This window comes from Streptomyces sp. ML-6, assembly GCF_030116705.1.
Classification (GTDB): domain Bacteria; phylum Actinomycetota; class Actinomycetes; order Streptomycetales; family Streptomycetaceae; genus Streptomyces.
Genome location: NZ_JAOTIK010000001.1, coordinates 2935343 through 2993013, shown reverse-complemented (window position 1 = coordinate 2993013; position 57671 = coordinate 2935343). Strand labels below are relative to the sequence as shown.

General features: G+C 73.1%; 48 protein-coding genes, 1 tRNA gene and 2 pseudogenes (1 of these 51 cut by a window edge). 31 read left to right on the top strand and 20 right to left on the bottom strand.

The window, feature by feature from the left end; genetic code table 11:
* Positions 1-10 precede the first annotated feature (10 nt).
* The 5 genes from OCT49_RS12905 to OCT49_RS12885 form a co-directional block, all read right to left on the bottom strand.
* Positions 11-595 (bottom strand): 50S ribosomal protein L25/general stress protein Ctc, encoded by a 585-nt coding sequence (locus tag OCT49_RS12905; RefSeq protein ID WP_283852019.1) that lies wholly within the window; start codon positions 593-595, stop codon positions 11-13.
* 196 nt (positions 596-791) lie between these two features.
* Entirely contained in the window at positions 792-1766 is a 975-nt protein-coding gene (locus tag OCT49_RS12900; protein WP_283852018.1) for a ribose-phosphate diphosphokinase, read from the bottom strand.
* 120 nt (positions 1767-1886) lie between these two features.
* Entirely contained in the window at positions 1887-3335 is a 1449-nt protein-coding gene (gene glmU, locus OCT49_RS12895) for a bifunctional UDP-N-acetylglucosamine diphosphorylase/glucosamine-1-phosphate N-acetyltransferase GlmU (protein WP_283852017.1), read from the bottom strand.
* Positions 3336-3443: 108 nt separating this feature from the next.
* Positions 3444-3514 (bottom strand) — tRNA-Gln (locus OCT49_RS12890).
* A gap of 11 nt (positions 3515-3525) precedes the next feature.
* Entirely contained in the window at positions 3526-4398 is an 873-nt protein-coding gene (locus OCT49_RS12885) for a hypothetical protein (RefSeq protein ID WP_283852016.1), read from the bottom strand.
* Positions 4399-4553: 155 nt separating this feature from the next.
* On the opposite strand from OCT49_RS12885, the gene OCT49_RS12880 reads away from it, so the two are divergent.
* Positions 4554-5864: a sensor histidine kinase gene (locus tag OCT49_RS12880; protein WP_283852015.1), complete on the top strand. Its 1311-nt coding sequence runs from the start codon at positions 4554-4556 to the stop codon at positions 5862-5864.
* 228 nt (positions 5865-6092) lie between these two features.
* On the opposite strand, the gene OCT49_RS12875 is transcribed toward OCT49_RS12880, so the two are convergent.
* Together OCT49_RS12875 and OCT49_RS12870 are read right to left on the bottom strand one after the other, a co-directional pair.
* Entirely contained in the window at positions 6093-6629 is a 537-nt protein-coding gene (locus OCT49_RS12875) for an SUKH-3 domain-containing protein (protein WP_283852014.1), read from the bottom strand.
* Positions 6630-6639: 10 nt separating this feature from the next.
* A complete protein-coding gene (locus tag OCT49_RS12870; protein WP_283852013.1) occupies positions 6640-7164 on the bottom strand; it encodes a YwqJ-related putative deaminase in 525 nt (174 codons plus the stop codon).
* 316 nt (positions 7165-7480) lie between these two features.
* On the opposite strand from OCT49_RS12870, the gene OCT49_RS12865 reads away from it, so the two are divergent.
* The 4 genes and pseudogenes from OCT49_RS12865 to OCT49_RS12850 all read left to right on the top strand — a co-directional run bounded on the left by OCT49_RS12865 (position 7481) and on the right by OCT49_RS12850 (position 14574).
* Positions 7481-8458: an SMI1/KNR4 family protein gene (locus tag OCT49_RS12865; RefSeq protein WP_283855778.1), complete on the top strand. Its 978-nt coding sequence runs from the start codon at positions 7481-7483 to the stop codon at positions 8456-8458.
* A gap of 5 nt (positions 8459-8463) precedes the next feature.
* Positions 8464-11287: pseudogene (locus tag OCT49_RS12860) on the top strand (SUKH-4 family immunity protein).
* A 208-nt stretch (positions 11288-11495) separates the two neighbouring features.
* Complete coding sequence (locus OCT49_RS12855) at positions 11496-12389, top strand: cellulose-binding protein (protein WP_283852012.1); 894 nt, start codon at positions 11496-11498, stop codon at positions 12387-12389.
* Between the two features lie 241 nt (positions 12390-12630).
* Complete coding sequence (locus OCT49_RS12850) at positions 12631-14574, top strand: serine/threonine-protein kinase (RefSeq protein WP_283852011.1); 1944 nt, start codon at positions 12631-12633, stop codon at positions 14572-14574.
* 89 nt (positions 14575-14663) lie between these two features.
* Here OCT49_RS12850 and OCT49_RS12845 read toward each other — a convergent pair whose 3' ends face one another.
* On the bottom strand, positions 14664-15296 hold the full coding sequence (locus tag OCT49_RS12845; RefSeq protein WP_283852010.1) for a type III effector protein: 633 nt from the start codon (positions 15294-15296) through the stop codon (positions 14664-14666).
* Between the two features lie 127 nt (positions 15297-15423).
* Here OCT49_RS12845 and OCT49_RS12840 point away from each other — a divergent pair, with 127 nt between their 5' ends.
* From OCT49_RS12840 to OCT49_RS12830, 3 genes are all read left to right on the top strand, one after another.
* A complete protein-coding gene (locus OCT49_RS12840) occupies positions 15424-15855 on the top strand; it encodes an Hsp20/alpha crystallin family protein (RefSeq protein WP_283852009.1) in 432 nt (143 codons plus the stop codon).
* A gap of 99 nt (positions 15856-15954) precedes the next feature.
* Positions 15955-16350 carry a DUF2267 domain-containing protein gene (locus OCT49_RS12835; protein WP_283852008.1) on the top strand — a complete coding sequence of 132 codons (396 nt, stop codon included), beginning with the start codon at positions 15955-15957 and terminating at the stop codon, positions 16348-16350.
* A 69-nt stretch (positions 16351-16419) separates the two neighbouring features.
* The gene (locus tag OCT49_RS12830) at positions 16420-16863 is read left to right on the top strand and encodes a DUF2267 domain-containing protein (RefSeq protein WP_283852007.1); all 444 of its coding nucleotides are present in this window, start codon (positions 16420-16422) and stop codon (positions 16861-16863) included.
* Between the two features lie 198 nt (positions 16864-17061).
* Here the strand turns inward: OCT49_RS12830 and OCT49_RS12825 are convergent, their stop codons facing one another.
* Both OCT49_RS12825 and OCT49_RS12820 read right to left on the bottom strand, forming a co-directional pair.
* Positions 17062-18651 (bottom strand): sodium/solute symporter, encoded by a 1590-nt coding sequence (locus tag OCT49_RS12825; protein ID WP_283855777.1) that lies wholly within the window; start codon positions 18649-18651, stop codon positions 17062-17064.
* 26 nt (positions 18652-18677) lie between these two features.
* On the bottom strand, positions 18678-19127 hold the full coding sequence (locus tag OCT49_RS12820) for a DUF485 domain-containing protein (protein ID WP_283852006.1): 450 nt from the start codon (positions 19125-19127) through the stop codon (positions 18678-18680).
* A gap of 719 nt (positions 19128-19846) precedes the next feature.
* Here OCT49_RS12820 and OCT49_RS12815 point away from each other — a divergent pair.
* Positions 19847-20635 (top strand): ABC transporter ATP-binding protein, encoded by a 789-nt coding sequence (locus tag OCT49_RS12815; RefSeq protein ID WP_283852005.1) that lies wholly within the window; start codon positions 19847-19849, stop codon positions 20633-20635.
* Positions 20632-23223 carry an ABC transporter permease gene (locus tag OCT49_RS12810; protein ID WP_283852004.1) on the top strand — a complete coding sequence of 864 codons (2592 nt, stop codon included), beginning with the start codon at positions 20632-20634 and terminating at the stop codon, positions 23221-23223. The genes OCT49_RS12815 and OCT49_RS12810 overlap by 4 nt, the downstream gene beginning before the upstream one ends.
* A 214-nt stretch (positions 23224-23437) precedes the next feature.
* Here the strand turns inward: OCT49_RS12810 and OCT49_RS39825 are convergent, their stop codons facing one another.
* Together OCT49_RS39825 and OCT49_RS12800 are read right to left on the bottom strand one after the other, a co-directional pair.
* Complete coding sequence (locus tag OCT49_RS39825) at positions 23438-23572, bottom strand: hypothetical protein (protein ID WP_349632788.1); 135 nt, start codon at positions 23570-23572, stop codon at positions 23438-23440.
* Entirely contained in the window at positions 23569-23814 is a 246-nt protein-coding gene (locus OCT49_RS12800; RefSeq protein WP_283852003.1) for a type II toxin-antitoxin system Phd/YefM family antitoxin, read from the bottom strand. Before OCT49_RS12800 ends, OCT49_RS39825 begins: the two co-directional genes overlap by 4 nt.
* A gap of 265 nt (positions 23815-24079) precedes the next feature.
* Here OCT49_RS12800 and OCT49_RS12795 point away from each other — a divergent pair, with 265 nt between their 5' ends.
* From OCT49_RS12795 to OCT49_RS12745, 11 genes are all read left to right on the top strand, one after another.
* On the top strand, positions 24080-24331 hold the full coding sequence (locus OCT49_RS12795; RefSeq protein WP_283852002.1) for a hypothetical protein: 252 nt from the start codon (positions 24080-24082) through the stop codon (positions 24329-24331).
* A 10-nt stretch (positions 24332-24341) separates the two neighbouring features.
* Positions 24342-26273, top strand: coding sequence for an AfsR/SARP family transcriptional regulator (locus OCT49_RS12790; RefSeq protein ID WP_283852001.1), 1932 nt, complete (start codon positions 24342-24344; stop codon positions 26271-26273).
* A gap of 4 nt (positions 26274-26277) precedes the next feature.
* On the top strand, positions 26278-28467 hold the full coding sequence (locus OCT49_RS12785; protein WP_283852000.1) for a TOMM precursor leader peptide-binding protein: 2190 nt from the start codon (positions 26278-26280) through the stop codon (positions 28465-28467).
* Positions 28457-30571, top strand: a complete 2115-nt coding sequence (locus OCT49_RS12780) for a TOMM precursor leader peptide-binding protein (RefSeq protein ID WP_283851999.1) — start codon at positions 28457-28459, stop codon at positions 30569-30571. Before OCT49_RS12785 ends, OCT49_RS12780 begins: the two co-directional genes overlap by 11 nt.
* Before the next feature lie 62 nt (positions 30572-30633).
* Entirely contained in the window at positions 30634-32208 is a 1575-nt protein-coding gene (locus OCT49_RS12775; RefSeq protein ID WP_283855776.1) for a nitroreductase family protein, read from the top strand.
* Between the two features lie 72 nt (positions 32209-32280).
* The gene (locus OCT49_RS12770) at positions 32281-35043 is read left to right on the top strand and encodes a lantibiotic dehydratase (protein ID WP_283851998.1); all 2763 of its coding nucleotides are present in this window, start codon (positions 32281-32283) and stop codon (positions 35041-35043) included.
* Positions 35040-36098 carry a lantibiotic dehydratase C-terminal domain-containing protein gene (locus tag OCT49_RS12765; protein ID WP_283851997.1) on the top strand — a complete coding sequence of 353 codons (1059 nt, stop codon included), beginning with the start codon at positions 35040-35042 and terminating at the stop codon, positions 36096-36098. Before OCT49_RS12770 ends, OCT49_RS12765 begins: the two co-directional genes overlap by 4 nt.
* On the top strand, positions 36095-37237 hold the full coding sequence (locus tag OCT49_RS12760) for a M50 family metallopeptidase (RefSeq protein ID WP_283851996.1): 1143 nt from the start codon (positions 36095-36097) through the stop codon (positions 37235-37237). Before OCT49_RS12765 ends, OCT49_RS12760 begins: the two co-directional genes overlap by 4 nt.
* Positions 37238-37260: 23 nt before the next feature.
* Positions 37261-38226, top strand: a complete 966-nt coding sequence (locus OCT49_RS12755) for an ABC transporter ATP-binding protein (RefSeq protein WP_283851995.1) — start codon at positions 37261-37263, stop codon at positions 38224-38226.
* Positions 38227-38328: 102 nt separating this feature from the next.
* Positions 38329-39084: an ABC transporter permease gene (locus OCT49_RS12750; RefSeq protein ID WP_283851994.1), complete on the top strand. Its 756-nt coding sequence runs from the start codon at positions 38329-38331 to the stop codon at positions 39082-39084.
* On the top strand, positions 39081-41072 hold the full coding sequence (locus OCT49_RS12745; protein WP_283851993.1) for a TOMM precursor leader peptide-binding protein: 1992 nt from the start codon (positions 39081-39083) through the stop codon (positions 41070-41072). Before OCT49_RS12750 ends, OCT49_RS12745 begins: the two co-directional genes overlap by 4 nt.
* Positions 41073-41185: 113 nt before the next feature.
* Here OCT49_RS12745 and OCT49_RS12740 read toward each other — a convergent pair whose 3' ends face one another.
* A complete protein-coding gene (locus OCT49_RS12740) occupies positions 41186-41362 on the bottom strand; it encodes a thiazolylpeptide-type bacteriocin (RefSeq protein ID WP_073790073.1) in 177 nt (58 codons plus the stop codon).
* A gap of 256 nt (positions 41363-41618) precedes the next feature.
* Between OCT49_RS12740 and OCT49_RS12735 the strand changes: the two genes are divergently transcribed.
* On the top strand, positions 41619-42932 hold the full coding sequence (locus tag OCT49_RS12735; RefSeq protein ID WP_283851992.1) for an amidohydrolase: 1314 nt from the start codon (positions 41619-41621) through the stop codon (positions 42930-42932).
* Positions 42929-43228 carry a hypothetical protein gene (locus tag OCT49_RS12730; RefSeq protein ID WP_283851991.1) on the top strand — a complete coding sequence of 100 codons (300 nt, stop codon included), beginning with the start codon at positions 42929-42931 and terminating at the stop codon, positions 43226-43228. The genes OCT49_RS12735 and OCT49_RS12730 overlap by 4 nt, the downstream gene beginning before the upstream one ends.
* A 45-nt stretch (positions 43229-43273) precedes the next feature.
* Here the strand turns inward: OCT49_RS12730 and OCT49_RS12725 are convergent, their stop codons facing one another.
* Complete coding sequence (locus tag OCT49_RS12725) at positions 43274-44272, bottom strand: helix-turn-helix domain-containing protein (RefSeq protein WP_283851990.1); 999 nt, start codon at positions 44270-44272, stop codon at positions 43274-43276.
* A 576-nt stretch (positions 44273-44848) separates the two neighbouring features.
* On the opposite strand from OCT49_RS12725, the gene mfd reads away from it, so the two are divergent.
* From mfd to OCT49_RS12710, 3 genes and pseudogenes are all read left to right on the top strand, one after another.
* Complete coding sequence (mfd, locus tag OCT49_RS12720; protein ID WP_283851989.1) at positions 44849-48382, top strand: transcription-repair coupling factor; 3534 nt, start codon at positions 44849-44851, stop codon at positions 48380-48382.
* A 144-nt stretch (positions 48383-48526) separates the two neighbouring features.
* Entirely contained in the window at positions 48527-49069 is a 543-nt protein-coding gene (locus OCT49_RS12715; RefSeq protein ID WP_283851988.1) for a GntR family transcriptional regulator, read from the top strand.
* Positions 49066-49242, top strand: a pseudogene (locus OCT49_RS12710) (GntR family transcriptional regulator); the annotation flags it as partial. The gene OCT49_RS12715 and the pseudogene OCT49_RS12710, both read left to right, overlap by 4 nt.
* 28 nt (positions 49243-49270) lie before the next feature.
* Here OCT49_RS12710 and OCT49_RS12705 read toward each other — a convergent pair.
* The 3 genes from OCT49_RS12705 to OCT49_RS12695 form a co-directional block, all read right to left on the bottom strand.
* Positions 49271-49930, bottom strand: coding sequence for a DinB family protein (locus OCT49_RS12705; protein ID WP_283851987.1), 660 nt, complete (start codon positions 49928-49930; stop codon positions 49271-49273).
* A gap of 294 nt (positions 49931-50224) precedes the next feature.
* Positions 50225-50686, bottom strand: a complete 462-nt coding sequence (locus OCT49_RS12700; RefSeq protein WP_283851986.1) for an NUDIX hydrolase — start codon at positions 50684-50686, stop codon at positions 50225-50227.
* A 74-nt stretch (positions 50687-50760) separates the two neighbouring features.
* The gene (locus OCT49_RS12695) at positions 50761-51618 is read right to left on the bottom strand and encodes a helix-turn-helix transcriptional regulator (RefSeq protein WP_283851985.1); all 858 of its coding nucleotides are present in this window, start codon (positions 51616-51618) and stop codon (positions 50761-50763) included.
* 87 nt (positions 51619-51705) lie between these two features.
* Here OCT49_RS12695 and OCT49_RS12690 point away from each other — a divergent pair, with 87 nt between their 5' ends.
* Positions 51706-52497 carry an SDR family NAD(P)-dependent oxidoreductase gene (locus OCT49_RS12690; protein WP_283851984.1) on the top strand — a complete coding sequence of 264 codons (792 nt, stop codon included), beginning with the start codon at positions 51706-51708 and terminating at the stop codon, positions 52495-52497.
* Positions 52498-52633: 136 nt separating this feature from the next.
* On the opposite strand, the gene OCT49_RS12685 is transcribed toward OCT49_RS12690, so the two are convergent.
* On the bottom strand, positions 52634-53206 hold the full coding sequence (locus tag OCT49_RS12685; protein WP_283851983.1) for a TetR/AcrR family transcriptional regulator: 573 nt from the start codon (positions 53204-53206) through the stop codon (positions 52634-52636).
* A 105-nt stretch (positions 53207-53311) separates the two neighbouring features.
* On the opposite strand from OCT49_RS12685, the gene OCT49_RS12680 reads away from it, so the two are divergent.
* From OCT49_RS12680 to OCT49_RS12665, 4 genes are all read left to right on the top strand, one after another.
* Entirely contained in the window at positions 53312-54178 is an 867-nt protein-coding gene (locus tag OCT49_RS12680) for an SCO6745 family protein (protein ID WP_283855775.1), read from the top strand.
* A 130-nt stretch (positions 54179-54308) separates the two neighbouring features.
* Positions 54309-54719 carry a hypothetical protein gene (locus tag OCT49_RS12675; RefSeq protein ID WP_502963365.1) on the top strand — a complete coding sequence of 137 codons (411 nt, stop codon included), beginning with the start codon at positions 54309-54311 and terminating at the stop codon, positions 54717-54719.
* A gap of 10 nt (positions 54720-54729) precedes the next feature.
* Entirely contained in the window at positions 54730-55494 is a 765-nt protein-coding gene (locus OCT49_RS12670; RefSeq protein WP_283851982.1) for an HNH endonuclease family protein, read from the top strand.
* Positions 55495-55560: 66 nt separating this feature from the next.
* On the top strand, positions 55561-56691 hold the full coding sequence (locus OCT49_RS12665; protein WP_283851981.1) for a DUF6183 family protein: 1131 nt from the start codon (positions 55561-55563) through the stop codon (positions 56689-56691).
* 116 nt (positions 56692-56807) lie between these two features.
* Here OCT49_RS12665 and OCT49_RS12660 read toward each other — a convergent pair whose 3' ends face one another.
* Positions 56808-57407: a DUF6262 family protein gene (locus tag OCT49_RS12660; protein WP_283851980.1), complete on the bottom strand. Its 600-nt coding sequence runs from the start codon at positions 57405-57407 to the stop codon at positions 56808-56810.
* A protein-coding gene (locus tag OCT49_RS12655) for a tyrosine-type recombinase/integrase (protein WP_283851979.1) crosses the window boundary here: on the bottom strand, positions 57404-57671 show its final stretch. The gene runs 1784 nt beyond the window's last position; 268 of the gene's 2052 nt are visible here — the last part of the coding sequence; its start codon lies off the right edge, out of view; the stop codon is at positions 57404-57406. Before OCT49_RS12655 ends, OCT49_RS12660 begins: the two co-directional genes overlap by 4 nt.

The following is a 57671-nucleotide window of genomic DNA, read 5'->3' as shown; positions in this document are numbered from 1 at the left end:
GGGGCGAGGCTCAGGCCTCGGCGCCCTCTTCGGCGCCCTCGGCGGCCGGCTCCTCGGCCTGCGCGGCGAGGACCTGGAGGACGACGGCGTCCTCGTCACCGGCGAGCGAGACGCCCTTCGGCAGCGTGATGTCCTTGGCGTGCACCGACGCACCGGCGTCCAGGCCCGCGACGGAGACCGTGACGGACTCGGGGATGTGGGTGGCCTCGGCCTCGACCAGCAGGGTGCTCTGGACGTACTCCAGCAGGTTGCCGCCCGGGGCCAGGTCGCCCTCGGCGTGCACCGCGACCTCGACGCTGACCTTCTCGCCGCGCTTGACGGTCAGCAGGTCCACGTGCTCGATGTCGCCCTTGAGCGGGTTGCGCTGCACGGCCTTGGGGATGACCAGGGCGTTCTTGCCCTCGATGTCCAGACCGATCAGGACGTTGGCGGTCTTGAGCGCCATCATCAGGTCGTGGCCCGGCAGCGTCACGTGGACCGGCTCGGCACCGTGACCGTAGATGACACCGGGAACCAGGTTGGCACGACGGGTGCGGCGGGCGGCACCCTTGCCGAACTCGGTACGGATCTGGGCGGTGAGCTTGACCTCAGCCATGACTGCACTCCTCGTGGGGTGACGAAAAACGGACGGTCACCCGGCCCACGACAGACCTGCTACGAAGAGCGCGTCGATAACGGACCGCCGTACACACGGGTACGGCCTCCCTCGCCGAGCAACTCGCTGAGTCTACCCGCCGGGAAGGCCGCACCCAAAGTGGATCTTCGCTACCGCTCCTCGAGGAGGAGAAAGCTCACTGCTCCTCGAAGAGGCTGGTCACCGAGCCGTCCTCGAACACCTCGCGCACCGCGCGCGCGATCGTCGGCGCGATCGACAGCACCGTGATCTTGTCGAGCTCCACCTCGGCCGGCGTCGGCAGGGTGTCCGTGAAGACGAACTCGCTGACCTTGGAGTTCTTCAGCCGGTCCGCGGCCGGACCCGACAGGACACCGTGCGTCGCCGTCACGATCACGTCCTCGGCACCGTGCGCGAACAGCGCGTCCGCGGCGGCGCAGATGGTGCCACCGGTGTCGATCATGTCGTCGACCAGGACACAGACCCGGCCCTTGACGTTGCCGACCACCTCGTGGACCGTCACCTGGTTGGCGACGTCCTTGTCGCGCCGCTTGTGCACGATCGCGAGCGGGGCGTCCAGCCGGTCGCACCAGCGGTCGGCGACCCGCACCCGGCCGGCGTCCGGGGAGACGACCGTCAGCTTCGAACGGTCGACCTTGGCACCCACGTAGTCGGCCAGGATCGGCAGCGCGAAGAGGTGGTCGACCGGGCCGTCGAAGAAGCCCTGGATCTGGTCCGTGTGCAGGTCCACGGTGAGGATCCGGTCGGCACCCGCCGTCTTCATCAGGTCGGCGATCAGACGGGCCGAGATCGGCTCACGACCACGGTGCTTCTTGTCCTGACGGGCGTAGCCGTAGAACGGCACGATCACCGTGATGGAACGGGCCGAGGCGCGCTTCAGCGCGTCCAGCATGATCAGCTGCTCCATGACCCACTTGTTGATGGGGGCCGTGTGGCTCTGGATCAGGAAGCAGTCGGCACCGCGGGCCGACTCCTGGAAGCGGACGTAGATCTCACCGTTGGCGAAATCGAAGGCCTTCGTCGGCACGAGGCCGACACCCAACTGGTGCGCGACCTCCTCGGCCAGCTCGGGGTGGGCGCGGCCGGAGAAGAGCATCAGTTTCTTCTCGCCGGTCGTCTTGATCCCGGTCACAGCACAGTCTCCTCAGACGTGTTCCTGGCGCTGCACGCATGTGTCCCGATGTGCAACGAGCCAGCCGAAATGGGGTGAGCACCTATCACGGTACGCCGTGCTCGGCGTACCTGTTTCCGGTCAGCTTTCGTCGCCGGCTTCCGGAGCGGTGGCCTGAGCGGCCTGCGCGGCGGCGCTCCCGGGGCGCTTGCGGGCCACCCAACCCTCGATATTCCTTTGCTGGCCGCGGGCGACGGCCAGCGAACCGGGCGGTACGTCCTTGGTGATGACCGAACCCGCGGCGGTGTAGACGCCGTCCCCGACCGTGACAGGAGCCACAAACATATTGTCCGCTCCGGTACGGCAGTGGGAGCCGATCGTGGTGTGGTGCTTGGCCACGCCGTCGTAGTTCACGAAGACGCTGGCGGCACCGATGTTGGTGTGGTCGCCGATCGTCGCGTCGCCCACGTAGCTCAGGTGCGGGACCTTGGTGCCCTCGCCGATCGTGGCGTTCTTCAGCTCCACGTACGTACCGACCTTGGCCTTCGTCCCGAGCCTGGCACCGGGCCGCAGATAGGCGTACGGGCCGACCGTCGCGCCCTCGCCGACCTCCGCCCCGTCGGCGACCGTGTTGTCCACCCGCGCGCCCGCCCGGACGACGGTGTCCTTGAGCCGGGAGTTGGGGCCGACCTCGGCGTCCTCGGAGAGGTGCGTGGTGCCGAGCAGTTGGGTGCCCGGGTGCACGATCACGTCCCGCTCGTACGTCACGGTGGCGTCGATCAGCGTGGACGCCGGCTCCACGACGGTCACGCCCGCCAGCATGGCCCGCTCCAGCAGCCGCTGGTTCAACAGCCGCCGGGCCTCGGCCAGCTGGACCCGGTTGTTGATGCCGAGGATCTCGCGGTGGTCCCCGGCGACCGAGGCGCCGACCCGGTGACCCGCCCCGCGCAGGATGGAGAGGACGTCGGTGAGGTACTCCTCGCCCTGGCTGTTGTCGGTGTCCAGCTTGCCGAGCGCCTCGGCGAGCAGCCGGCCGTCGAAGGCGAAGACCCCGGAGTTGATCTCCCGGATCCCGCGCTGGGCCTCGGTGGCGTCCTTGTGCTCGACGATCCCGGTGACCGCGCCGTCGGCCGGGTCGCGGACGATGCGCCCGTAGCCGGTGGCGTCCGGGACCTCGGCGGTCAGCACGGTGACGGCGTTGGAATCGGCCGTGTGGGTGGCGGCGAGCGCACGGAGCGTCTCGCCGGAGAGCAGGGGGGTGTCGCCGCAGACGACGATCACGGTGCCCTCGACGGTGCCGCCCAGCTCGTCGAGCCCGACGCGCACCGCGTTCCCGGTGCCCTTCTGCTCGGCCTGGTGGGCGGTGCGCAGCCGGTCGTCGACGGCGGCGAGGTGCGCGGTGACCTGTTCGCGGCCGTGGCCGACGACCACGACGAGGTGTTCGGGGTCCAGCTCGCGGGAGGCAGTGACGACATGTCCGACGAGCGATCGCCCGGAGATCTCGTGCAGGACCTTGGGGGTCTTCGACTTCATGCGGGTGCCCTCACCCGCTGCGAGGACGACGACGGCTGCCGGGCGTTCGGAGCTCACGGAAATGCCCTTCGGCTTCGGGTGGTGGACATCCGAAGGATACCGGGGGGCTTTCGGGCGGACACGGGTACGGGCCCCGACCTGGGAGGTCGGGGCCCGTCGCACGAGCTCCCGGGGAAGGAATCGAACCCTCATTCAATGGACCAAAACCATTTGTCCTGCCATTAGACGACCCGGGATAGATCGGCCCCTATGTCCGATTCTGGTGATCAGTCATCGAGGCAGCCCCTACTATGCCGTACCACCAGCCCTCGATGCGACGGTACAGCTCGGCGCTTTTCAGAACGCGCACCACCAGACAGCCCCGGTAGTTCTCCCCGATGTTCTTCCGATTGGTCCTCGGGGAGTGCCTTTTGATGGACGTCTTGCCGAACGCGGAAGCCCCGGCGCCCGTGAGTGCGCCCCAGAACCGCTCCGCCGAGGCGGCGTCGGCGGTCTCGTGGATGTGCACGTGGAAGCGGAGGTGGTCGTCGCTCACCCCCAGCAGGCGGAGCCAGGCGAGGAAGAGCCCGATCATGTCGGGATCACTGTTGACGAAGGTGACCCGCTCCTGTGGCCGGTACGGCTTGGACTTGGAGCCCTCCGCCCAGTAGAGGCCCACGCCCAGCAGGAAGAGTTCGCGCGGGCTCATGGTGCCGATCTGTTTCTGTGCGGTGCGCCTGGTCTCCTGCCGCTCCGCCTCACGCCGCCGCAGGGTCGCCTCCCAGCCGCGCCTGGCGATGGCCGACGCCTCCTCCCGGGTCCGTTTGCGCTCCGGCTTCGGCAGGTCCCGTACCCACAGCGAGATCGAACTCTTCGAGCATCCCAGTTCCGCCTGGATCCGGTCGTACGTCATGCCCTGCAGGCGCAGTTCCCGGGCCTTCTCGCGCAGGTCGTCCCGCGCGCGGGGGCGTTTCGTCCATTCGGGGGCGGGCTCGCCCCGGACGAGGCGGTTCAGGATGTCGTTGTTGTGGATGCGCAGCCGGTCGCGGATCTGCCGGAGGCTGAGGCCCTCCCGGCGGAGGGCGATCGCCTGCTCGCGCAGGCCTTCGAAGTCGGTGTATTTGCTCGTGATTTTCGTCATGTGCCGAGCGTCGTCCGGAATGCGGACGTCCGGGGCGAAAGCCTGCTCGATTCGCTATTTCAAGCGATAAGTGGCCGTTTCGCCTTCGAGCAAGAGGCCGACGTGCCGTACAGGTCATCCGAAAATGAGGTGCGTGCGCCCGTAGGGTGGGATGCATGACCGCAATGGGGGCAGACCGGGAGGCGGCGGGATCGACCACCCGCGGCTACTGGTGGTGGGAGCGGCGGCGCGGTGTCGCCCTGGACGTGGGGCTGGCGCTGTTCTCGGCGCTGGAGTGTGGGGGGAAGGGGGTCGAGTTCGCCGAGGACACCGGACTGCCGGTGTCGGTGGGTGCGGTGTTCGGGCTGCTCGCGGGGGCCGTGCTGGTGGTGCGGCGGCGGTGGCCGATCGCCGTGGTGCTGGTCACGGTCGCGATGACGCCCGCCGGGATGGGTTTCCTGATGGGCCTGGTCGGGCTGTACTCCCTGGCCGCCTCGGAGGTGCCGCGCAGGATCACCGCGGTGCTGGCGGGGATGTCCTTCACGGCGACGTTCATCGTCGCCTACGTGGAGCTGCGGCAGGGCGTCGCCGAGCAGGTGGATTTTTGGCCCGGTGACTGGTACGTCCTGCTGATCTCGCTCTTCATGTCGCTCGGGCTCACCGCCCCGCCCGTGCTGCTCGGGCTGTACATAGGGGCCAGGCGGCGGTTGATGGAGAGCCTGCGGGAGCGGGCCGACTCGCTGGAGCGGGAGCTGTCGCTGCTCGCCGACCGGGCCGAGGAGCGGGCCGAGTGGGCGCGTACGGAGGAGCGGACCCGGATCGCGCGCGAGATGCACGACGTGGTCGCCCACCGGGTCAGCCTGATGGTGGTGCACGCCGCCGCGCTCCAGGCCGTCGCGCCGAAGGACCCGGCGAAGGCGGTGCGCAACGCCGCCCTGGTCGGTGACATGGGGCGGCAGGCGCTCACGGAGCTGCGCGAGATGCTGGGTGTGCTGCGGTCGGGGGAGTCGGTGACGGCCGCCGCGTCGGGGCAGGTGCCGCTGGCCTCGGTGGGCCGGGCGGTGGCGGCGGCCGCGCCCGTGGAGGACGGGCCCCGGCTGCACGAGGTGGAGACCCTGGTGGGGGAGTCCAGGGCGGCCGGGATGACGGTGGAGCTGTCGGTGGACGGCGAGGCCCGCACGTACGCCCCCGAGGTCGAGCAGACCGCGTACCGGGTGGTGCAGGAGGCCCTGACGAACGTGCACAAGCACGCGGCCGGTGCGCGGACGTGGGTGCGGCTGGCCCATCGCGACTCGGAGGTCGCGATGCAGGTGGAGAACGGGCCGTCGGACGCGGCCACGGCGGACGCGGGGCTGCCGAGCGGGGGCAACGGCCTGGTCGGCATGCGGGAGCGGGTGCTGGGGCTGGGCGGGGTGTTCGTGTCCGGTCCGACAGAGGCGGGGGGTTTCCGGGTGTCGGCGGTCCTGCCGGACCGGGGCGAGGTCTGACCCCGGGGACGGCGGCGGTCCGGTCGGGGGCGTGCGGGGGCGATCCCGAGGGCGCGGGAGGGCGTTCCCGGAGTCCGACGAGCAGTCGGCGACGAAGAGGCCGGATGGGCTCGTGGCGGTGCCCGCGAGCGGCGGGTCCGGGGCCGTGCCCGGGAGTGGCAGGTTCGTGCTGATCCGCGAAAAGGGGCCTGTGGCGATCCGCGAACAGGGCCCGTGGGGCCGGGCGGGTCAGCCCGCGATCAGGCGGTCCGGCTGGATGCCCGTGACCAGGGTGGCCAGGGCCTGGTCGATGTCCGGGCCGAGGTACCAGTCCCCGGTGTGGTCGATGCTGTACACCCGGCCCTCCGTGTCGATCGCCAGGACCGCCTGCCCGTCGCCCTCCTCGCCCAGCGGGCTGACCTCGGTGCCCAGGGCCCGGCCCAGGTCGCCGAGGGTGCGGGCGAGGTGCAGTCCGCTCATCGGGTCGATGCGCACGGGGGCCGGTGCGATCTGCCGGCCGGGCGCGGACGCCGTGATGAGCAGTCCGCCGAATTCCGCCCACGCCTCCACGGCCGCGGGGAAGACCGCGTGCCGGTGGCCGGCGGGCGAGGTGTGCGAGCGCAGGGCGTCGGCCCACTCCTCGGCCCGGCGGATGTCCCAGCGGCCGGGCTGCCAGCCCGCGGTGCGCAGGGCCGCGTCGACGGAGACGGCGAAGCGGGTGGTCGAGTTGTTGCGGTCGCGTTCCACGGGGCCCGTCTGTCCGGGCAGGTCTGTTCGGTCGAGCATCGGCACGCGGTCAGCCCTTCTCGGCGGTGGTGGCCGCCCCGGTGGTCGTGAGGTCGACGGGGCGCACGCCGAAGTGGGCGAGCATCGGGGTGCAGGAGCGGCACGGCGGCGCGTAGCTGCCGTGCATGGGGTCGCCGTCCTCGCGGATGCGCCGCGCGGTGAGGCGGGAGTGCTTCAGGGCGCGCCGGGCCTCGCCGTTGGTCAGCGGCTTGCGCTGGGCGCGCTTGGAGCGGGTGGACTCGGCCGCGGTGAGGTGGCGGGAGAGCAGTATCGCCTCGGGGCAGCGGCCGGTGAAGCGTTCGCGCTGGCCGCTGGGGAGGGCGTCGAGGAAGTCCTGCACCAGCGGGTGCAGCACGGGGGGCCGGTCGCCCTTGCCCGCGGTGCAGGTGAGCGTTTCGCCGCGTACGGACAGCGCCGCGGCCACGGCCGGCAGGATGCCGTCGCGGCGGTGGTGCAGCAGGGGGGTGCGGCCGGCCGCGGTGCTGCTCCAGCTGAGGCGCGGATCCCCCGATGTGACTGATTGTGCGGTGTGCATGGTGCTTTCCCTCCCGTGCCCGCAGCGGCAGCTGCGCGTGGTGCACGCCCCCGAGTTGCGGTGACAGCCTGCCAAATGTCCGGGCTCGTGGGGAAGCTGGGGCAGTGAAACGTGTCTCCGTGTCGCTCGTCCGGGGCGGGGAGTCGCTCGTGCGTCACGGGAATGTGACGGTTGGTGACGGGTGTGGTGGGGGTGGCGTAGGACAGGTCACAGGGGCGAGACCCGCCCTTGCGCCACCGCATAGGCTGTCCGCGGAGCGTCGCCCATGGACGGGCGGTCGGTCCTCATCAGCCAGACGCAGCAGGGGGCAACCGCCATGACGACAGGTCGGCTCGGGCAGCAAGCCGCGCCACCGAACGCGGCCTACGCCGGGCAGCTCGTGCATTTCCCGGACCCGGTCCGGGCGTCCCGCCACCCCGGGGGCGTGCGGATGGACGAGCGCGGGAGCCCGGTGTTCGCGCCGTACGCCCGTGCTGCCGCCGAGATCGCCGAGCCGCCGGAGGGTTTCGGCGTCGACGAGCTGCGGCTGACGGACTACGTCTCGGCCAACGCGGCGCTGGCGGCGAGCGGCCACGAGCTGTGGGACACGATTCCCGCGGTCGCGACGCCGCACGGCTGGACCTGGCACCACGTGCCCGGTGGCCGGCGGATGGAGCTGGTCCCGGTCGAGGTCAAGGCGCTGCTCAGGCATCACGGCGGTCTCGCCGGTGCCGCGGTCGACCACGACAAGCGGGGCACCCGCCCGTTGCAGGAGACCCGGCCCGCGCACTTCCGGCTGCCGAAGGGCGCCGTGGCGGTGAGCGAGACGCAGATCCAGGGCGTGGAGGAGGACCTCGGTTACCGGCTGCCCGGGGCGTACCGTTCCTTCCTCAAGGCGGCGGGCGGTTCGGCCCCGGTCGGCACGGCGCTGGACGCGGAGCTGGGCCTCCTGGTCGACCAGCCGTTCTTCACGGTGCGTGAGGAAGCGGCCGTGAACGACCTGGTGTACGTCAACAAGTGCCTGCGGGACCACCTCACCAAGGACTACCTGGGCGTCGGTTTCGTCCAGGGCGGCATCGTCGCGGTGAAGGTGCGGGGCAACGGTGTGGGTTCGGTCTGGTTCTGCGCGTACGACGACGCCCGGGACCGGGACGGCTGGAACGTGCAGGAGCGGGTGGACCGGCTGCTGCTTCCGTGCGGTGCCGATTTCGACGCCTTCCTGCAGCGGCTGGCGGGCAACCCGCCGGAGCTGGAGACCGTGGCGAACCTGATGGTGGACGGCGGCTTCGCGCGGGCCGTCCCGGTGGAGGGGTGAGCGCGATGGTGACCTTTGCGCAGGCGCAGGAACGCGCGGACGAGTGGATCAACGGCGACGTGCCCGCGTACCAGCACCGTGAGGTGCGGGTGCGGGAGTTCGAGCTGGGCTTCGTCGTGTGGGCCGAGGACCGTGCCGAGGGGCCGGTTTCGGACGGCGGCCGGCAGCGGATGGTGATCGCCCGGGACAGCGGTGAGGCCACCTTGTGGCCGGGGCTGCCGGTGGGCGAGGTGATCCGGCGGTACGAGGAGGAGTACGGCGGGAGCGACGTGGCGGCGCCCGCCGCTCCGGAGCCGCCGCAGCGCATCGATCTGAACCAGACGTCGTTCCTGTTGAGCCCTCCGGAGTGGCTCCAGGAGGCGGCCGACAAGCTGGGCATCCCGGACAGGCGTGAGAACCGGGGGCAGGACGAGTCCTCCTCGGCTCCTTCCGCTCCTGCCCCTTCGGCCGCTCCCACTCCTCCGGCTGCTCCTGCCCCTTCGACTCCTCCCGCCCCTCCGGCCTCTTCGACTCCTCCGCCGTTCGCGGCCCCGTCCTCCGGGGGCCAGGGGTCGCAGGGCGGCGGGCGGGTCCCGTACGAGCCCACCGCCAACGACGGCGTCCCGGCGTCCGCGCCGAGCACCCCGGCGTCCGCGCCGAACGTGCCCGACGGTGCCACCCCCTGGGCCGGTACGGACACCAACGCGCATTCCGACGACGGAGCGGTGCCGCTGCCGGCCACGGTGTTCGCGCCGCCGCTCTCCGGCGCCGACGACGAGAACACCCCGCCGCCGGTCGTACCGGCCGACGCGCCGACCGCGCTGATGTCCGGCGGCAGCCAGCTGCCCCCGACGGCGCTGGTTCCCGGCCTGGGCCGGCCGGGCGCGGCCACCCCGCCCCCGCCCGGCGCGCCGGGCGTCCCTCCGGGCGCTCCCGGTATGCCGGGCGTTCCGCCGGGCCCTCCGGGCCCCGGTGCCGGTGACATCGCGGACGCGGCCACCAGCAAGGCCGCCGTGCCCCCGCGCGGTCCGCGCGGGGAGGCCCTCGGCCCCGCCGCCGCCCGGTGCCCCCGGCACCCCGGGCGCCAGGCCCGGCGTTCCCGTGCCGCCGCCCTCGGGGCCGGGTGCGCCCGGTGCTCCGGCGGGCGGGTACATGCCGACCCAGCTCGCTCCCCAGACGGGTGGCCCCGGTGCGCCGCAGCCCCCTGGTCCGCCCGGTCCTCCTGGTCCTCCTGGTGCGCCGGGTGCGCCGGGTGCGCCTGGGACGCCTCCGCCTCCGCCGGGTTCGACGCCGCCTCCGGGTGGTGGTGTGCATCATGCGGCGACGATGTTGGCGGATCCGAGTGCGATGGGTGGTCCCGGTGCGCCGCAGCCGCCGGGCCCGCCCGGTCCTCCTGGTGTGCCGGGGGCCGCTGGTGCGCCGCAGCCCCCTGGTCCGCCCGGTCCTCCTGGTGCGCCGGGTGCGCCTGGGACGCCTCCGCCTCCGCCGGGTTCGACGCCGCCTCCGGGTGGTGGTGTGCATCATGCGGCCACGATGTTGGCGGATCCGAGTGCGATGGGTGGCCCCGGTGCGCCGCAGCCGCCCGGCCCGCCCGGTCCTCCCGGCGCCCCGGGCGCGCCGCAGCCCCCCGGTCCTCCTGGTGCGCCGGGTGCGCCTGGGACGCCTCCGCCTCCGCCGGGTTCGACGCCGCCTCCGGGTGGTGGTGTGCATCATGCCGCGACGATGTTGGCGGATCCGAGTGCGATGGGTGGCCCCGGTGCGCCGCAGCCCCCCGGCCCGCCCGGTCCTCCCGGCGCCCCCGGTGCTCCCGGGATGCCGCCGGGACGGCACACCCCGCCGCCCGCCGCGTACGGCTATCCGCAGGCGCCGACCGGTCAGCCGACCGTCGGCCCCGGCTACCAGGCCGTGCTGCGCTACCGCGCGCCCGACGGCAGCGAGCAGCAGCTGATCCGCCGCTCGGCGCCCGGCACCCCGCACCCCGAGTGGCAGATGCTGCACGAGCTGCGGGCCATGAACGTGCCGCCGCAGCAGGTCATCGAGCTGCACACCGAGCTGGAGTCCTGCGAGCTGCCCGGCGGTTACTGCGCGCGGATGATCCGGGAGACCTGGCCGCAGGTGCGGATCACCAGCGTCGCCCCGTACGGCACGGATCACGCCAGCCGTCAGCAGGGCATGCAGCACCTGCTCACGCACCAGGGCGAGCTGCACCAGGTGGCGGACGGCCCGGCCCGTCCGGCGCCGGTGCGGGCCCCGCTGCCGCAGGTGCCGCCCGCGCCGCAGGTGCCGCCGGAGGCCGTCGCCGAGGAGCTGGCGCAGGCCTTCGGGCCGCAGGGCATCCTCCGGTTCGACCAGCGGTCCGTGTCGCGGCAGGGTGTGCCCGAGGAGGTGGCGCGCACGCTGGTGTGGGGCGGGCTGCCGGCGGACTTCGGTCCGTTCTTCTGGGCGCAGCCGGGGCAGCCGGTGGTGCCGACGCTGGCCGAGCTGGCCGCGCAGCGTCAGGTGCAGGCCGCTCCGGACGCGGGGTCGTACCTCGTCATGGGGTCCGACTTCGGGCGGGCGCTGTGTGTGCAGTACGGCACCGCGAACATCGTGGCCGTGCCGGTCGAGGCCGGGCCCGGCGGGCAGTCGGTGCCGCCGCAGTTCGTGAACACCGGGCTGCCGGAGTTCCAGCGGTCGATGGCGCTGCTGGGCCGGATGTGGCGGCTGCGCTTCGGGCTCAACCCGGAGCAGGCGGGTCGTTGGACGGTCGACTTCCAGGCACAGTTGGCGGCGCTGGACGCGGCGGCGCTGGCGTCGCCGGAGAGCTGGTGGTCGGTGCTCCTGGAACAGATGTGGGACGGGTTGATCTGACCCGGCAGGTTCCGTGCGGTGCCCGGCTCCTCCCCGAGGGGCCGGGCACCGCCCTGTGCGCGGCGGGTCACGGACCGTGCGGGGCGGCCGGCCTGTGATGCCCGTCGCTTCCGTCCGGAAAGCAGTTGATCGATTCCGACTTCTTGACCAATTGCCGCATCCTTGACGTAATGCCGGTGGTCGGAGAGTCGGAAAGAGGCGTCAAGGGATGAGTTCTGCACGGGTGTCCGCGCATGGCTTCGTCGGCGTACGGGGACGTGGCTACCGTCCGGAGCAGGTGGACCGTTTCGTGGCCGGGCTCTCGGCCGAGCGGGACGCGGCGCTGGAGGAGCTGGCCCGGCTCACGGCGCTGGTGGAGGAGTTGTCGGCCGAGTCGGTGCGGCTGGGCGAGGTCGTCGCCACGCTGGCCCCGCAGGAGTACGAGTCGCTGGGCGGCCGTGCCCGGCAGATCCTGGCGCTCGCCCGGGAGGAGGACCGGGCCCTGCGGGAGGCTGCCGAGGGGGAGGCGCAGGCGTTGCGGGACGCGGCGGCCGAGGCGGGCGCGGCGCTCGGCGAGTCGGCGCGTGCGGATGCCGCGGCGATGCGGGAGGCGGCGGAGAAGTACGCCGACGAGACGCTGGCCGTGGCCCGGGGCACCGCCGGGAGGACGGTCGAGGAGGCGCGCGAGGAGGCCGCCCGGGTGCGGGCGGAGGCGGAGGCCACGATGGTCTCGACGGCCGAGCGCACCGCGAGCGTCCTCGCCCACCAGGAGCAGGAGCATGCCGAGCGGTGGCAGGCGGCCGAGCAGGAGCTGGCCGAGGCCGAGGCCGCGCAGGCGGCGCGGCACGACGAGGAGATCCGGCGGGCGGAGGACGACCTGGCGGAGGCGCGGCGGGCGCTCGCGGAGGCCGAGGAGGCGGCGCGACACGGCCAGGAGGACGCCGAGGCGCGGGGCGCGGAACTGATCGCGGAGGCCCGGGTCCGTGAGGAGCGGGTGGTGCGGGAGACGGAACGGATACTGCGGGAGCACGAGGAGGCCCGGGAGGAAGTGCAGGCGCACATGACGCACGTACGGAACTCGCTCGCGGCGCTGACGGGCCGGGTGGTCCCGGCGGAGGACTGAGGCTGCGGGGACGTGCGCGGCGGTCCGGGTCATCGTCCCGTACCGTCCGCATCGCGTTGTCCCGCCCGTACCGCATCAAGTCGGCCCGCCCCGCATCACGTCGACACCGTCCCCGCCCCCGCTGCGGATTTTTTGATTCCGCTCAACCGGCGATTGTTTGAACGCAGTTGGGGTGGTCGTGCGCCCGTTCGGGCTGGGTTAACCTGTGGCCATGCACGGGGGGCCTGAACAAGAGTCACATTTGCGGGGCAGTGGAGCGGAGCCGACGGAGCCGGACGACCCCCGGCGGATCGGCTCCTTCAGGCTGCTCGGCGTGCTCGGCGTCGGCGGCATGGGCCGGGTCTACCTCGGTGCCTCGGCGGGGCGGTACGCGGCCGTCAAGCAGGTGCTGCCGGTGCTCGCCGCGGACAAGGACTTCCTGGCCCACTTCGGGCACGAGCTCGACAACCTCGCCAAGCTGCCGGCCGGTGTCAGCGCGCGGCTGCTGGCCAGCGACCGCACGGCGCAACCGCCGTGGTTCGCCACGGAGTACATCCCCGGCGTGACCTTGAGCGACGCGCTGCGGCTGAACGGCGGCCCGCTGCCCGCCGACAGCCTCTGGCGGCTGCTGCGCGACGGGGCGAAGGGCCTGAGTGCCGTGCACGCCGCGCGCATGGTGCACCGCGACCTCAAGCCCTCCAACGTCATGCTGACCCTCGACGGGGTGTCCCTGATCGACTTCGGGGTGGCCCGGGCGGCCGACCAGAGCCGGGTGACCAGGACCGGCATGGTCATCGGGACGCCCGCCTACATGGCTCCCGAACAGGCCCTGGCCGAGCGGGATCTGACCGGTGCGGCGGACGTGTTCGGACTCGCCGGGCTGCTGCTGTTCGCGGCGAACTGCCGCCCGCCGTTCGGCGACGGGTCGGGGCCGGGCCTGTTCTACCGCATCGTCCACACCGAGCCCGACCTCGGCCGGCTGCCCGGGATCGATCCGGAACTGTGCGCCCTGGTCGAGGCGTGTCTGGCCAAGGACGCCGCGGACCGGCCCACCGCCGCCGAGATCGCCGAGGCCACGGACGCCCATGTGCCCGCCGCCGCGACGGAGTTGTGGCCGTCGGCCGTCACGGAGCGGATATCCGAACGGGCGGCGTTCGCGGCGACCCCGCCACCGGCCGACGAGCCGGAACCGGAACCGGAGCCCGAACCGGAGCCCGGCCCGGAGCCGGACGCGCGCGCCGCGGCCACGGCCGTGAGGATCGACCGGTCCGGGGAGGCCGAGGGGGAGGGGAGCGGGGGCGGGGCGACCGGCCCCCTGGCCCGCAAGCCGCGTGAGCGCCGCCGCCCCCGGCTGCTGATCGTCGCGCTCCCGATCGTGGTGGCGGGCACGACCGTGACCATCGCGCTCGGGCCCTACCAGATCGGCCCCTCCCGGGGCTCGGACAACGCCGGTTCGGCGCCCTCGATCACCGTTTCGCCGACCGGGCCCGGCGCGGACGCCCGCTCCCCGGGGGCCGAGGCGTCGCCCTCCCGCTCGTCCGGTTCCGCGCCGGCCTCGCGTTCCGCCTCGCCGGGCAAGTCCGGGGACAAGTCGAGGAACGGCGACGACGGAAAGGGCGCGGGCGCCGGGGACGGCGGCGGCGCCGGGGACGGCGGCGGCACCGGGGACTCCGGTTCCGGCGGTTCCCAGGGCGGCTCGGGTTCGGGGTCCGGTTCCGGCTCGGGTTCGGGCTCCGGCGGTTCCGGCGGCTCCGGCTCCGGTTCAGGCGGCTCGGGCGGCGGTGGACAGGTACCGGCGCCGTCGGGGCAGTACTACCTCAAGAACGTCTCCGTGAAGCGGTGTCTGGGGGAGTCCTACTCCGACTTCGGGAACTCCATGATCATGAGCTCGGTGTGCGGCGAGCCCGCGCACAACGGGGCCAAGCTCTCCTACAAGTGGACGTACCGGCCCACCTCCGGCGGCGAGTTCGAGCTGGTCGGCCAGGGCAGCGGCAGATGCCTCAAGTCCAACGGCTACGCGGGGCTGCGCACCGAGGCCTGCAACTCCTCCGACTCCCAGACCTGGCGGATCGGGGCCAGGACCTCGAACGGCCACACCCTGGTGAACGTCGCCGAGAACCGCTGCCTCCAGGCGTTCAGCACCATCGGCTTCCAGATGGCGGACTGCAACTCCTCGAACGCGGAACAGCTGTGGCGCAACTCCTGACGGCCGACGGCCCACGACCGACAACCGCCGGCTGACGACCGCTGACCGCCGACCGACGCCTGACCACCGCCGACCGACGGCTGACGGGTTCAGGGGGGTGTGAGGGTGTCGAGCCGGGTGGCGAGGTCGGGGTGGGAGGCGGCCAGGTGGGGGCGGGTGGCGGCCAGGGGGGCGATGAGGTCGGCGGGGTCGTCGTGGGCGAGGGCCGCGTGGAGCCTGTCGAGCGGGCGGCGGGCGGCGGCGGGGAGGTCGGTGAGGGCGGTGATCTGCCCGGCGAGGCGGCGCAGGTCGGCGGCGTTGGTGCGGGCCCAGGTGACAGTGGAGCGTTCGGCGGCCCGGGCCTGGCGGGTGGCCGTCACGCGCTGCTCGCCGGTGGTCCCGGCGGGGCCGGGGCGGCCGCGCAGGTAGCGGCGTTCGGCCGCCTGGCGGCTGGCGACACCGAGGGGGTGGGCGAGGTCCGCCCAGCTGGCGCCCGCGTCGCGGGCGGTTTCGATCAGGCCGGTCTCCCACCCGGCGAGCTGCTCGCGCACCTGCCGCAGCAGCATCAGCGAGGCCAGCGCCTGCTCCGGGCCGGGACCGGGGCCTCCGGGCGCGTCCGGAGAGTCCCGCTGGGCGCCCCGCAGTGCGTCGTCTATGGCGCTGAGGGCCGCCGCGGCGGCGAGGAACGACGCCGGACCGTGGGCGTTCGTGCCGGTCGTGGGCGGTTGCTCGGCTGCGGTCACGGCCACCTCCCTGGGGTTGTCATCCTGTCGACGACATTGTGTTTGTCATCCATTGGATGACATGTTACAACAGTGTCAGTGAGGCGCATTGGCAGCAACTGCCTGAACCTGTTGGAGGTGTTTCACGATGTTGATGCGCACCGACCCCTTCCGTGAGCTGGACCGGCTGGCGCAGCAGCTGATGGGCCCGGGCACGTGGTCCCGCCCGTCGGCGATGCCGATGGATGCCTACCGCGAGGGCGACGAGTACGTGGTGGCCTTCGACCTTCCCGGTGTCGGCGCCGACGCGATCGACATCGACGTCGAGCGGAACATGCTCACCGTCAAGGCCGAACGCCGACCGGCGGCGAAGAGCGACGACGTGCAGATGGAGCTGTCCGAGCGGCCGCTGGGCGTCTTCTCCCGCCAGATCGTGCTCGCCGACACCCTCGACACCGAGCACATCCAGGCCGACTACGACGCGGGCGTGCTCACCCTGCGCATCCCGATCGCCGAGCGCGCCAAGCCCCGCAAGATCTCCATCGGCGTCGGTTCCGGCCAGAAGGAGATCTCCGGCTGACACCGGCCGGACGAGTGCGGAGGACGGGCACCCGATCCCTCCTCCCGCACCGCCTCCGCACTCCCCGGCGGTCCCGAAGAGGAAGGGGCAGCGGTCGAGATGGCTCTGCGACGTGAGGCGTTCCTCGCGCACGTGAAGGAACGCGGCGAATACGGCACCACGGAGGAGGCCGAGCGCGCGGCCCGCGTGGTGCTCGGGCTGCTCGGCGCGCACCTGGTCGGCGACGTCCGCGCCCATCTCGCGGCGCGCCTGCCGGAGGGCTTCGCCCTGATCCTGCTCAACCCGCTGCAGAGCGCCGAACCGCTCTCCCCGGAGCGGTTCGTCCGGGCGACCGCCGCCTGGATCGAGGGCGCCACCGAGCGGACCGCGGCCTGGGACGTCGGCGCCGTGCTGTCCACCGTCGCCGACGCGGCCGGCGACGAGCTGCTGGGGCAGATCCTGCTTCAGCTCCCCGCCGGTTACGACCTCCTCTTCGGGCGCCCCCAGCCCACCTGACCGTGACGGGTGGTGCCGCATCCCGGCACCACCCCACCCATCCCGGCTCCACGAAAGGCATGCACCGCAGTGATCTCCGATGCGCGCGTACCGCTTGAGGACCAGCAGCCGTACGGGGCGGCGTACGAGCAGATGCTGGAGAAGGTCCGTTACGAAGGCGCCTACCCCACCCGTGAGCGGGCCGACGAAGCCGTCCGCCTGGTCCTCGCCGGGCTGGGGCGGCAGTTGACCGGCGACGAACGCGTCGATCTCGCCGCCCGGCTGCCCCTGGAGGCCGCCCGTGTCCTCACCGCGCAGATACCCGACACCCGGCCCCTGACCGGCTGGGCCTTCGTCAAGGACCTCGCCGCCCGCACCGGCGCCTCCCTGGCCACCACCCGCTGGGACACCGGATCCGTCTTCTCCGCCGTCGCCGCCCACGCAGGCCCCGACCTCGTCACCCGCATCCTGGGGCAGCTGCCCACCGGCTACGCCCTGCTGTTCGGCCGCGCCGAGCTCGCCCCCGCCGCGTAGCCGGGGAGGCGCGCACCGGGGGCGGGCGCGATGGCCGACCCATGGCCAGGTCATCGCCTTGCGCCGCAAGGTGATGACCGGTCTTCTTGTGCCGCATGACAAAGGGGCTGCCCGCCAACGCCGACCGGTAGGGCTTCGCCGGTCGGCGGCGGGGCGGCGGGGCTTCGCCGGTCGGCGCCGGGTGGGGCGGAGGCGCGTTCAGTGGCGCGACACCGGTGGTGCTCCCGCCAGGATCCGGGGCTCCTCCGCCTGGTAGAGGCGGCGGGCCCCGGGAGCCGTGTGGCGGGGGAGGACCGTGCCGAGCCAGCCCGCCAGGAAGCCGGCCGGGATGGAGACGAGGCCGGTCGTGGTGTACGGGAACCAGTTGAAGTCGTGGTCGGGGAAGACCGAACCGGGCGAGCCGGAGACCAGGTTGGTGCCGGTGATCAGGACCAGTACGGAGAGCGTGCCGACGACGAGGGTGCTGAGCAGTCCGGTACGGGTGAAGCGGCGCCAGAAGATGCTGTAGATGAGCGCCGGGGCCAGCGCGGACGCGCCGACGCAGAACGAGAGCGTGGCCAGGGCCTGCACGTTCCAGTGCCGGGCCAGGACGGCGAGCGTGGTGGCGAGCAGGCCGACGGCGATCGCGGCGGCCTGGGCCGTACGCATCTCGGACAGGCCGGCCAGCGGCTTGCGGTCCGGGCGGCGCACCCCGTGCAGGCCGTGGGCGAACAGGTCGTGCGCCAGGGAGTTGGCGCAGGCGAGGATCATCGCGGCGACGGAGGCGAGGAGCGTCAGGAAGATCGCCGTCGTCATGGTCGTGACGATCAGAGCCCCCGCCCGGCCGCTGCCCGCGACGACGCCGCTGATCTGGAGGATCGCGCTGTTGCCGGAGGCGCCGGCCTCGGTGATGCGCTCGTGGCCGACGAGGGCGCCCGCGCCGAGGCCGATCACGACGAGCAGCAGACAGATCGTGGCGACCACCCCGACCGCCCAGGACAGCGAGCGGCGCATGGCCGCGGTGGAGCGGGCGCTCGTCATGCGCATGGTGACGTGGGGCAGGCAGGCGGCGCCGAGGACCACGGTGAGTTCGGAGCTGACCATGTCGAGCCCGCTGCCCTCGAACTGGAGCCCCGAGCGCAGATAGGCGGCCCCGGCCCCGCTGCTCTGCCGGGCGGCCCCGAGCAGGGCGCCGGTGTCCCAGCCGAACCGGTCCATGACCAGTACGGCGATGGTGAGCGAGGCGACGAGCAGGACCACGGTCTTCACGATCTGGATCAGCGCGGTGCCCTTCATGCCGCCGATCGCCGAGTAGCCGATCATCAGGGTGCCGAGGCCGATGATGGCGCCGGTGCGGAATCCGGAGCTGTCGAAGCCCAGGATGAAGGACAACAGGTCGCCGCTGCTGGCGAGTTGGACGACCATCATGGGGACGAGCGCGGCGAGGGTGACCGCACAGGCGGTGATGCGGACGGCGCGGCCGGGGGTGCGGCGCACGAGCAGGTCGCCCATGGTGAACCCGCCCGCGTTGCGCAGCGGTTCGGCCAGCAGGAACATCAGCAGGACGAGCGAGAGCGTGATGCTCAGGGCGAGGATCGTGCCGTCGTAGCCGGTGAGGGCGATGATGCCGGTGGTGCCGAGCACGGTGGCCGCGGAGAGGTAGTCGCCGGCCAGGGCGAGACCGTTGTACAGGGGCGGGAGCGAGCGGGAACCGGTGTAGAACTCGTCGAGGTCGTCGCGGTCCGGGCCGGTCATCACGCAGAGCAGCAGGGCCACCGTGGCCACGGCGAGGAAGGCCACCAGGGACATCGACTGCGCGGAGTCGTCGAACACGTTCACCGGGCCTCTCCCGCTCTTCGGATCCGGGCGGCGAGCGGGTCGACCGTGCGGCGGGCGGTCCGTTCGTACCGGGCGACGGCGAGGACCGTCACGGGGATCTGGCACAGCCCCAGCGCGAGGCCGACGTTGAGGCCCCCGGGCAGGGACTGGCCCATCAGCCCCTTGGCGAAGCCGGAGAGCAGCAGGAAGGCGAGGAAGTAGCCGAGCGTGGTCAGGACCGCGACGCGGCGCAGCGAGCGGTACGAGGTGCGCAGCCGGCGCAGGTCGCTGTGCCGGCCGGGGGTGGGCGGGGGCGCGTCGGACGGGTCGTCGGGTGCCGGAGGGCCGGAGTTCTGCCGGGGCGGCAGGGGGTCCGGGGCGTGCGGGGGCCGGTGCCGCGGGGGCTGTTGCGGCAGCCGTCCGGGCCAGGAGGAGTACGGGGACGGGGGCGGTGCTCCGTGCGACATGGGGGGCTGCTCCTTGCAAGGCTCGGTTCCTGGTCCGGACGGCAAGGCAGGAGTGCGGTGGTGCGGTCGGAAGCGCGAACATTACTCGTGAGTACGGCCGTTGGGGAGGGGGTGGCCCGAATTACCGGTGGTAATGACCTGGTCCGGTGGGGCCGTGGGAACCGGTGGTGCGGGTGGTTCCGGCGGGATTCCTTCCCCGTGCACGTACCCGCCGGGGTCGTCCTCGGGCGGGAGGGCCGCGACGGGTGCCGCGCCGCTGCTGAGGAGCGTGGCCGGTGAACGTCGTGGTGCCGGGCGGCTGCACCCGTGGGTGCAGTCCCTGAGAAGGGCCTGCACCCCGGGGGCGATACCCCTAGGGGGAGCTCCCCCCATCCGGGCAGGGGCCGTTCCTCCCGGCGGAGGACGTGGCCGCGGGGGGCCGTTCCTTAGCGTGTTCCTACATCGAGAAAAACGGCTCGAACCCGTCGCGGAAGCGGCGGGCCGCAAGGGGGGAGGGCGGGGGAGACCCCGCTCCCGGGGTGGGGAAAACCCCACCCGAGGACTGCGCCGCGCACCAGTGCGCAGGCCCCGTCCGAACCAGCAGGCTTCATGGCACCGGCACACCGGGCGACGGGGCCCGCGAAAGCGCCGGACCATCTCGCGCGCCGGACGGCACCCGCCGACCGCCGCACACACGCACGCACACGCACACACCGATCGATACACAGGGGGGCAGCACCGTGACAACGGCTGTGACCATTCCCAGGCACGGGGACACTGGCGGGAGTACGGCCGTTGCCGCACGAGCGCGGCAGGTCGTCAAGGCGTACGGGTCGGGGGAGACCCGGGTCGTCGCGCTCGACCACGTCGACGTGGACATCGCCCGCGGGCGGTTCACGGCGATCATGGGGCCGTCCGGTTCCGGCAAGTCGACCCTGATGCACTGCCTGGCCGGCCTGGACACCGTCTCGTCCGGGCAGATCTTCCTCGCCGAGACCGAGATCACCGGGCTCAAGGACAAGAAGCTCACCCAGCTGCGGCGGGACCGGATCGGCTTCATCTTCCAGGCGTTCAACCTGCTCCCCACGCTCGACGCGCTGGAGAACATCACGCTGCCGATGGACATCGCGGGCCGCAGGCCGGACGCGGACTGGCTGCGCCAGGTCGTCGAGACCGTCGGCCTGGGCGAGCGGCTGCGGCACCGGCCCACCGAGCTCTCCGGCGGCCAGCAGCAGCGCGTCGCGGTGGCCCGGGCGCTCGCCGCCCGGCCGGAGATCATCTTCGGCGACGAGCCCACCGGGAACCTGGACTCGCGGGCCGGCACCGAGGTGCTGGGCTTCCTGCGCAGGTCGGTCGACGAACTGGGCCAGACCATCGTCATGGTCACCCACGACCCGGTGGCCGCCTCCTACGCGGACCGGGTGCTGTACCTCGCCGACGGGCGCATCGTCGACGAGATGCACAACCCGACGGCCGACCAGGTCCTCGACCGCATGAAGGACTTCGACGCGCGCGGGCGGACGTCATGACCGTCTGGAAGACATCGAGACGCAATTTCCTCGCCCACAAGGGACGCATGGCGCTCTCCGCCGTCGCGGTCCTGCTGTCGGTGGCGTTCGTCTGCGGGACGCTCGTCTTCACCGACACCATGAACACCACGTTCGACAAGCTCTTCGCCGCGACGTCCGCCGACGTCACCGTCAACCCGAAGGACTTCGAGGGCCACGACGAGGCGGCCGCGGCCAACGGCAGGCCCGCCACGATCCCCGCCTCCACCGTCGAGCGGGCCGCGTCGGCCACCGGCGCGCAGTCCGCCGAGGGCGCCGTCGTCAGCATGTCCGTGACCGTCGTCGACCGGCACGACAAGAACATGGGCTCGTCCACGGGCGCCCCGACGATCGCGGGCAACTGGACCCGGAACGACCTGCGTTCCATGGAGATCGCCTCCGGCCACGCCCCGCGCGGCCCGACCGAGGTGATGGTCGACGCCGACACCGCCGACAAGCACGGCCTGAAGCTCGGCGACGAGCTGCGCACCATCACCGCCTCCGGTGACATCGAGGCGCGGATCAGCGGCATCGCCGCCTTCAAGGTCACCAACCCCGGTGCCGCGGTCGTCTACTTCGACACCGCCACCGCGCAGAAGAAGCTGCTCGGCAAGTCCGACGTCTTCAGCCTGGTCTCCGTGACCGCGAAGGACGGCGTCAGCGACGAGGAGCTGAAGAAGAACGTCGCCGCGGCGCTCGGCGGCACGGCCGACTACGAGCTCCAGACCCAGGAGGAGGCCGCCGCGGCCAGCAAGGACTCGATGGGTTCCTTCCTCGACGTCATGAAGTACGCGATGCTCGGCTTCGCCGGGATCGCCCTGCTCGTCGGCATCTTCCTGATCGTCAACACCTTCTCGATGCTGGTCGCCCAGCGCACCCGCGAGATCGGCCTGATGCGGGCCATCGGCTCCAGCCGCAAGCAGGTCAACCGGTCCGTGTTGATCGAGGCGCTGTTCCTCGGCGTCGTCGGCTCCCTCCTCGGCATCGGTGCCGGGATCGGCCTCGCCGTCGGCCTGATGAAGCTCATGGGCGCCGTGGGCATGGAGCTGTCCACCGGGGACCTCACGATCGCCTGGACGACCCCGGTGGTCGGCCTCGCGCTCGGCATCCTCGTCACCGTCGTCGCCGCGTACTTCCCCGCCCGCCGGGCCGGGAAGATCTCCCCCATGGCCGCCCTGCGCGAGACCGGCACCCCGGCGGACGGCCGCGCGGGCCGGGTCCGGGGCGCGATCGGCCTGGTCCTCACGCTCGGCGGCGGCGCCGCGCTCCTCGCCGCGGCGAGGGCCGACGAGTCGGGGCGGGGCTCGATGCTCCTCGGGGCGGGGGTCTTCCTCACCCTGATCGGGTTCATCGTGATCGGCCCGCTGCTGGCCGGTCTGGTGGTCCGGGTGCTGAGCGCGGTCATGCTGCGGATGTTCGGCCCCGTCGGCCGGCTCGCCGAACGCAACGCCCTGCGCAACCCGCGCCGCACCGGGGCGACCGGCGCAGCCCTGATGATCGGCCTCGCGCTCGTCGCCTGCCTCTCGGTCGTCGGCTCCTCCATGGTGGCCTCCGCCGGCGAGGAACTCGACAAGTCGGTCGGTGCGGACTTCATCGTCCAGCCGTCCGGTGGTGGCGGCGGCGGACAGATCGTCGAGCAGGCCGTGAAGGCGCTCAAGGAGGTGCCGGACATCGAGCACCTCACCGAGTACAAGGTCGTCGCCGCCTCCGTCACCGCCCCCGACGGCACCACCGTCGACGACGCCCTGACCGCCGTCGACCCCACGTACAAGGACGACGTCCGCCGCGAGACCGTCTCCGGCGAGCTGGCCGACGCGTACGGCAAGGGCGCCATGTCGGTCGGCGAGACGTACGCCGATGAGCACCACGTCAAGGTCGGGGACCGGATGACCGTCGCCTTCGAGGGCGGCGAGACGGTGAAGCTCGAGGTCGCCGCGATCACCACGGACGACGTGAACATCGACAAGGGCGCGATGTACATCGGCCTCACGGCCGCCAGGCAGTACGTCCCCGCCGACGTCCTGCCGGACAACACGGTCATGTTCGCCAAGGCCGCGGACGGCAAGGAGAAGGAGGCGTACACCGCCCTCCAGGACGCCCTCGCCAAGTACCCGCAGTACGAGGTGCGCAACCAGGCCGACTTCAAGGAACAACTGCAGGACCAGATCGGCCAGTTGCTGAACATCGTCTACGGGCTGCTGGGACTCGCGATCATCGTCGCGGTGCTCGGCGTGGTGAACACCCTGGCCCTGTCGGTGGTCGAGCGGACCCGCGAGATCGGCCTGCTGCGCGCCATCGGCCTCTCCCGCCGCCAGCTGCGCCGGATGATCCGCCTGGAGTCGGTGGTCATCGCGGTCTTCGGCGCCCTGCTCGGCCTCGGCCTGGGCATGGGCTGGGGCATGGCCGCCCAGAAGCTGCTGGCCCTGGAGGGCCTCCGCGCCCTGGACATCCCGTGGCCGACGATCCTCACGGTCTTCGTCGGCTCGGCCTTCGTCGGCCTGTTCGCCGCACTGGTCCCGGCCTTCCGCGCGGGCAGGATGAACGTCCTGAACGCGATCGCCACCGACTGACGCGGCCCCCGCCGGTCCGACGGGGCGCCCCGTCGGCGGCGCGGCGGCCCACGTAGGATGACTGACCGGTCCGGCCCCGGGGTGTTCCTCCAAACACCCCGGGGCCGGACCCGTTTCCGGTGCCGCCGTCAGGCGGGCAGGACGGCGACGTCGTACTTGGGGATCCACTGGTCGCGGGTGACGAGCGTCATCGATCCGAGCTGGGCCTGCTCGATCACGATCCCCGCGGGGTCACGGCACTGACACAGACCTCGGGTCCGCCGCGCAGCAGGTTCTTCAGGCCGTCGGACAGTTCGGGCGAGGCGTCCAGCCACCACAGGACGACGTGGGTGTCCAGAAGCAGCTTCATCCGCGCATCCCGAACGCGTCGGCGATGTCGTCGGGAAGGCCGTCGAAGTCCTCGGCGATGCGGATCCGCCCCCGGAGCACCCCGTAATCGGTCCGGTCGGCCCCGGGGCGCAGCGGCACGACCTTGGCGATGGGCTCGCCCGCCCTGCTGATCACCACCTCCTCGCCGGTCTCGACCTGCTGCAGGATCCGGGAGAAGTGGGTCTTGGCCTCGTGCACGTCGTACTGCCGCGCTGCTGCCACGACTGCCTCACAGGGAAGGGGGGCGGAGGGGACTAAAAGTGGACCAAGTGTGAACTAAGGGTAGTCCCGCCGTCGTCGAGCGGACAACGGCAACTCTTCGTTCCCCGGCGCACCGTTTCGGACACGGTGGCCGGGTCCGTTGCACGAAGCTGCCGCGGGCCGTGCAACAAGCTGACACGACGGGCCCCGTTCCCGTGCCCTTGCCACTGGCATCGTCGTCGCTGCCGGGAATCCCCGGCGGGACGCAACAGCCGAAGGGGAAAACGTGTTCAGGTCTTCGCTTTCGCGGCGGCACGCCGGCGCTGCGCGCACTGCCGCCGTCACCGGTCTCGTCCTCGTCTCGCTCGCGCTCTCCACCGGGGCCGCCACCGCGGCGGACACCGGTTCCCCGGCCCCGCGGCACCCGGCGGCGCACGACGTCGGGGCGTTCTGCGAGCGGGTGGCGGAACTGACGGACCGGCTCCCCCTGCCCGCCGCACCCGTGACGGTGTGCACGCTGGTCAACGGCTGGGACTAGGCCCGCCGTGATGAGGTTTCAGCTGCTGGGGCCGCTGACCCTCGCCGACGGCCCCGAATCCGTGGTGCTCCAGCCGTCGAAGCCGACGATCCTGCTGGCCGCGCTCCTCCTGCACGCCAACGCCGTGGTGTCCGCCGATTACCTCCAGCGGGCCGTGTGGGGCGAGGAGCAGCCGGCCACCGCCAAGGCCGCGCTCCAGACCTGCGTCCTGCGGCTGCGCCGGCTCTTCGCCAAGCACGGGGTGACCGAGACGTCGATCGAGGCGGTGCCGGGCGGCTACCGGATCACCGCCGAGCCGCACTCCCTGGACCTGCTCGGCTTCCGGGACCAGGTGCGGCGGGCGGTGCTCCTGTCGGACGACCCGGAGGCGGAGCTCTGCGCCCTCAAGGACGCGCTGTCGCTGTGGCAGGGCTCGCTGCTGGCCAACGTGCGCTCCGACGTGCTGCACCGGGACGAGGTGCCGCGGCTGGCCGAGGAACGGCTGCGCAGCGTGGAGCGGGTCTGCGACCTGCTGCTGGGCCTGGGCCGTTACGGGGAGGCCCTCGTCGAACTGTGGACCGCTACGCGCGTATACCCCGGCCACGAGCGGCTCCACGAGCAGCTGATCGAGGCGCTCTACCGGACGGGGCGGCAGACCCAGGCCCTCGCGGAGTACCGCAGGGTCAAGGAGTTCCTGCTGGACGAGCTGGGCGTCGACCCCTCCCCGGCCCTCCAGCAACTGGAGCTCGCGATCCTGCGCGGCGAGGACCCGGGGACGACCGGCCGGACGGCCCGGCTCCCCGGCGACCCCCGGCTCCCCGACGCCGACCGGCCGCACCCCGTCGCCGTGCGGGTCGTCGAGGGCGAGGTGGTCGCGGGCCGTGCCCCGTCCGCCCCGGCTCCGTACCCGGCCGCCGTCGCCGTACCGGGAACGGGTGCCGTGGCCGTACCGGAACCGGCCGTACCGGAACCGGGCACGCAGGTGCTGCCGGAAGCGGTCGTGCCCGTGCCGGTGCCCGCCGTGCCGAACTTCACCGGCCGGGACGCCGAGACCGCCGCCATGGCGGCCCGCCTCACCGCCCCCGACGCACCCGGCGAGGACGGCCGGCACCCGCTCGCCGTCCTGGTGTCCGGCGCGCCCGGCATCGGCAAGTCGGCGCTCGCCCAGCACGTCGCCCACCTGGTGCGGGACGCCTTCCCGGCCGGCCGGCTGCTCGTCCGGATGACCCGCCCGGACGGCGAACCCCGCCCCGCCGCCGCACTCGCGGCCGAGGTCACGGCGGCCCTGGACCCCGGCCGGACGGCCGGACGCGCCCTGCTCGTGCTCGACGACGTGGTGGACGCCGACCAGGTGCGCCCGCTGCTGCCCGCCGTCGCCCGGGCCCGCGGAGCGGTGATCGTGACCAGCCGGATGGGGCTCGCCGGGCTCGTCGCCACGCACGGCGGCTGGGTGCACCGGCTCTCCGCGTTCACCGGGCAGGAGTCGTACGCCCTGCTGCGGTCCGTGCTCGGCGCCGAACGCGTCGAGGCGGAACCGGAGGCCGCGCACCGGCTCGCCGCGCTGTGCGGCCACTTCCCGTTCGCGCTGCGCATCCTGACGGCCCGGCTGCTGACCCGGCCCGCACTGGGCCTCGGCGACGCCGTCGGCTGGCTGGCCGAGGACCCCCTCGCCCGGCTCGCCCTCACCGACTGCCCGGGGCTCTCCGTGACCGGCCTCCTCGACGGCGCGCTGAACCGGCTCGACCCGCGGCTCTCCGAGGCGTTCTCGCACCTCGCGACCGTGCCCGGGGACACCTTCGCCGCCCGGGACGTCCCGGGCGTCACCGAAGCGGTGCTGGAACGGCTGGCCGACGCCGGACTGCTGGAGGACGGCCCGCCGGGCCCGTACCGCATCCATGAACTGCTCCGTGTCTACGTACGAAGAACCGACCAGGAACGCATCCGCCGCACAGAGAAGGTGTGACCCCATGGCCGAGAGTGCCGAGACTGCCGCAACCGCTGCGACCGGGACGTTCGACGCGCTCGCCGCGACCCGGCCCCGCGTCCGCCGGGACGTGCTGTTCACCGAGACGCCCGGCGGCGTGCTCTTCCACAACGCCGACGGCGGATTCCACCTGGCCGGCCGCACCGCCTACCGCTTCGCCTCGCTCGTCGTCCCGCACCTGACCGGCCACCACCGGCTCGACGAACTGTGCGCCGGCTTCGGACCGGGACAGCGGGCGATGGCGGCGGAGCTGGTCAGGACCCTGTACGAGCGGGAGTTCGCCCGCGACGTGCCCGAGGCCGAAACCACGGCCGCGGACGGGCCGGTCCCGGACGAGGTGGCGCAGCGGTTCGCGGCCCAGATCGCCTACCTCGACCACTACGCCGACGGGGCGCCGGAACGCTTCGCCCGCTTCCGCGCCACCCGGGTCGCCATGCTCGGCGACGACGCGGTCGCCCGGTGGTGCGCGCTGAGCCTGCTGCGCAACGGGTGCGTACGGATCGGCACGAGCGCGCACTTCGCCGAGGTCGCGGACGAGGCGGAACGGACGGCGGCCCGGGCGGACACCGTCGGGGCCGGGGCGGGGGCCGGCTGGGCGGACCTGGAGGGCTACGACGTCGTCGTGCTCACCGGCGCCGGTTCCGGGGCCCGCACCCACCGGCTGCTGGCCGCCGGCGTCCCCGAGGGCCGGACCCTGATCCCCGCCTGGCTGTTCGGCGAGCGGCTGCTGGTCGGCCCGCTCGCCACCGCCTCCTCCACCGGCTGCTGGTCCTGCGCCGTGCTCCGGCTGGGCGGCAACGTGTCCGCCGGGCAGGCCGCCGAACTCTGGAGCGGGGCGGCGGGCGCCGCACCGGTGGCCGGGGACGAGGTGTCCGGCCCGGTCTCCGCGATGGTCGGCAACCTCCTCGGCTACGAGATCTTCCGCCTCACCACGGGCGCCCTGCCCGCCGAGACGGCCGGCCGGGTCCTCGTCCAGGACCTGGCCTCGCTCGACGTCGTGTCCGAGCCGGTCCAGCCGCACCCCCGCTGCCTGCGCTGCACCGCCCCGGACCCGGTTCCGGCGGCCCCGCAACCGCCGGACGGGCTGGCGCTCCCGGCCACCCCGACCGTGGACACCGCCCGCGACGCGGAGGCCGTGGTCGAGGAGCTGAACCGGATCGGCGCGGCGCTGGTGCGCCCGTACACCGGGGTCTTCAACCGCTACGACGACGAGGGGCTGACCCAGACCCCGCTGAAGATCAGCCGGGTGGAGGTGGCGCTCGGCGCCGGGACACGACGCCGGATCGCCGCCTTCGACGTGCACCACCTGGCGGGCGCGCGGATGCGGGCGCTGTACGCGGCGGCGACCGCGTACGTGGAGCACGTGGTGCCGCTCGGCCCGGACGGGGGCGCGGCGGCGGACCGGGAGCTGGGCCCGGACGCGCTGACCACCGGCGGCGGGAGCGGTGTCCGGCCGGACGCCTGGACGGTCGCGACCTCGCTGACCGGCAAGGACCCGGTGCGGGTGCCGGCCGCGGCCGTACGGAGCTTCGGGGCGCACAACCGGGGCCGGGCCCACCTCGCGACGTCGGCGGGTTCGGGCGCGGGCGCGGACGCGCGGGAGGCGGCGGGCGTCGGCCTGATGTCGGCGCTGGCGCACGACGCGCTGCTGCGGGCGGTCCGGGGCACGACGGTGGTGGGCCCGGTGGCCGCCGACGACGACCCGGAGCTGGTGTTCCTGCTGAAGTCCGCGGCCAACCTGGACCTCGCCGTCGAGCTGCTGGACCTGGGGGAGGGCGCGCGCACCTCGGCCCAGGTGGTGCTGGCCCGGGAGACCGGGGGCGAGGGGCGCTGGGCGGTCGGCGCCGGGCTGTCCCGGCGGGCGGCGGCCTGCGCCGCGCTGCGGGACCTGCTCGGTCCGGTGCAGCTGGCGGCCGAGGACCCGGACGCGGACGTCGACCCGGGCGACCCGCTGGTGCGCGACCTGGCCGCCGCGAGCATCGCGGTGACCGGCGCGGAGGTCCCGGCGGACGGGACGGCCACCACGTTCGACGCCGTCCTCGACCGGCTCCGGGACGCCGGGCGCGACGCGCTGTACGTGCCGACCACCCCGGCCGACCTCGCCGCGGGCGGCATCAGCACCGCCCGGGTGCTGCTCACGACGGACGGCGAGGACGGCCCCGATGCCCGCTGAGTCCCCGGTCCGAACGGGGCCGGACGCGCGGGCGGGGGCCGGTGCGCCGTCGGTGCCGGACGCGCCCTGGGCCGCGTCCGCGCGCACCCTCGCGGCGCTGCTCCGGGAGGCGCTGGCCCACCACGGCACCCCGCCCCCGCTGGACGTCGCCCCGCTCGGCGTGCACGACGCCTTCGCACCCGGAGCGGCCGGAACGGCCGACGCGCATGGCGTGCCCGGCGGGTCCGATGCGGCCGGTGGGGTCGACGAGGCTGCTGGGGCCGATGCGGCCGACGGGGCCAGCGGTGCCGGCGTGCCCGGTGCCGAACTCCCCGTACCCGTCCGGTTCTACGGGCGGCACGTCGTCCTCGGTCCCTTCGCGCCCCCCGGACCCCCCGACCGGCCCGCGTCCCCCGCCCGGCCCGTCTGCCCGCACTGTCTGGAACGGCGCTGGCAGGCCGCCCGCTCCGTCGCGCTGCGCGAGGCGCTGGAGCTGGGCTCGGGCACCCGGGCGGCCGGGGAGGCCCCCCACCTCACCCCGTTCGCCGCGCACGCCCTCGCGGGGGTCCTCGCCGCCCGGCTCGACGGCGCGGGACCGGACACCGGTGCCCTGCCCGCCGTGCACCTGGTGGACCTGGAGACCCTGCTGGTGCGCCACTACCCGCTGGTCCCCGACCCGGAGTGCCCGCGCTGCGGGGCGCCGGAACCGGACACCGCCGAGGCCGCCGAACTCGTCCTGCGCCCCGCGCCCAAGCGCCGCCCCGGCGGCTTCCGGGTACGGGACATCGAGGAGTACGAGCTGCCCGTCGAGCCGTACGCCAACCCGGTGTGCGGCTCGCTCGGCCCGTCCGTCGTCCAGGACGTCTCCTCCACCTCCACCTCCGCCACCATCGGCTGCTTCTCCATGCGGTCGGGGGAGTACCTGCGCGAGACCTTCTGGGGCGGCCACGCCGACACCTTCGCCGAGAGCATGCGCATCGGCGTCCTGGAGGGGCTGGAGCGGTACGCGGGCATGCGCGCCCGGTCCCGCCGGGCCCGGATCAAGGACTCCCTGAACGCGCTGCGCGCCCGGGGCGAGCACGCGCTCGACCCGCGGGTGTGCGGGCTGTACTCCGACGCGTTCCACCGTGCCAACCCCCGCGTCACCCCGTTCTCCCCGGACCGGGCGATCCCCTGGGTGCACGGCTGGTCCCTGCGCGACGGGCGCGCCGTCCTGGTGCCCGAGGTCCTGACGTACTACCACGCGCCCGGCCTGGAGAACCGCTTCGTCCAGGAGAGCTCCAACGGCTGCGCCTCCGGGGGCTGCCCGGAGGAGGCCGTCTACTTCGGGCTGATGGAGCTCGTCGAGCGCGACGCGTTCCTGCTCGCCTGGTACGGGCGGGCCGCCCTGCCGGAGATCGACCCGCGCACCAGCCGCCGCCCGGCCACCCGGCAGATGGTCGACCGGCTGGAGATGTACGGCTACGAGGCCCGCTTCTTCGACACCCGGATCTCCTTCCCGATCCCGGTCGTCACGGGGGTCGCCGTGCGCCGGGACGGCGGCCTCGGCCTGATGTGCTTCGGCGCGGGCGCCGGACTCGACCCGGAGGCCGCCCTGGCCGGGGCGCTGTGCGAGATCGCCACCGACGCGGTGAACCTGCGCCGCCGCACCGAGGACGACCTGGCCCGGCTGTCCGCCATGGCCGAGGACTTCCACCGCGTCGAGGCGCTGCACGACCACCCGCTGGCGTACGGCATACCGGAGATGGGCCGCCACGCGAGCTTCCTGCTCGGCGAACCGGGGGCGCCGCGCCCGCCCCGGCGCTCCTTCGACGAGCTGTACGGGGACGGCTCGGTGCTGCCCGTCTCCGACGACCTGCGCGAGGACCTGACCCGGTGCGTGGACGCCGTCACCGCCGCAGGGTTCGACGTGATCGTCGTCGACCAGACCATGCCGGAACAGCGCGGACTGGGCCTGACCACGGTCGGCGTCATCGTGCCCGGACTGCTGCCGATCGACTTCGGCTGGACCCGGCAGCGCGCGCTCGGCATGGACCGGCTGCGCACCGCCCTGCGCGAGGCCGGACTGCGCGCGCACGACCTCGCCGACGCCGACCTCAACCCCGCCCCGCACCCCTTCCCATGACCGACGCCGACTCCAGCCCCTGCCCCCGCCCCGCACCCCTTCCCGTGACCGAGGAGCCCGCCATGGGGTACGCCCATGAATACGCCGACGCGATCCTGCACCGCGGCCGGGTCCCGATGGACCCCGCCGACTTCGTGCCGAACTGGCAGGACGGCCCGCGCAAGGCCAAGTTCTACCCCGGCGTCGACAGCCTTCCGCTGCCCGACTGCACCTACCCCGCCGACGCCTCGCTCGACCGAGGACTGGGCCAACAGGCGGATGCACCGGGTGAGTTCGACCTCACGCTGCTGTCCGGGATGCTCCGCGACTCCTACGGGCTGACCGGCCGCCGGCTGGGCGTCCAGGCCAACACCGACCTCAGCGCCCTGCCGCACTACCCGCTCGCCAACTGGTCCCGGGGCTCCGCGTCCGGCGGCGGCCTCTACCCGGTCAGCGTCTACTGGGTCTCCGGGCCGAGCGGCCCCGTACCGCCCGGTGTGCACTACTACTCCACCCGGCACCACGCCATGCAGCGGCTGCTGACCGGCGACGTGTCGGGCGACGTGCGCGAGGCGCTCGGGGACGGGGCGCCGGGCCCGGACACCGACCAGTACCTGGTCCTCGGCATCAAGTACTGGCAGAACGCCTTCAAGTACAACAACTTCTCCTTCCACGCCGTGTCCATGGACCTCGGCGCCTGCGTGCAGACCTGGCGGATGTGGGCCGGTGCCCGCGGACTGTCCGTCGAACCCGCGCTCTGGTTCGACGAGGAACGGCTCGGCCGGCTCCTCGGCGTGGACACCCGGGAGGAGGGCGTCTTCGCCGTCGTCCCGCTGAAGTGGGCCGGCGCCGCCGCCCGCCCCGCGTCCGCCGCCCCGATCTCCGTGCGCCACCGCGACCGCGAACGCTCGCGCACCGTCCTCGTCTTCGACGCGCTGCGCCGGATGCAGGCCGTCACCGCCGCCGGCGCCACCGACCGCCCCGACCCGGCGGCGCTCGCCCCGGCCGCCGCGCACCCCGCCGGCCCGGACCGCGCCGAGGTGGCGCTGCCGCCCGCCCCGCCGCTCGACACCGACGTGCGCACCGCGCTGCGCGCCCGCCGCAGCAGCTTCGGCCGCTTCGACGCCCAGCACCCCATCAGTGCCGGGCAGTTGGCGGCCTGCCTGGCCGCCTCCACGGCCGGTGCGCGGCTCGGCGGGGACACCGGCGGGCAGCGGCTGGCGAAGCTCTACGCCTTCGTCGGCCACGTCGAGGGCATCGAGCCCGGCGCGTACGAGTACGACCCCGACGCGCACACCCTGCGGCTGGTGAAGGCGGGCCGGCCGGGGGAGTTCCTGCAGAAGAACTACTTCCTGTCGAACTACAACCTGGAGCAGGCGGCCGCGGTCCTGGTGCCCACCGTCCGCACCGACGCCGTCCTCGACGCCGTCGGGGACCGCGGCTACCGCCTGGTCAACGCCACCGTCGGGGCGATCGCCCAGACCGCCTACACCGCCGCGTCCGCCGTGGGCACCGGGTGCGGCGTGGCGCTCGGCTTCGACAACATCTCGTACATCGAGGAACTCTCGCTCGCCGGGACGGGCGAGGCGCCGCTGTTGATCATGATGATCGGCAACGAGCGGCCCGCCCCGGCCGACTTCCGGTACGAGATCGCCTGAGGGCCCGTCACCCGACAGGCCCCGGGCGGCAGTCCGACGACCCGCGACCGGAACGAGAAGGGGAGACCCCGCATGACGCCGGACCACCCACCCACCGCCACCACCACCCGCTCCCGCTTCATGCTGCGGGTCGCCGGGCTGCCGGTCGAGAGCGTGCGGGCACTGCGCTGCCCGGACAGCCGCCGCTGGGCCGACGAGGTGCTGCACGCCACCGAGCGGTCCCGGGCCGACGGCGAACGGCTCGGCGACCTCATCCACGGCCTCGTCGGCGGCACCGAGGACGAGGCGCTGCGTCGCACCCTCCTCGGGCTGCGCCGGGACGTCTTCAACAACCGGCTGCCGTCGCCCGCCGCCGCCGACCGGTCCCTCGCCCTGGTGCGCGGGCTCGACGAGGAGACCGGCGCGGCGCTCGCGCACTGGCTGACCGGGCGGCGCCGGCTGGAGGAGCACCGGGCGGCGGGCGGGGCCCTGCTCGCCGAGGAGACCCGGCGCGCCCGCGCCGCGCTGCGCGCGCTGGCGGCCGAGGAACGGCTGCGCAAGGGGCTGCTGCTGGCGTCCCCGGTCCTGGACGCCCAGCTCGACGCGTACGCGGGAAGCACCGCCGACACGCCCCCGGACAAGAAGCGGCGCAAGATCGAACGCTCGCTGCTCTCGTACCTCTACCGCACCGCGTGCAAGACCAGCCCGTTCTCCACGTTCACCGGCATCGTCCCCGGCACCTTCGCCGAAGGGGCCGGGGACGGCGGGGAGGACGGGGACGGGGATGGCGGGGACGGCGGTCTCGGGGTCCGGGTCGAGGACGACTGGACGGGGCTGCTGCGGCTCAACGTCGCCGCCGTCGGCCGCCTCGCGGAGGCGGTGATCGCCGACCCGGTCCGCCGCGCCGACCTGCCGGTCGCCCCGGCCTCCGGCTGGAACCGCGACGACGACCGGGTCCGCTACGTGCGCCGCTGGGTCACCCAGGGCGACGAGGACACCGCCGTCACCTTCGACGCCGTGAAGGACCGGCTGTTCTTCCTGCGCCGCAGCGGCACCCTGGAACGCCTCCTCGGCCTGTTCGAGAGCCGCGGCACCCTCCGCCACGGGGAGCTGACCGCCTGGCTCGCCGAGGACCGGGGCGCGGACGAGGAGGAGTGCGCCCACTACCTGCAAGCCCTCCTCGACCTCGGCATGGTCCAGGTCCCCTGCCTGCGCACCGAGGTCCACGACACCGACCCGCTGCGCGCCTTCCAGACCTCGCTGCGCGGCCTGGACCGGCCCTGGGCCGACCGGCTGGCCGACCGGCTGGAGGCCCCGGCGTCCTGCGTCGAACGGTTCGCCACCGCGACCCCGGACGAACGGCGGGCGCTGATGGCCGAGCTGCGCACCGCGCTGCGCGCCGTCCAGGAGGAGGAACTCGGCACGGACCGGGCGCGGATACCGCAGACCCTGCTGTACGAGGACGTGGCGGCCGGGCGGCACACCGAACTGTCCGCCCCGGCCTGGGAGCGGCTGGCGGCCGGTCCGCTCGGCGCGGTGGAACGCGTACTGCCCGCCTTCGACCTGACGCTGCCGCAGCGCGTCACGTTCAAGGGGTTCTTCCTCGCCCGGTACGGGCAGGGCGGGCGCTGCGACGACCTGCTGAAGCTGGTCCACGACTTCCACGAGGACTTCTTCGACCAGTACATGTCGTTCACCGCCAAGCGCACCGCGTTCGACGCGGACGGCAACTACGTACCGGAGGAGAACTGGCTGTCCCTGCCGCAGCTCAAGGCCCTCGACACGGCCCGGCAGACCTTCGTGGACCGGATGCGGGCCCTGTGGTCCGACTGGGAGAGGGCGGGCGGGGACACGGCGGGCGGGGGCGGCGACGAGATCCGGGTCGACGCCGAGGTGCTCGACGAGGTGGCCGCCGAACTGGCCTCTCTGGAGACGGAGTTCACCCCGCTCGCGCACCACGTGCAGATCGTGGACCGGCCCGCCGACCCGCTGGTCGTCCTCAACCGCTCCTACGGCGGGGTGTCCTTCCCGTTCAGCCGGTTCACGCACCTCTTCGACGGCCTGGACGAACGGCTGCTCGCCGACACCGCCCGGCTGGTGCCCGACGGCGCCGTCCTCGCCGAGGTCACCGGCGGGCCGGTCACCAGCAACCTCAACCTGCACGGCCGGCTCACCGAGTACGAGATCGTCTGCCCCGGCGAACGCGGCACCCTGCCCGAGGACAACCGCATCCACCTGGACGACCTCCACCTCGTCCACGACCGGGACGCCGACCGGCTCGTGCTGCGCTCCACCCGGCTGGGCAAGGAGGTGGTGCCGGTCTACCTGGGCTACCTCGTCCCGCTCGCCCTGCCCGAACTGCCCCGCACCCTGCTGCTGCTCTCGCCGACCTCGATGTCCCCGCTCAACGTGTGGGGCGGGGTGCCCGAGGGCGCGGCGGAGGGCGGGGTGACCCGCAGGCCGCGGGTGCGGCACGGCAGCGTGGTCCTCGCCCGGCGCAGCTGGAGCGCCCCCGCCGCCGTGCTGCCGCTGCGCGGGCCCGGCACCGGGGACGACGCGTGGTTCCTGGGCTGGCACGCGTTCCGCCGCGCCCACCGCCTGCCGGACCGGGTCTTCGCCACCGTCGCCGACAGCGGCGCACGCGGGGCCACCGGGGCCAAGCCGGGCTACGTCGACTTCGACAGCCCGCTCTCCCTGGCCGCGTTCGAGGCGCTGATCAGGACCGCGGAGGCCCGGGTCGTGTTCCGGGAGATGCTGCCCGACGAGGACGGGCTGCACGCCGTCTCCGGCCGGGGCCGCCACGTCGCCGAACTCGCGGTGGAGACCCTCCCCGCCCGAAGGAGAGAGCAGTCATGACCTCAGCCCCCCTCGCCCCGGCCACCGACCGGACCGACCGGGCGGGAGCCTGGCAGGCCACCCACGTCTTCTACGCCGCCAACCCCCGGCCGATGCTCACCCAGTGCATCCGCCCCCTGGTCGCGGAACTGGAGGCGGACGGCCTGCTCGCGGGCTACTTCTTCATCAACTACTGGCTGGAGGGCCCCCACGTCCGGCTGCGGATCAAGCCGTCCTCGCCCGGCGCCGAGGCGGAGGTCCGGCGCCGCACCGAGGCCGCCCTCGACACGTTCCTGGCCGAACGGCCCGCGCTGTACGAGGTCGACTCCGGGTTCCTCAACGACTTCTACAACACCCTGTTCGACATCGAGTTCCCCGGCGCCGAACGCGGCCACTACACCGACGACCAGGGCCGGATGCGGCTGCGCCCCAACAACTCGCGCAGCGCGGAACCGTACGAGCCGGAGTACGGCAAGTACGGCGGCCCGGCCGGGATCGAACTCGCCGAATGGCACTTCCGGCACTCCAGCGACCTCGTCATCGACGCCTTCCGGACGAAGAACCTCCATCTGCGGACCGTGCTGCTCGGCACCTCCGCCCAGCTGATGATGGTGATGGCCGCGGCCTTCCTGCCCGACCGGGAGGAACTCGCGGACTACCTCGACAGCTACTACGAGTTCTGGCACCGGGCCTTCCCCGGCACCGGCTTCATCGGCAGCGAGGAGTACGACCGCAACTACGCCTCGATGGCCCCCGGCCTGGCCGCCCGCTTCGCCCGGATCAGGGCCGCCGTGGCGGGCGAGGAGGGCGCGGCCCGGCTGCCCGGCTTCCTGGCCGGCTGGGCCGAGCACTGCGTCGAACTGCGCGAACGGGCCGTCGCACTGGCCCTGAAGGGCGAGTTGACGTTCCGCTCCTGGGACGGCGAGCGCGATGAGACGGTCACCGACCCGGCGGCCGCCCTGCCGCTGCTGCTCTCCCCGTACATGCACATGACCAACAACCGGCTGCACGTGACGATCAGGGACGAGGCGTACCTCTCGCACGTGCTGGGCCGGGCCCTGCGGGAGCAGGCGTGAGCGCCACCCCCGACGCCGGTGCCGCCGCCGACGCCGCCGACGCCCTGGCCGAGTACCGGCCCGGGCTGCGGCCCCACGTCCTGCTCAGCGAGGCACTGCTGCAGGGCGCCGCGACGGTGCACCTGATCAAGGACACCGACAGCGGCAGCTCCTTCAGGGTCGGCCCCAAGGAGCACTTCCTCATCGCCCGGATGGACGGGGAACGCAGCCTGCGGGAGATCGGCGAGGAGTACGCGCGGGAGTACGGGCGCAGGCTGGACGGCGCCCGCTGGCAGCAGATCCTGCGGATGCTCGGCTCCCGCGGCCTGCTGGCCGGCGCCCCGGCCGCCGCACCCGCCGCCCCCCGGCCCGAGCCCGCCGAGCCGCCCCGCGGGCTGCTGCGCGGCAGCGTCCGGCTGGTCGCCGACGCGGACGCCACCACCGCCCGGCTGCACCGGGCGGTCGGCTTCCTGCTGACCCCCGGCTGGCTGGTGCCCCTGCTGGCCCTGGTGGTCGCCATGGAGGCGGCCGTCGTCCTGAACATCGGTCAACTCCTCGTGCATACCTGGGAGTTGTTCAGAAATCCGGTGCTGCTGGTCGGCATCGCCACCCTGCTCTGGTTCAGCACCGCCCTGCACGAACTCGCCCACGGCGTCGTCGCCCGGCACCACGGCGGCACGGTGGCCGAAATAGGACTGCGCTGGCGGCTGCCCGTGATCATCATGTACTGCACCGTCGACAACTACCTCTACCTGGGCTCCCGTCGGCAACGCGTCGACACGGCGCTGGCGGGCGCGGTGATGAACCTGCTGTTCCTGCTCCCGTTCTGCGCCCTGTGGCTGTTCGCACCACTGGACGCGGCCACGCACGACGCGCTCGGCGCACTGCTGCTCCTGGGCAGCGTGCAGGCGTTCGCGATGCTGGTCCCCCTCCCGCCGCTGGACGGCTACCGGATCGTGAGCCAGCTGTGCGGGGCCACCGACCTGGCCGCCTCGACCGGCGCGTACCTGCGCCTGGCCGTCCGCCGCGACCCGGCGGCAGCCGCGTACCCGCGCCGCGCCCGGACCGTCTACCTCGCCTACGGGCTGGGTTCGGTGCTCGTGCTCGTACTGATCATCGGCACGGTCGCGGCCGGTGCCCACCACCTGCTGACCGTGTGACCAACCACCGCAAGGAGAAACCCATGCCCCCCACCGCCCCGTCCACGTCCCCGGACAGCGGGACCGGCCCGGACGGCGGCCCCCCGCCGGCCGCCGTCGTCCTGGCGGACGTCCACAAGCGGTACGGCGACAAGCACGCCGTGAACGGGGTGTCCCTCACCGTGCCGCGCGGCGAGTTCTTCGGACTGCTCGGACCCAACGGGGCGGGCAAGACCACCCTCGTCGAGATCATGGAGGGGCAGCGCAGGGCCGACTCCGGGACCGTGACCGTCCTCGGCGCCAGTCCCTGGCCGCGCAACCCGGAACTGCTGCCCCGGCTCGGCGTGCAGACCCAGACCTCGGCGTTCTTCGTCCGCCTCACCGCCCGCGAGCACCTGCGCACCATGGCCGCCCTCTACCGGACCGACCGGGCGGCGGCCGAACGCGCGCTGGAGTCCGTCGGCCTCACCGACCAGGGCGACACCCGGGTCGACGACCTCTCCGGCGGCCAGCGCCAGCGGCTCGCCATCGCCTCCGCGCTGGTCCACGAACCCGAACTGATCTTCCTGGACGAGCCGACCGCCGCCCTCGACCCGCAGGCCCGCCGGGCCCTGTGGCAGGTGCTGCGCGACCTCAAGGGCGCGGGCCGCACCATCATCTACACCACCCACCACCTCGACGAGGCCGAGGCGCTCTGCGACCGGGTCGCCATCATGGTCGAGGGTTCCGTCGCCGCCCTCGACAGCCCCGCCCGGCTGATCGCCGCGGCCGGCCCCACCACCCGGCTGGTGGTCCCCGCGGACCGGCTGACCCCCGCCCGCGCCCAGGAGATCGAGGGCGTGGACCGCGTCACCGAGGAACCGGACGCGCTCGTCCTGGAAACCCTCGAATCGGGCAAGGTGCTGGCCGCCCTCGACGCCCTGGGCGGACTCCAGGGCGTGCAGACGCGCACCGCCAGCCTCGAGGACGTGTACCTGACGCTCACCGGCACCGGTACGCCGCAGCCGTAACAACCCGCCGGAACCCCCGCCCTCAGCCGTCCCGGCCCCGCCCCTCCGCAGCCGTACCGGCCCCGACCCCCCCCGCACCACCAGCGATACGGAGACCTCCCGATGAGCGCATACGCGGCGCTGAGCCAGGCCGGATACCGGGCCTACACGCGCGACAAGACCACCCTCTTCTTCACCTTCGCCTTCCCGCTCATCTTCCTGGTGGTCTTCGGACTGATCTTCCACGGACAGACCGTCGAGCAGAGCGGCAAGCCCTACATCAACTACATCGCCCCCGGCGTCCTGTCGTGGGGCGTCGGCAACGCGGCCGTGTTCGGCGTCGGCTTCGTCCTCATGCAGTGGCGGCGCGACGACATCCTGCGCCTCATCCGGATGACCCCCACCCCGGTCTCCGCCGTGCTCGCCTCCCGCTACGTCCTGGCGCTGGGCATCGGCGCCGTGCAGTCCGTGCTCTTCGTCGCCGTGGCCCTGCTGCCCTCGTTCGGCCTGGAACTGGACGGCCGCTGGCCGCTCGCCCTGCCGGTGCTGGTCCTCGGCATCACCGCGTTCCTCGCCCTGGGCGTCATCGTCGGCAGCTACGCGAAGACCCCCGAGGCCGTCGCCGCCGTCGCCAACTGCCTGATGATCCCGATGGCGTTCCTGTCCGGCTCGTTCTTCCCGCTGGACGCCATGCCGGACTGGATGCAGAACCTCTCCCGCGTCCTGCCGCTGCGCTACCTCAACGACGGGATATCCGGCGCCCTGACCGGCGACGGCACCACCGGGGACATCGGCCTGTCCTGCGCGGTGCTCGCCGGCTTCGCCCTCGTCCTGATCGCGATCGCGCTCAAGACCTTCCGCTGGAGCGACAAGTCATGACGACCGCCACCGCCACCACTGCCGCCTCCTCCGCTCCCGCCCCGCCCGTGCGCGGTGAGAGCCCGCTGGAGGACGCCCGCACCGTCCTCCAGCACGAACTGACCGCCCGCCACGCCCGGCCGGCGGACCAAAAGGCCCTGCCTGCCCCGCTCGTCGTCCCGCTGGGCGCGGCCGACACCCTCGGCTTCGGCCGCCCCGACCCGTACGCCGGCCACCGCCCCGCCGCCAACGTCCAGCTCACCTCCCGCGCCGTGCTGATCGGCCCCTGGGGCGGCGACCCGGACGCCGCGGCCTGCGGGCAGTGCCTGGCCATGCGCTGGCAGCGGCTGCGCAGCCGCTCGGAGCGCGAGGCCCTGGAACTGGGCGGCACCCCGCACGGCGCCACCCACTGGCCGGTCCTCACGGATTACGCGGTCGATGCCGTCTGGGCCACCTACCGCGCCGCGCTGGGCGGCGGCCACGACCTCCCCGACGCGACCCCCGCCGACCGCGCCCTGCCCCGGGTCACCCGGGTCGACCTGGTGACCCTCGCCACCGCGACGTTCCCGCTGCTGCCCGAACCCCTGTGCCCCGCCTGCGTCCAGGAGGTCCCCGACACCGCCGAAGCGGCCCGCATGGCGCTGCGCCCCGCCCCCAAGCCCGACCCGGACGGCTACCGGCTGCGGCCGCTGTCCTCCTACCCGCTGCCGACCGCGGCCCTCGCCAACCCGGTGTGCGGCGCGCTGGGTTCGGATGTCTGGATCAACCCCACCTCCACCACCACGGCACCGGTCGCCGGCACCCACTTCGTCCGCGGCTACGCCGGGCTCAACGACGTCACCTGGAGCGGCCAGGCCAACGGCTACGACACCAGCCGGGTCCTCGCCCACCTGGAGGGCCTGGAACGGTACGCGGGCACCACCCGCAGACGCGGCACCTCGCCAGTCCTGGGCAGCTACCACGAACTGGCCGACCACGCCGTGGACCCCGCCGCGTGCGGGCTCTACGCCCCCGAGACCTACGCCAACGACCCGATGGTCTCCCCGTTCGACCCGGACCGGCCCATCCCCTGGGTGTGGGGCCACTCCCTGCGCGACGACCGCCCCGTCCTGGTGCCCGCCCGGCTCGCCCACTACAGCGCCGGGGTCGAAGCCGACAACTTCGTCTTCGAGTGCTCCAACGGCTGCGCCACCGGCGGCAGCCTGGAGGAGGCGATCCTCTACGGGCTGCTGGAGATCGTCGAACGGGACGCCTTCCTCCTGGCCTGGTACGGCCGCACCCCCCTCACCGCGATCGACCTCGGCGCCTGCCGCTCCCCGGCCGTCCGCACGATGATCGACCGGGCCGCGCTGCACGGTTACGACGTCCACGCCTTCGACACCCGGATGGATCTGGCCGTCCCCGTCGTCACGGCCCTCGCGGTGCGCCGGGACGGCGGGTACGGGACGCTGTCGTTCGCCGCCGCCGCCGGGTTCGACCCGGAGGACACCATCGGGTCCGCCCTGTCCGAAGTCCTCACCTACATCCCGCACCTGCCCTACCAGGTCGCCGAACGTTACGCCGAACTCGTCGCGATGGAACGGGACTTCACCCTCGTGCGGCAGCTGAAGGACCACGCCCAGCTGCACGGGCTGCCCGCGATGGCCGAGCACGCGGAGGAGTACCTGAACCCCGTCGCCGTACGCTCCCCGACCGACACCTTCGCCGACTGGGAACCGCTGCGCCCCCGCACCGGGGACCTGCTGGACGACCTGAACCTGCTGGTCGGCCGGATCGCCGCCGCCGGGCACGACGTCGTCGCGGTCGACCAGACCACCCCCGAACAGCGCCGGATGGGCCTGCACACCGTCGCCGCCGTCGTCCCCGGGCTGCTGCCGCTGGACTTCGGCTGGACCCGGCAGCGGGCCCTGCTGATGCCCCGGCTGCGCACCGCCCTGCGGACCTCGGGGCGGCGGGCGGACGACCTCCCGGAGTCCGCGGTCAAGCGCGTCCCGCACCCCTTCCCGTGAGGACCCCCGCGTCCTTCACCGGCGCGGGCGGGGCATCCCTTCCCGGGACGCCCGCGGGCCCCCTCCGCGCCGACGGCGCGAAGAGGGCCCGCGTACCCGCGTGTGCGACCGGATCAGGCGCAGCAGGAGGTGGTGCTGGTGGTGCTGGAGCAGGTCGAGGTCGAGGAGCAGGACGTCGAACCGGCGAGCACGACCTCGGCCGCGTCCGAGTAGTCCGAGATCTCGAAGGTCTCCGACTCCAGCTCCAGGATCTCGTCGGCGAGGGTGGCGAGCTCGGTCTTCGGGGCCATGGTGTTCTCCCTTGGCTCACGGGGATCGGCCGGCCGATCCGGCGCTGTTCCCCTGCGGTGCTGCCATTGCAGCGGGGACCGCTGTCAGATCGGCCGCGCTTTCGCTGTCAGATCGCTGGCACCCCGTGACAGCGGAACGCCGAACTCCTGAAACCGGACCGGCGCAGGCTCATGGCAGGACCCTGTGCTCCCCCCGGCACCGGACCGCGTGCTCCGCACGGCACCGGACCGCCCCAGCGGAACGAGGTGAGATGGCATGACGACGAAGGAGAACCCCGCTCCACCCCAGCCCCCGCCACCGGTACCGTCCCCGGCCGTCGCCCGAACGGTCCTGCGCCCCGCGCTCGAGCTGTACCTCGACGTGCACGCCCACCCGGAGCTCTCCGGGGCGGAGGCACGCACCGCCGACCGGTTCGCCGCCCGGCTGGAAGCGAGCGGCTGCACGGTCACCCGGAAGGTCGGCGGCGGCCACGGACTCGTGGGCGTCCTGCGCAACGGGCCCGGCCCGACCGTGCTGCTGCGCACCGAACTCGACGCCCTGCCGGTCACCGAACGCACCGGCCTCGCCTACGCGAGCACCGTGCCCGGCGTCATGCACGCCTGCGGCCACGACCTCCATCTCGCCGCGGTCGCCGGGGCGGTGGACGAACTCGCCCGGACGCGCGCGGAGTGGAGCGGCACGGTCCTGGTCGTGGGCCAGCCCGCCGAGGAGACCCTGAACGGGGCGCGGGAGATGCTCGCGGACGGGCTGTACGAGCGGTTCGGCACCCCGGACGTGGCCCTCGCCCAGCACACCTCGCCCGCCCCCGCCGGCACCCTCGCGCACGCCGCGGACTTCCGCGCCCCCTTGATGGCGGCCGGGGCGGCGGTGGACATCACCCTGTACGGGCGGGGCGGCCACGCGGGCACCCCGCACCTGGCCGTCGACCCGGTGCCGGCGGCGGCGGCCACCGTCCTGCGGCTCCAGACCGTCGTCTCGCGGGAGACGGCCCCGGCCGAGCAGGCGGTGCTGGGCGTCGGGATGCTGCGGGCCGGGGAGCGCGGCAACGTGATCCCGGAGACGGCCGAACTGTCCCTGTGCCTGCGGGCGTCGTCCGAGCAGGCGCTCGACCGGATGACGGCCGCGGTGCGGCGGATCGTGGCGGCCGAGAGCGCGGCGTCCGGCTGCCCGAGGGAACCGGACCTGGCCGTCACCGCGCGCTCGCCCGCCCTGCGCACCGACGCCGCCGTCACCGCGGGGGTGCGCCGGGCGCACGAGGCGCTGTTCGGCCCGGAACGGGTGACGGACTGCGGCTCCCTCACGGCCACCGAGGACTTCTCGTGGTTCGGCGCCCCGGGCGGCTCTCGGCCCGGCTCTCCGTCCGGCTTCCCGGCGGTGGCGACGGTGTACTGGCTGTTCGGCGTGACCGGGGCACGGCAGTGGCGCGCCGCCCGCGCCGGCGGGCCGCCCGTACCGCCCAACCACGCCCCGGAGTTCGCCCCGGACGTGCGCACCGCGCTGCCGGCCGGGATCGCGGCGATGGCCTCGGCCGCCCGGCACGTGCTGAACCCGGAAGGGAACGCGCCATGACCTGCTCCGACCGGAAGACCGGGCACGCGCCGGGGTCCGCCCCGGGGCGCACCGCCGACCACGTCGACGTGGTCACCGTCCGCCGGGACAGCACCGCCCCGACCGGGGAGACCACCGTCGTACGCCTGCTGAGCCTGCTCCCCGCCCACTGGGCCTGCACCCCGTGCTCCGTGGGCTCCGACCGGATCGCCCTGCGCATCGGCCTGACCCGCACCGTGGACCGGCCGACGGTCCGCCGCGCGGTCTCCGGCGCCCTCGCCGACCGGGCCCTGGAGGGCTGGACGGAGGAACGATGACTGCGGGAACGCGGGAGGAGGAGCCCGAGCCGCCCCGCCCGGCGATCAGATCCAGCCTCGTTCCCGGGCCAGCAGGGCCGCCTGGGCCCGGCTCGCCGCGCCGAGCTTCTGCATCAGGTCGGCGACGTAGCGCCGGTAGGTCCGCACCGACAGGCCCAGCTCCCGGGCGCCCGCCTCGTCCTTGCCCACGGTGCACATGGACACCAATACCCGGCGCTCCGTGTCCGACAGGCGGTCGTCGCCCGCCCCGGCCTCCTCGGCGTCCGCCTTCGACAGGTCCTCGGCCTGGTCCCAGATCTTCTCGAAGAGCGCGATGATGTTGGAGACCAGCCCGCTGCGGTGGGCGAGCAGCGCGCCGCGCGAGGTGTCGTGCGGGTCCAGCGGGACCAGCGCGGCCCTGCGGTCGTACACCAGCAGCCGTTCGGCGGTGTGCGCCGTCACCCGGATCGCGGCCCCGTGCTCGACCAGCTCGCGCAGATATGCGGCGGTTGCCGCATCCTGCAACGCGGCCCGGGCGACGACGTTCCGGATGCGCACACCGCGCTGCAGGCACCGCAGATCCAGCGGGCGGGAGCGGGCGATGTTCTCCGGCGACAGCTTCGTGTACGGCTCCACGGAGAGGATCTCGTCCCGGGCGAAGAAGGCGAGATCGTCGATCCGGTCGCGGATCCGGTCGAGCCCCTCCAGCTGCTCGATGCCCGGCGGGGAGGGGCTGCGGGCCCCCTGCTCCGCGCGTAGACCGTCCACGACGTGCCGGGAACAGGTCACGCGCTGGAGTTCCTGGTGCAGGGCGTGCAGCCTCAGATCGGTCAGCCGGGTCAGCGCGACTTCCGGATCCGTCGGGAAAATGCGCTGGTCAGGGCCTTCCGGGTGGATCAGGCCGAGGTCCTGGAGCCGCTCGACGCACGCACGGGCCACCTCGGGGGCGGTGTGCAGCAGGAGATGCAGGTCGTCGGCGGCGGTGCCGGGGTTGCGCAGGAAATGCCGGTAGAGCTCCTCCTCGGCCTCCGAGACCCCGAACACGGACATCTCGTTGTCGCCCACGCGTGCCCCCGCTGACTGATCCGTGCATGGCCGTACACCTCCGGGGATCACCCCGGGGGTGCTGGTCGACGGCTGCTCTGCTCACCGGTTGTGGAACCTTCGGCCAAAGCGTAGACGCTGGGGCCGCTCCTGTGAGGATCCCGGACGCAACTGTGTGGGATGTGGAGACGAACGGTGTGTGGCCCACGACGAGCGGCCCCGGACGCGCGCCGGACGGTATCCGGGGCCTCGCGCGCACGGGAGCGGCCCCGGCCGGCGACACCCCGGCGCCCCGCCGACGCCTCGCCGAATTCACCGCCCCGCCGGATTCGGCACCCCGGCGTCCCGACAAATACCGGCCACTCGCCTTCCCTTGCCCTGACGGATACCGGCCGCCGACCCTCCCCCGCCCCGACGGATACCGGCCGCCCGCCCTCCGCGTCCCGGCCGATTGCGCACGCGGCTGTCACACCGGCGTCGTACGCTGGATTCCCCCCCGGCCCGTGAGACGTGTCGGGCCCTTCGCGTTGCCCCTCGCGCGGCCCTGGCAGCAGCCGGCTGTCGGGACCCGCCCTCGTTCCCGGACGGAAGCCCTTCATGAGTCTGCACGGTCTGCTGGATGTCGTCGTACGTGACCCGGCACTCTCCGAAGCGGTGAAGGCCGCCGACAGCGGCCACCGGATGCACGTGGACCTCGTCGGCCCGCCCGCCGCCCGCCCCTTCGCCGTCGCCGCGCTGGCCCGCGAGACCGGGCGCACCGTGCTCGCCGTCACCGCGACCGGCCGGGAGGCCGAGGACCTGGCCGCCGCGCTGCGCACCCTGCTGCCGCCGGAGACGATCGCGGAGTTCCCGTCCTGGGAGACCCTGCCGCACGAGCGGCTCTCGCCCCGCTCGGACACCGTGGGCCGCCGCCTCGCCGTGCTGCGGCGCCTCGTGCACCCGAGGGAGGACGACCCGGAGACCGGACCGGTCTCCGTCATCGTCGCCCCCGTCCGTTCCGTGCTCCAGCCGCAGGTCAAGGGGCTCGGCGACCTGGAGCCGGTGTCGTTGCGCATCGGGCAGGCCGCCGACCTCGGCAAGACGGTCGAGGCGCTCTCGGCCGCGGCGTACGCCCGGGTGGAACTGGTTGAGAAGCGCGGCGAGTTCGCGGTGCGCGGCGGCATCCTGGACGTCTTCCCGCCGACCGAGGAGCACCCCCTGCGGGTGGAGTTCTGGGGCGACGACGTCGAGGAGATCCGCTACTTCAAGATCGCCGACCAGCGGTCGCTGGAGATCGCCGAACACGGGCTGTGGGCCCCGCCCTGCCGCGAGCTGCTGCTCACCGACGAGGTGCGCGAGCGGGCCGCCGCGCTCGCCGAGGCCCACCCCGAACTGGGCGAACTCCTCAACAAGATCGCCGAGGGGATCGCGGTGGAGGGCATGGAGTCCCTCGCCCCGGTCCTCGTCGACGACATGGAGCTGCTGCTCGACGTGCTGCCGAAGGGCTCGATGGCGCTGGTCTGCGACCCGGAGCGGGTCCGGACCCGGGCGGCCGACCTGGTCGCCACCAGCCAGGAGTTCCTCCAGGCGTCCTGGGCCGCCACCGCGGGCGGGGGCCAGGCCCCGATCGACGTCGGCGCGGCCTCCCTGTGGGGCATCGCGGACGTCCGGGACCGGGCCCGCGAGCTGGGGATGATGTGGTGGTCGGTCTCCCCGTTCGCCGCCGACGCCGCCGACGCGGAGGACGACACGCTCACGTTCGGCATGCACGCCCCGGAGGCGTACCGCGGCGACACCGCCCGCGCGTTCGCCGACACCAAGGGCTGGATCGCCGACGGCTGGCGCACGGTGTACGTCACCGAGGGCCAGGGCCTGGCCGCCCGCACCGTCGAGGTGTTGAGCGGCGAGGGCATCGCCGCCCGCCTCGACCCGGATCTGGCGGAGGTCTCCCCGTCCGTCGTGCACGTCTCCTGCGGCGCGATCGACCACGGCTTCGTCGACCCGGCGCTGGGGCTCGCCGTCCTGACCGAGACGGACCTCACCGGGCAGCGCACCGCCACCAAGGACCTGGGCCGGATGCCGGCCCGCCGCCGCAAGACGATCGACCCGCTGACGCTGGAGACCGGCGACTACATCGTCCACGAACAGCACGGCGTGGGCCGCTACATCGAGATGGTGCAGCGCACCGTGCAGGGCGCCACCCGCGAGTACCTCCTCGTCGAGTACGCCCCCGCCAAGCGCGGCCAGCCCGGCGACCGCCTGTACATCCCGACCGACCAGCTGGAACAGGTCACCAAGTACGTCGGCGGCGAGGCGCCCACCCTGCACCGGCTCGGCGGCGCCGACTGGACGAAGACCAAGGCGCGCGCCAAGAAGGCCGTCAAGGAGATCGCCGCCGACCTGATCAAGCTGTACTCGGCCCGGATGGCGGCCCCCGGCCACACCTTCGGCCCCGACACCCCCTGGCAGCGCGAACTGGAGGACGCCTTCCCGTACGCGGAGACGCCCGACCAGCTCTCCACCATCGCCGAGGTCAAGGAGGACATGGAGAAGTCCGTCCCGATGGACCGGCTGATCTGCGGCGACGTCGGCTACGGCAAGACGGAGATCGCGGTCCGGGCGGCGTTCAAGGCGGTCCAGGACGGCAAGCAGGTCGCCGTCCTCGTACCCACCACCCTCCTGGTCCAGCAGCACTACGGCACGTTCACCGAGCGCTACTCCCAATTCCCGGTCAACGTACGGGCACTGAGCCGCTTCCAGTCCGAGGCGGAGTCCAAGGCCACCCTCGAAGGGCTCCGCGAGGGCTCCGTCGACCTGGTCATCGGCACCCACCGCCTCTTCTCCTCCGAGACCAGGTTCAAGGACCTGGGCCTGGTCATCGTCGACGAGGAGCAGCGCTTCGGCGTCGAGCACAAGGAGCAGCTGAAGAAGCTCCGCGCCAACGTGGACGTCCTCACCATGTCCGCGACGCCCATCCCCCGTACGCTCGAAATGGCCGTGACCGGCATCCGCGAGATGTCGACGATCACCACGCCGCCCGAGGAGCGCCACCCGGTCCTCACCTTCGTCGGCCCGTACGAGGAGAAGCAGATCGGCGCGGCCATCCGCCGCGAACTGCTCCGCGAGGGCCAGGCGTTCTACATCCACAACCGCGTCGAGTCGATCGACCGCGCCGCCGCCCGCCTCCGCGAGATCGTCCCCGAGGCCCGGATCGCCACGGCCCACGGCCAGATGTCCGAACAGGCCCTGGAACAGGTGGTGGTGGACTTCTGGGAGAAGAAGTTCGACGTCCTGGTCTCCACGACGATCGTCGAGTCCGGCATCGACATCTCCAACGCCAACACCCTGATCGTGGAGCGCGGCGACAACTTCGGCCTCTCCCAGCTGCACCAGCTGCGCGGCCGGGTCGGCCGGGGCCGCGAGCGCGGCTACGCGTACTTCCTCTACCCGCCGGAGAAGCCGCTCACCGAGACCGCCCACGAACGCCTGGCCACGATCGCCCAGCACACCGAGATGGGCGCGGGCATGTACGTGGCGATGAAGGACCTGGAGATCCGCGGCGCCGGGAACCTCCTGGGCGGCGAGCAGTCCGGCCACATCGCGGGCGTCGGCTTCGACCTGTACGTCCGCATGGTGGGCGAGGCGGTCGCCGACTACCGGGCCTCCCTGGAGGGCGGCGTGGAGGAGGAACCGCCGCTGGAGGTCAAGATCGAGCTCCCGGTCGACGCCCACGTCCCGCACGACTACGCCCCCGGCGAGCGGCTGCGCCTCCAGGCGTACCGCGCCATCGCCTCCGCCAACACGGAGGACGACATCCGGGCCGTGCGGGAGGAGCTGACCGACCGCTACGGCAAGCTCCCCGAACCGGTCGAGAACCTCCTCCTGGTCGCCGGCCTGCGCATGCTGGCCCGCGCCTGCGGCGTCGGCGAGATCGTGCTCCAGGGCCCGAACATCCGCTTCGCCCCGGTCGAGCTGCGCGAGTCGCAGGAGCTGCGCCTCAAGCGCCTCCACCCCAAGACGGTCATCAAGCCGGCCACCCACCAGATCCTCGTCCCCCGCCCCACCACGGGCCGGATCGGCGGCAAGCCGGTGGTGGGCCGCGAACTGCTGGCGTGGACGGGCGAGTTCCTCACGACGATCCTGGGCTCCTGACCCCGGAACGGTTCAGCCCCGGCCCCGCCGCGGATGCGGCGGGACCGGGTTTTTCACGGCGTGGGGGTGGGGGCCGCTCGCCTGCGGTGGGACGCGACAGACCGGTACACGGACCGGTACAGGGGCGGCGAAGGGAGAGGCGGTATGGGCGGCGGTGAATGGGTCGGCACCTCGGTGCCGTACCTCGCGGGGTCTGCCGGTGCCGGTGGCGACGCGTGGGCCGCGGAGGCCGCGGCGGAAGGCCGCCGGGGCGGTCAGCGGATCGTCGGGGCGGGCGAGGTGGAGCCGCCGGAAGCGGTCGCGGAGCTGCTGGGAACTCCGGCCGGGCAGTGCGTCGTCGCCCGGCGCAGGATCATGTACCTCGATGACGAACCCTGCGAGTTGACGGACACGTACTACCCGCTGGACATCGCGGGCGGCACCGCCCTTGCCGGAACGGCGAAGATCCGGGGCGGGGCGGTCAGGCTGCTGGCGGAGCTGGGGCACGTGGGCGCACGCGTGCGCGAGGACGTGACCGCGCGGGCGGCGACCGATCACGAGTGCGAGCAACTGCGGCTGGTGACCGGGGAACCCGTGCTGCAACTGACCCGCCTCACCCTCGACGGGGCGGACCGGCCCATTCAGGTCGACGTGATGGCGATGCCGCCACGACGTCAGAAACTGCGGTACGAGCTCAAGATCGGATGACCGTGCCCGGACCCGAAGCGGATGCCGCCGACCGCCGTTCCCTGCACGAGCGGATCGCGGCCGACCTCAGGGACCGGATCTTGGACGGCGACCTCGCTCCGGGTGCCAACCTGCCCTCCACCGCACGGCTCAAGGAGCAATTCGACGCCTCGAACGCCACGACCCCACGGTCCGGAAAGCGGGAAGGGGGCGCGGGAGCGGTCAGCCGGCGTCCTCCTGGACCCCCTGGGCCTCACGAACCCCTTGGACCTCCTGGGCTTCCTGGGCTTCCTGTACCTCCCGGGCCACCCGTTCCAGCCGGGTGCGGTGCTCCCTCCACCAGGCCGGGTCGTGGGACGGCATGCTGTCCTGGGCGGTGGTGTAGCCGGTGGAGCCGTCGATGAGTTCCCGCACCACGTCGGCGTGGCCGGCGTGGCGCTGGGTGTCGGAGATGACGCGGACCAGGAGGTGGTGGAGCGTCGTCTCCCGACGCTCCTCGGGCCACCACGGGACGTGACCGGTCGCGTCGAGGTCCAGGGCCCCGATCGTGCTGTCGGAGTGCGCCCAGGCCTGGCGGTACAGCCCGACGACGTCCTCGCGGGACTCGTCCGCGGTGGCCCACATGTCCGCGTTGGGCTCCGCGTCCCGCGTGTACCACCAGGACGGCGTCTCCCCGGTGAAGAACGGCCGCCCGAACGTGTCGCCGAAGTAACCCAGTTCCACACCCGCGAGGTGCTTGAGCAGCCCGAGCAGGTTCGTGCCCGTGGGGGTCAGCGGACGGCGTATGTCGTACTCGGAGAGCCCGTCGAGCTTCCACACCAGGGCGTCGCGCCCCTGTTGCAGGTACTGGAGAAGGTCCGCTTTGGGGTTCGGCTCGATCATGCCGGGCAGTCTCGCACCCGCCACTGACAACGAGGTCGGGAAGAAACCATCACGCGCTCCGGGCGGTCAGCAGATCCGCGGGGATCGCCAATGAGTTCGATACGACGGACCGGGCCTCGGCGAGGTGGGAGAGTTCGCGGGCGCTGACCTGTATGAATGATTCATACATCGACATAACGTACATCGACGTAACATGCATCGATGTACGTTATGGGGCCCATGCGGTCGGGGCGCCTGTACGAGTTCACGACCGAGTGAAGCGGTGTTCGGGGTTCCGGCCCCGGCGGTGCGGGCTCAGTGCTGGATCAGGCCGCCGACCGGTACGGGGGCGACGTGGCCGGTCGCCGGGGTGGTGCGGGCCAGGGCGAGGCCGATGTCGACCAGGGACGACCGGCGCAGGCCGGTGACGTCGGGGAGCGGGGTCCAGACCGACTCGACGGTGTCGCCGTTCGGTTCGGGGCGGAGTCGGCCACCCGTGATGCGGACCAGGTAGAAGACGCCGACGTTCTGGTGGTCGGGCCCGCCGGGCACGGCGCGCTCGGCGGCCGGGATCATCCGTGAGTCCACGCCCAGCAGGCGTTCGACCACCGCCTCGCAGCCGGTCTCCTCGGCCACCTCCCGGACCACCGCGTCGAACGGGTCCTCCCCGTGCTCGACCCTGCCGCCCGGAAGGGTCCAGGTCCGCGAGACGTGATGGGCGAGCAGCACCCGCCCCTCCTCGACGCACACGGCGTACGCCGCCAGCCGAAAACTCATCCCCGTACCTCCCGCCGGCCTCCCGCCCCGGCCATTGTGCCGGGGCGGGAGGCGGGGACGGCCGCCGCCGGGTGTCATGCCTCCGAGGGCACGTCCAGGCGCTGGGTGCCGATGACCGACAGCAGCCGCAGCGCCTGTTCGGACGGCGATCCGGGGGCGGCGGTGTAGATGACGACCCGCTGGTCCCGGTCGGCGATGTCCAGGACGTCGCAGTTGACGGATACGGGGCCGACCAGGGGGTGGTGGAAGGTCTTGCAGAGGGTGGGGCGGGCGGTCACGTCGTGGCCCGCCCAGATGCGGGCGAACTCCTCGCTCCCGGCGAGGAGTTCCTCGACCAGGCCGGTCACCTCCGGGTCGTCGGGGTAGCGGGCGGCGGCCGCGCGCAGGTGCTGGGCCGAGGTCCGGACGAACGCGTCCGCGTCCGAGACGCCGTACAGCGGCCGGCCGTGCCGGTGCGGGCCGAGGAAGGCGCGCCGGACGAGGTTGCGGTCGCGGCGCGACAGCGCGGAGAAGTCCTCCATCAGGGCCGCGGCCAGGCCGTTCCAGGCGATCACCTCGTACGTCGCCGACAGCACGAGCGCGGCGGCCTCCGGGAGCCGGTCCAGCGGGTCGACGATGCTCTGCCGCACCTCCCTGGAGGGTCCGGGCAGGGGGCCGGGCGGAGTGCCGGCGAGGTGGTGCAGATGGTCGCGCTCGGCGTCCGAGAGGCGCAGGGCGCGGGCGATCTGGACCAGCACCTCGCGGGAGGGGTGCGGGGCGCGGGCCTGTTCCAGCCGCGTGTAGTACTCGGTCGAGATGAACGCCAGCTGTGCCACCTCCTCGCGGCGCAGCCCGGGGGTGCGGCGGCGCGGCCCGGCGGGCAGCCCCACCTCTGCGGGGGCGATCCGCTCGCGCCTGCTGCGCAGGAAACCTGCCAGTTCTCGTCGGTCCACCCCACCAGTGTGCGCGGGCCCCGGCCGGCTCATCCAGGTACCGCCGGTGCCTGGATGAGAGGCCCGGCCCGGCGCAGGCTCGTCGGCATGAACGACACAACGATCACGTCCACCGCACGGCCCGGTCTGCTCTCCGGCAAGGTCGCCCTCGTCGTCGGAGCCGGCCGGGGCATCGGCGCCGCCGCGGCCCGGCTCTTCGCCCGGGAGGGCGCGCGGGTGTTCCTCGCGTCCCGTACGGAGGCCCAGCTGGAGGCGGTGACCGAGGAGATCCGGGCGGCGGGCGGCGCCGCTGAGTACGCGCTGTGCGATCTGGCCGACCCGGCGAGCATCCGCGCGGCCGTCGACCGGGCCGTGGCGGTGTACGGCCGTCTCGACGCCGCCTTCAACAACGGCGCGACGGCCCAGCCGCCCGGCCCGATGGACCGGTTGGCGGAGGCCGACTTCGACCGGGTGTGCGCGGTCGACTTCAAGGGTCCGTGGCTCGCCATGACCGCCGAGATCGCCGCCATCCGGGCCACCGCCGGGACCGGGGCGATCGTCAACACCTCCAGCGTCGGCAGCCTGATGGGCAACCCCTGGCTGCCCGCCTACGGCGCCGCGAAGCGGGCGGTCAACAGCCTCACCGCGTCGGCCGCCGTCACGTACGGCCCGGAGGGCATCCGCGTCAACGCCATCGCACCCGGCACCACGCTCACCGAGATGGTCCACGAGTGGGAGGCGGACTCGCCCGGCATCGTCGAGCAGCTCAACGCCCAGACCCCGCTGGGCCGCGCGGCCGAGCCGGACGAGATCGCCGAGGCGGCCGCCTGGCTGCTCAGTGACCGTGCCTCCTACGTCACCGGCACCGTCCTCCGCGTGGACGGCGGCATGCGGGCCTGAGCGGGGGAGTCTGGGGAAGCCGGGAGAGCCAGGTAAGCCGGAGAAGCCGGGGGAGGCCAGGGGAGTCGGCGAGCGTCAGGGGTGTGCCTGCTCGCCACCCGGTGCGGGCTCCCGCCCTTCGGCCCCGCCGACGCGTTCAGGAACTCCCCGGCGCGAACAGCAGCTCCGCGAGCGACCGGAAGACCGCCTCGGGGTCCTGGGCGCCCACCGCCCCGTCCAGGTTGCCGCTGAGCAGCAGCGTGGCGAAGCCGTGGGCCAGCGACCAGGCGGCCACACCCGCGAGCCGGTCGTCGTCGCCGCGCCCGGCGGGGGGAAGGCCGCCGACGCCCGCGCGCAGCTCGGCCGAGGCCCGGTCCTTCGCCGCGAGCAGTGCGGGGTCGTCGGCGCGGAGGAGGTCCGGCCGGAACATCACGTGGAAGTGCGCCGGGTGTTCGGCGGCGAACCGTACGTACCGCACGCCCCGCTCCTTGAGGTCCGGGGCCTCGGCCAGCTCGTCGGCGAAGAGGGCGTAGCCCTCGGCGGCGATGGCGGTGAGCAGGCCCGTGCGGTCCTTGAAGTGGTGGGCGGGGGCCGCGTGGGAGACGCCGGCCCGGCGCGCCAGGTCGCGCAGGCTCAGCGCACCCGGCCCGTCGGTGCGGATGACGTCGAGTGCGGCGGTGAGGACGGCTTGCCGCAGGTCGCCGTGGTGGTAGGCGCGCTCGCTGGTCATGTGCAGCAGATTACGCGGAATCTTGTCATTGACAAGTTGCGGGAGGGGAAGCACTCTGGGGATCTAGTCAGTGACAAGATGAGTGATGTCGCGGAGGGCGGAGACATGTCCGAGGAGCTGGGCCGGGTGCGGCGGATGTGGCACCTGCTGGAACCCCTGCACGCCGTGCTGTACTACGCGCCGGAGGCCGTCGAGGAGGTCGCCGCGCTCGGGTACGGCACCGATGAGCGGTGGCCCGGCTACTTCGCCTGGCGCGCGGCGCCGCTCGGGGAGGCCGGTGCGGGGCGGGTGGCCGAGGCCTTCCACAGCTTCAACCCGGCGATGGTGGGCGAGTACGTGCCCGCCATCTGGTCCGTCGCCGCTCCGGAGGCGGTGCTCGCGGCCCGGACGCGGGCGGTCGACCGCGCTTACCGGAAGCTGCTGGGGGACGCGGTCGCCGGCCCGGAGCTGGGCGAGGCCGCCGCGCTCGTGCGGCGCGTCGCGGAGGCCGCCGACACCTCCGGCCGGACGCTCGCCGCGGCCAACGCCGCCCTGCCCCGGCCGGACGAGCCGCACCTCGCGCTCTGGTGGGCGGCGACGGTCCTGCGCGAGCACCGGGGGGACGGCCATGTCGCGGCGCTCGTCGGGGCGGGGCTCGACCCGGTCGAGTCGCTGGTCTCCTTCGCCGCCGTCGGTGCGGCGCGCCCGGAGGTGTTCGCGAGCCGGGGGTGGAGCGACGCGCAGTGGCGGGACGCCCGGCAACGGCTCGTGGAGCGCGACCTGTTGGACGAGGACGGCACGGCGACCGAAGCGGGGCGGGCGCTGCGCGCCGAGGTCGAGCGGCGCACGGACGAGGCGGCCGCGGCCCCCTGGCGGGTGCTCGACGCGACGGAGCGGGAGCGGCTCGTCGAACTGCTGGGACCGCCCTGGGTGGCGGTGATCGGGTCCGGACTGCTGCCCTCCGAGACGACGCTGGGCATCGGGAAGGTATGAGCGGCGGGGAGGCCGGACGGTGTGATTCCGGCCGCACCCCGGGCGTGGCGTGCTCATGAATACCCGTGGACGGGGAAGGCATCCGTACGATTTTCAGGATTTTGCTTTCTCCCCGTCAGGACGGCTTCGCGTGATATCTCCCCGTGTCCACCGAGTGACTCTGCCCGCCCTCGGGGTGGTGGCGGCGCTGGCCCTGGCCGGCTGCGATTTCGAATCGTCCTCCGGGGAGGCCGGCGGCCGGACCTTCACCGGCCTCGGGGCCAGCCCGCTGGACAACCCCGACGGTACGAAGCCGGGGCTCGCGCCGCTCACCTCCGAGGCGGACCGGGCGGCCGGCCGGAAGATCATCGAGAAGGTGGCCACGAAGGGCCGGGGGCCGAAGACCGGGTACGCGCGCGAGGAGTTCGGCTACGCGTGGAAGGACTCGATCGACGGGCTGGCGCTCGCTAAGAACGGCTGTGACACCCGCATTATCTCTATGGTCCGCGCTGTAGTGGCCCTGTTCTCGCAGCGTATGCAGGGTGTGGTCGCCTGTGCGTAGTGAGAGGCACATGAGTCACAGGCCGCTGTGCACGGGCGGGAAGAGGGTCGTCCTTACGGTCACCGTTGCCGTCACGCTCGTCGCAGGCTGTGATGGTCTGGAGCCGGGCGGAAGCTCTGCGGGATCCGGACCGGACGCCGGGCGGGCGGCGAGCCCGCTGACGAATCCGGACGGAACAAAGCCGGGGCTCGGCGCGCTCGCGTCGGAGGCGGACAAGGCGAACGCGCGCAAGCTCGTCGACAAACTCACAGTCAAGGGGCGTGGGTCGAAGACGGGCTACGAACGGGACAAGTTCGGCTATGCGTGGATGGACACGGCGGATGGGGTGCCGCTGGCGAGGAACGGTTGTGACACCCGGAACGACTTGCTGAAACTTCATGGACAGGACGTCGAGTTCCGTAAGGGTTCCGATTGCGTGGTCGTGTCGATGGACCTGTACGACCCGTACACCGGCAAGGACATCGCCTGGAAGAAGGCCAAGGCCACCAAGGTACAGATAGACCACGTGGTGCCGTTGTCGTACGCCTGGCAGATGGGGGCCTCGCGTTGGAGCAAGAAGAAGAGGCAGCAGCTGGCCAACGACGTGCTGAATCTTCTGCCGGTCTCGGGCTCCACGAACTCCGCCAAACGCGATTCGGGTCCGGCGTCCTGGCTGCCGCCGAACAAGTCGATCCGGTGCTCGTACGCGGTCCGCTTCGCACAGGTTGCGGAAAAGTACGGGCTCCCGGTGACGGCCCCGGACAAGAGGATGATGCTTAAGCAGTGCGGGGGCTGAGAGGGCTGTGGTGACCTGGGGAAACGCTGTCGCTTTCGTGCTGCGCGACGCATAGGCTCCATTGCCGTGGCTGACCGCATACAGAAGATCGTGACGAAGCTGCCGGGCCTGAAGAGCGTCACCGACGTGTGGAAGACGGCTGACCGCAGTCTCGGGCGGGGAGACGCTGCTTTCGTTGCGGACCTCGCTATCGCGCTCGCCGGGGCTTACGCCTCTGACGCCGGGCGGATATGGCAGTACAGGAGCGTCTTCGACTACCTGCTCCGGCTTCTGGCCACCACGCCCGATCCCGGCAACGTCGCTCAAGCGCTGCGGCTGGTTTCTTCCGCGGAGGCCGCTGACAGGAAGCTGGACCGCTATACCGCCTCCCTGCTGGCCTCCAGCCAACCGACCGAGGAGCTCGCAGCGGCGTTCACTGGACACGCCACTGAGGAACTTCGGGCGTGCCTGGTCCATGAGCTGGTGCTCAGAGGCGTCGACGTCACGGAGTCACCGGGGATCGCCGGGTGGGCGACGTCGCCGCACTGGAGGCATCATCCTCTGGGTTGGCTGCCGTTGACGCTGTTGGAGCTGGAAGGGCGACCGGATCTGCCGAGCTACAGCGCGCGCGGTGGCAGCCACTCGATGCCGTACGGCCCGCCGGTGAACCGTGAGGTGCCGCGTGATGACCGGGCGCCCGTGCCGCCGGTCGAGGAGACGACGACCGAAGCCATTGCCAAGGCCACCGGTGTTGCTGTGACGAACTGGGCCGAGGAGTCGAACGGCCGGATCGAAGCACGGGTCTTCGATCTGGCAGCTCCTCTGGAAGCCGAGTCGGTTCCGAGGATGCTGTTGGCACTCGGGCTGGAGTGCTTGGAGGGCGTGGGGACGAAGAAGGCCGCCCTGTCGGTTGCGGCATGCTCGCCGGAGCACCCATGGCGGGTTCTCTTCGCCGCCGCGTCCACGGGCGGTGCCTACAACTCCGGCGCCCGTGGTGCCTACGGCCGACTGGCCGCCTGGCAGTCCGTGGCCGGTCTCTCCGGTACGGCGCAGGGCTGCCTCGTGGAAGAGGTCGAGGCGAGTGCACGGGCATGCGCTTGGTATGCCTTCGGCGCCGACACCAAGTGGTTCGAGCGTGGGGCCTGGGACATCGGCCTCGTTGCGGTATCTCCAGAACGTCGACGGCTGGCGATGCTGGCCGCGACGGACACCGACTGAGCGCGGTCCTGACCGGTGCGGGGGGTCAAGTCCTGACCACTTCGCCGGCCTTCCTCGCGGCTGTCCGGAAGGCGGTATGAAAGCCGGACGGCCGCGAGTGGGCGGTATCGCGAGGGCTATGGGGACGGAACGGCCCGCATGGCACGGCGAAGACCGGCTCGCGCGGCGGTGAGGTCGTCCTCCGCCTCACGCAGTTGGCCCTCCAGGGCGGCGATCCTGTTCCTGGCCTCTGACAGCGCTTGCTCCAGCGCGGTATTCCGCTGCTCGATCTGCTGTACCCGCTCGATCAGCTCGTGCTGGTTCACGCCTTCCAACTCGGCGCCGAGAGAGAGCCTGACCCGGTTACGGAGCCGATCGCGCTCCTTCTTGAGGTCCTTGATCTCTTCGCGGGCCAGTGCAAGGTCCGTCCGCAACCCGGCCGGAGACACCTGGGACGCTTCTGGAGTGTGGGAGTTCTGGCGCCCTCGCGTTTGCTGGGCGGTGATGCCGTCCTGAACGGCCTGGTGCACCTGAGGCTGGTTGTAGACGAACCACGTGGACACCGAGGCCTCCCGTGCCACTCGGGCAGCGGTGATCCGTTGCCCCGAGCGGAGAAGGGCATCCACGGCGTCGAGTGCACGCCTCGTCTTTTCTTCGCTGTCCTTGGCGCGGCTGACGCGCAGCCGCTCGATCCGAGCGTTCCGGTCGTTGCCGCTGGAAGCAGCAGGGATCTTCATTCCGAGCTCCGTGTCGTCAGCGACTGCAGGGGGACGAAGGCCGCTGCCGAACGTGCCTTGCGCAGCTCGCGTGAGGCGGATTCGACGGCGGCCCGCTCCTCGGCGGGCAGCGCGTCCAGCTTCCGCCGCATCTCGTCGGCCGACTTCGAGTAGGCGCGGATCTGGTCGTCGAGATTGCGCACGACCCAGTCGGCGGCCTCCATGGCCAGGGCGGCCTCCTTGTCGGCCCGCAGGTCCGCGATCTGCTGTTCCAGGGCGGGGAGG

Coding starts and splice junctions, on each gene's coding strand:
- OCT49_RS12905 (WP_283852019.1), bottom strand. CDS start 595: ATGGCTGAGGTCAAGCTCACCGCCCAGATCCGTACCGAGTTCGGCAAG.
- OCT49_RS12885 (WP_283852016.1), bottom strand. CDS start 4,398: ATGACGAAAATCACGAGCAAATACACCGACTTCGAAGGCCTGCGCGAG.
- OCT49_RS12880 (WP_283852015.1), top strand. CDS start 4,554: ATGACCGCAATGGGGGCAGACCGGGAGGCGGCGGGATCGACCACCCGC.
- OCT49_RS12875 (WP_283852014.1), bottom strand. CDS start 6,629: ATGCTCGACCGAACAGACCTGCCCGGACAGACGGGCCCCGTGGAACGC.
- OCT49_RS12870 (WP_283852013.1), bottom strand. CDS start 7,164: ATGCACACCGCACAATCAGTCACATCGGGGGATCCGCGCCTCAGCTGG.
- OCT49_RS12865 (WP_283855778.1), top strand. CDS start 7,481: ATGACGACAGGTCGGCTCGGGCAGCAAGCCGCGCCACCGAACGCGGCC.
- OCT49_RS12855 (WP_283852012.1), top strand. CDS start 11,496: ATGAGTTCTGCACGGGTGTCCGCGCATGGCTTCGTCGGCGTACGGGGA.
- OCT49_RS12840 (WP_283852009.1), top strand. CDS start 15,424: ATGTTGATGCGCACCGACCCCTTCCGTGAGCTGGACCGGCTGGCGCAG.
- OCT49_RS12835 (WP_283852008.1), top strand. CDS start 15,955: ATGGCTCTGCGACGTGAGGCGTTCCTCGCGCACGTGAAGGAACGCGGC.
- OCT49_RS12825 (WP_283855777.1), bottom strand. CDS start 18,651: ATGTCCCTGGTGGCCTTCCTCGCCGTGGCCACGGTGGCCCTGCTGCTC.
- OCT49_RS12820 (WP_283852006.1), bottom strand. CDS start 19,127: ATGTCGCACGGAGCACCGCCCCCGTCCCCGTACTCCTCCTGGCCCGGA.
- OCT49_RS12810 (WP_283852004.1), top strand. CDS start 20,632: ATGACCGTCTGGAAGACATCGAGACGCAATTTCCTCGCCCACAAGGGA.
- OCT49_RS39825 (WP_349632788.1), bottom strand. CDS start 23,572: ATGAAGCTGCTTCTGGACACCCACGTCGTCCTGTGGTGGCTGGACGCC.
- OCT49_RS12790 (WP_283852001.1), top strand. CDS start 24,342: ATGAGGTTTCAGCTGCTGGGGCCGCTGACCCTCGCCGACGGCCCCGAA.
- OCT49_RS12785 (WP_283852000.1), top strand. CDS start 26,278: ATGGCCGAGAGTGCCGAGACTGCCGCAACCGCTGCGACCGGGACGTTC.
- OCT49_RS12780 (WP_283851999.1), top strand. CDS start 28,457: ATGCCCGCTGAGTCCCCGGTCCGAACGGGGCCGGACGCGCGGGCGGGG.
- OCT49_RS12775 (WP_283855776.1), top strand. CDS start 30,634: ATGGGGTACGCCCATGAATACGCCGACGCGATCCTGCACCGCGGCCGG.
- OCT49_RS12770 (WP_283851998.1), top strand. CDS start 32,281: ATGACGCCGGACCACCCACCCACCGCCACCACCACCCGCTCCCGCTTC.
- OCT49_RS12765 (WP_283851997.1), top strand. CDS start 35,040: ATGACCTCAGCCCCCCTCGCCCCGGCCACCGACCGGACCGACCGGGCG.
- OCT49_RS12755 (WP_283851995.1), top strand. CDS start 37,261: ATGCCCCCCACCGCCCCGTCCACGTCCCCGGACAGCGGGACCGGCCCG.
- OCT49_RS12750 (WP_283851994.1), top strand. CDS start 38,329: ATGAGCGCATACGCGGCGCTGAGCCAGGCCGGATACCGGGCCTACACG.
- OCT49_RS12745 (WP_283851993.1), top strand. CDS start 39,081: ATGACGACCGCCACCGCCACCACTGCCGCCTCCTCCGCTCCCGCCCCG.
- OCT49_RS12740 (WP_073790073.1), bottom strand. CDS start 41,362: ATGGCCCCGAAGACCGAGCTCGCCACCCTCGCCGACGAGATCCTGGAG.
- OCT49_RS12735 (WP_283851992.1), top strand. CDS start 41,619: ATGACGACGAAGGAGAACCCCGCTCCACCCCAGCCCCCGCCACCGGTA.
- OCT49_RS12730 (WP_283851991.1), top strand. CDS start 42,929: ATGACCTGCTCCGACCGGAAGACCGGGCACGCGCCGGGGTCCGCCCCG.
- mfd (WP_283851989.1), top strand. CDS start 44,849: ATGAGTCTGCACGGTCTGCTGGATGTCGTCGTACGTGACCCGGCACTC.
- OCT49_RS12715 (WP_283851988.1), top strand. CDS start 48,527: ATGGGCGGCGGTGAATGGGTCGGCACCTCGGTGCCGTACCTCGCGGGG.
- OCT49_RS12705 (WP_283851987.1), bottom strand. CDS start 49,930: ATGATCGAGCCGAACCCCAAAGCGGACCTTCTCCAGTACCTGCAACAG.
- OCT49_RS12700 (WP_283851986.1), bottom strand. CDS start 50,686: ATGAGTTTTCGGCTGGCGGCGTACGCCGTGTGCGTCGAGGAGGGGCGG.
- OCT49_RS12690 (WP_283851984.1), top strand. CDS start 51,706: ATGAACGACACAACGATCACGTCCACCGCACGGCCCGGTCTGCTCTCC.
- OCT49_RS12685 (WP_283851983.1), bottom strand. CDS start 53,206: ATGACCAGCGAGCGCGCCTACCACCACGGCGACCTGCGGCAAGCCGTC.
- OCT49_RS12680 (WP_283855775.1), top strand. CDS start 53,312: ATGTCCGAGGAGCTGGGCCGGGTGCGGCGGATGTGGCACCTGCTGGAA.
- OCT49_RS12670 (WP_283851982.1), top strand. CDS start 54,730: ATGAGTCACAGGCCGCTGTGCACGGGCGGGAAGAGGGTCGTCCTTACG.
- OCT49_RS12660 (WP_283851980.1), bottom strand. CDS start 57,407: ATGAAGATCCCTGCTGCTTCCAGCGGCAACGACCGGAACGCTCGGATC.